This window comes from Acinetobacter sp. Marseille-Q1623 (genome assembly GCF_902809895.1).
GTDB classification, from domain to species: domain Bacteria; phylum Pseudomonadota; class Gammaproteobacteria; order Pseudomonadales; family Moraxellaceae; genus Acinetobacter; species Acinetobacter piscicola_A.
Map to the genome: position 1 here is coordinate 922,744 of NZ_CADDWG010000001.1, position 57,671 is coordinate 980,414.

The following is a 57,671-nucleotide window of genomic DNA, read 5'->3' on the forward strand; positions in this document are numbered from 1 at the left end:
TTTACAAAAATCTGCAACATTACTTGCCGTTTTGGCAATACTCCACAAAATCAAAGGTGGGTCTAAAGACACTGAAGAAAAAGAGTTTGCTGTCATCCCAACTTTTTGCCCCTGCTCATTCAGTGTCGTGACAATTGTTACACCTGTTGCATATTGTCCTAACCACGTTCTTAATACACGCTTATCTACATCTGCTACTGAAAGTACATTATTCTCTTGTTCAATCATGATTCCCTCTACGATTAAATTTAAATATTTGATAACTATGTGATTTGAGATTTTCTATTTTTAAGGTGTAATAGGTCTATCTTCGCTACTCGACCAAGTGGGCATTAAGGTATTTGAAGCCAAACTTTCATCCAATAACTTTCGTGCTGTTTCAACTCCAGCAACAGGTAGTCCTGTTGGATCTAATTTGCCAATTTGTACCAATAAGCTCGCTTGATCCCAATAAATATGCTCATGACAAAGTTTTGGACCACGAAACTTAATTACACCAAGCATTGGAATTTCGACATATTTTCCTGTAGGTGCGATACCAGGAATGAGCCAATCAATTTCTTCATCATGGGTAAAACTCATGATAAATTCATCGACTACTTGAGTCATACCAACCGTTCTAGAAATCGGGGTAAGTTTCATATCTTTTGGATTATTATGAATAAAATGATAACGATAAAAACGAGATAACTGTTTATAACCTACGCCACCTGTCAATGTTGGAATATGGTTTACATAAGGTTCAGCCACCATCGTTGCCATTGTTGCAGGCACATCACGTGTTTCAAATTCAAACTTGATATGATTTTCCCAAAGTGCTTCTAGATCGTAGTCAGGTCCTACAATTTTTCTAAGAGCAGTAATACTACGTTCATGTGCAATCAATGCACTAGATTTATGATAATGATCACTTTTAGGTCGAGCAAAAGCATGATCAACCCCTGTATAAATATAGGTTTCAGCTTTTGGAATAGAGGCTAATGTATTAATAATTTTTTCACGTGCGTTAGCAGGACAAAATTCATCTAATTCAGCAAAATGTAAGACTAATTTAGCTTGAATATTTTTAGCTTCATCTAAGTTATTTTCAATACCCACACCATAATAGCCAACCACGCATGCTAGCTCAGGAATACGGCATGCAGATAAATAAGCCAGTTTTCCACCTAAACAGTACCCTACAACGCTCATCCCTACAGAATTATCACACTCCTGAAGTGTCTTTAAGTGTTCTATAGTCTGTTGAATATCCTGTACGCCAAGATTTTCATCGAATTGTTGGTAGAGCTGAAAAGCTTTTTGAAAATCTTCCTGACTATATGCCAAATCGACATTTTCTTCTAAACGCCAATATAAATCTGGTACCAAAACGGTATAACCTTCTTCAGCTAAAAAATTAGCTTTTTCACGCAATGCATCATTAATACCAAAGATTTCTTGGCATAACACGATTCCTGGTCCTTTACCTGCTTCAGGTACAGCAAGATATGCTTGAAATGATTCTGTTCCATTTTGAATAGTTACATATGTACTTGTCATGTGTATTCTCCGTTGATATGACAAGATCATGCAAATTTTATAAAAAATTGACTATCCAGTTTTTGATATAGATTTATCCAATTTTATTATGCTAAAAAATATTGCAAGAAATTAAGCTTGTATTTATGTTGATATTTATATACAAATGATACCAATCAAAAGTCTAAGGATAGACTTACATTCAAAAGTGATATTTAAATATTTTTGAATTATTTTAAAAACAAAAATTACGGAATATTTATTGCTTTAAATATTCTAAAAATTGCATTGGAAAATGAAAATGGATTATATTAATTATCTTCCTCGTATTATTATCTCAAACACGCATTCATTTAAAGATGCCAATGACTGCTTAAATCAGATCATTGGTCCACATGAACTGATAGATACTGCAATTAAGCAACCTCTAGATTTTAAGTTTAAAGGTAAACAATATAACTCAATCATTACAGGAGAGTTAGTGTACGGTAAAGATTTAATATTCAAAACAAATCAACACGATAACATGCATTATTATTGTATTACTCGACCAAAATCTGGCACACCTATTTTTAAGAAAGATCGACATACTTTTCATGCAACTCAAAATGATGCAGCTATTGTTTCGCCCAATGAAAAATTTGAAATTTTTTTAGAAAAAGACTGCATTCAATCCTTTACTTCAATATCAAAACCTTTGTTAGAAAATACTTTATCAAATATTATATCCAAACCTATTCTAGAACCGATTTACTTTGAAAATACTATGTTTGGTGATAATGACAAAGTTTCAAGCTGGTGGAATTTAGTCGAAACTTTCATGTCATCTGAGTATCAAAATCATTTTAATCCACTTTTTCATGAAATACTTTCAGACTTAGAACATATCATCATAAAATCTTTATTATTAGCTCAACCTCACAATTACTCACATGAAATTTATAAAAAATATTCTGATCAAGATCCAGAGTATTTTAAAATTGCTTTAGATTATATTCACCACAATATTTGTGATCCAATTGATATTGATGACCTTGAAAGTATCACAGGTATTTCTCGTAAAATATTAGCAAGAATTTTTAAGAAAAAATTAAATACTACATTACAGTCTTATATTCGATATTACCGTTTACAGTGTATTTATAATGAATTATTAAAGTCGAATAAAGATGCAAATATTACCAATATTGCCTTAAAATGGGGAATTTCACACTTAGGTCGATTTTCTGTAGAATATAAAAACTTTTCGGAGAAAGTCCAAGTAATACGATTAAGAGAAAATAAAAGTCATTAAAATAGGGAGTATAAAAACCTCTTATTTTAATGACTAAATTTTGATTGTAACAATAAATTTACATTAATATGCCAACTGAATCAGCATTCTAAAAAATCCTGCAATGATTAATAAAGTCAGAAAACCACCGATCCAAAGCACAATAAACCATTGAGTCTGAGATAATTTCAATTTTCATCTCCTTTGCTTTATTTAAGGTGAATGTCTTTGTTTTTAGTCACTCAGACATTCACCCAATTTGAAATAACAACATCTGATTAATGATAACCTTCATCACCGACACGAACTTTGTCACGGAATACCCAATACGACAGTCCTGTATAAATCAAGATGATTGGAATCAAGATTAATGCACCAATCAAGGCGAATAATTGGCTACTTTGCGGTGCTGCTGCTTCCCAAATGGTAATTGACGGCGGAATAATGTATGGCCATAGACTGATCATAAAGCCTGTATAGGCTAAGAATACCAACGCCAAGGTATAAATAAACGGGCTTAATTCAGCACGTTGTTTACATGCACGTAATACCAGCCATGTAAAAATGATCACTAAAATCGGGACAGGACTGAAATACATCAATTGTGGCTGACTAAACCAACGCGCAGCAATTTCAGGATGTGCCATTGGTGTATATATACTGACTGCACCAAAAATGATAAATAATGCGATGATCATCTTTGGCATAAGTTTATACATACGATCTTGCAGATCATGATCTGTTTTAAAAATTAACCATGCACAACCCAATGCAGCATAAAGCACCACCACGCCAATGCCAGTAAAGATGGTAAATGGTGTTAACCAATCTAAACCACCACCCGCATACATCTGATTTTCGACTTTAATACCTTGAATATAAGCTCCTAAAATCATACCTTGAAAAAAACTTGCCAAGACTGAACCACCAATAAATGACTTGTCCCAAAAATGCTTGGTGCGATTGGCTTTAAAACGAAACTCAAATGCCACGCCACGGAAAATCAAAGCAATCACCATCAAAATGATGGGCATATACAGCGCAGACAATACCGTTGCATAAACCAAAGGAAATGCCGCATATAAGGCTGCACCACCCAGCACCATCCACGTTTCATTGCCATCCCATACAGGCGCAACGGTATTCATCATGACATCGCGTTCATGTTGGTCTTTGAAGAATGGGAAGAGAATCCCGATGCCTAAATCAAAACCATCCAACACCACATAGATAAACACGCCAATGGCAATAATCACAATCCAAATCAGAGATAAATCAATCATTATTTACGCTCCTGTTCATTGCTATTGCCAGCATTCAAATCTGAGTCAACACTTTCTTCTACACTGGTCAATGGACGTTTTGAGGCAAGAATCACAGCCTCTTCGCTATGAATTGCGCCTTCAGGCGTTGCATGAATAAATTGCGGACCTTTGTGCATCAGTTTCAGCATGTAATAAATCCCGATGCCAAACACCACGCAGTACACCACCACAAAAATGATCAGCGTTAGTCCCACTTGCTCTGCCGATACAGGAGACAATGCATCTTTGGTTCGCATTACCCCATAAACCACCCATGGTTGACGACCAACTTCAGTGGTAAACCAACCTGCAAGTAGTGCAATAAATCCTGATGGACCCATCACAAAAGCAAAACGATGCAACCATTTATTTTCATACAGCTTGCCACCTTTACGCAAAATCAAAGCAAAGAATGCTAATGCAATCATCAACATGCCAAGCCCAACCATGATACGGAAACTCCAGAACACCACCAATGAATTTGGACGATCTTCTTTGGCAAAGTCTTTTAAGCCTTTGACTTCACCATCCATCGTATGTGTCATGATCAGGCTACCTAAGTTAGGAATACCGATCGCATACTTGGTTTCTTCCGCTTCCATATCAGGAATACCGAATAAATATAACGGCATGCCCTCACCTTTATTGGTTTCCCAATGCCCTTCAATCGCAGCCAATTTTGCAGGTTGATGTTTCAAGGTATTTAAACCGTGGTTATCGCCAATCACCACTTGTAATGGAGCAAGGATTAAAATCATCCACATTGCCATAGAAAAAGATTTTTTCACCAAAGCATCACGGCGACCTTTGAGTAAATGCCATGCCGCAGTTGAAGCGACCAATAAAGCAGATACCAAGAATGCAGCCGCAGCCATGTGTGCTAAACGGTATGGAAATGATGGGTTGAATACAATTGCAAACCAATCTTGTGGAACAATAATGCCATTTTCAATACTAAAGCCTTGCGGTGTCTGCATCCAACTGTTGGACGATAAAATCCAGAACATAGAAATACAAGTACCAACCGCCACCATCGCGGTTGCAAAAAAGTGGGCACGTGGGCCAACACGCCCCCAACCAAACAGCATAATGCCGAGAAAACCCGCCTCTAAGAAAAAGGCACTCAACACTTCATAAGTGAGTAATGGACCTGTTACAGAGCCCGCAACACGGGAAAATTCACTCCAGTTGGTACCAAACTGATAACTCATCACTACACCTGATACGACACCCATACCAAATGCCACGGCGAATATTTTGACCCAAAATTTAAACAAATCTTGATAAACAGGGTCTTTGGTTTTAAGCCAACGCCATTCTAAAACAGCCAAAAAGCTTGCTAAACCAATCGAGATTGCAGGAAAAATAATATGAAAAGACACGGTAAACGCAAACTGAATACGTGCCAATTCAAGTGCTGTAAGTCCTAAAGTCATAACACCACCTCAACCTTTTGCAGCCATTTATTCTTTGCTACGACATTGTGCAATTTTTGTTTTACTTCTTTAGCATAAACATTCAAATAGACAGGCGTCTGTTGATTTATGATTAACGTTTTTTTAATCCATTTTAAAAACAACGCATAAAATGAACCAAACAATAGGCGAAGCGAGTCCCTTCCCATTTTTCTTGGGAATAATAAAGCTTGCATAATCAATCTCTACATAAAATTCGGAAATTAAGTTGTTGTTTTCAGCGCCACAAAGACGTAGATAAAACACAACTCACGACATCAAGTTATGTAAATAAGGTAGGTGGAGCTCGACCTTGTGGTAGGAGATATAATCGCTGTAAAGCGAAATAAACATGTTGATGGTTTTTGCTATACGCAATCAAACGAATTTGTATTCGATCTAAAATTTCTTTTACACCGAGCTCGGGCGGTAAAACCAAATTGCCATAAACCACGCAATACTGACATTGATGGTTACTGTCATGATGATGACTCGAATGTGGCTGCTTTTGATGATTTTCGGCTTGTTGCTCAGCATCAAACTGATCAAGATGGAGAAAATGATGAATAAAGCTGCTTTGATGTATATTTGAAGTCGCTTGGTCAGGATGCAAAAGCGAATGAGTAATGTGCTCACAAACCGGAGCAATCTGATATTGCTCAGGAAGTAACGGCTGTAAAAAAACCGCAAGCTGTAACAATACTGTCGCACATGCAAGCAACAGCCCACTACGTCTTAACACAATTGATTGCCCATTTATTGGATCAAAGGTAAGAGCGACATCTTCAGTTGATCTTTAAATCAAGGTGAGGCTAAACATCATAGCTTTCTCATTGATTAAAAACCAAGCATATCACTCGACTTTACATTTCTACTATAGTCTATATTTGCATGTTTTCAAAGTATCTTTATTCTTTTTTTAGCAATAGATATATATTTTTATGCTAAAGAAAAATGCTTGAAGATTCATTCTATAAAATCCAAGACATTCATCTTTTCTCTAGCAAAAGATATAAATCACGACGAATTATAGAAGATGCTGATAAGCAGGATAAAAAATCACAGCAAATGTCATGACAACAAATACAAGCCAAAATAAGATATTTGACCATTTCAAGAACAATAAACGCCTTTCATTGAGCTGAAAGTTCTCCATATTTAAATAAGACTTATACCAAGACCCTGTATAAATTTTTGCGCTCGGATTTTTAATTTGTAGTTGTTGTAAGAAAGCACTATACATTTGATATTTATTTTTGAGAAAAAATACTTTCTTGAACGTAAAATCCAATTCAAACATTCGAGGATAATCTTGTAATTCCTTCTTATGTGCTAAGGTATAGCGTATTTCCATCTGATGTGTTTTTCCTACTGAGACCATATGAACAGAATCAATATCACAATAATGGATCTGCTCAGTTGAACCATCTGTAAAAAGAATCGCGACAGTATCAGGGTAAATCTGAAAGTTTTGGATGATTGCTTTGGATTGAGATGTAGATATATTTCTATAAAACAAAATAAAAATCGGTAAAACCAACAACAGACTCAAAAAGATGGTGGTATGTACCTCCATAAATACCTCAGGATCAAGGAATTTGATAAACTCAAATACATCTTCAAAAATTGTGTAAAAAACAATCCACACAAAAAAGATTAATTGCAAAATAAAAACCAAAATAAAATATTTAATGATCATACTCACAACATAAGCAGGCTTACCCTTGAGTGGTAAATCAAACTGCTGTTTATAATACTTAGTTTTAAAAGTTTGATCTTTGCGTAATTGGCTTTCTATAACCTGTTGTTCCATCCACTGCTGTCTTAAATGATGTAAATGAATTTTATTGGGATCAAATTTTTTCTTTTTGGCGCGTTGTCTATATTTGGTCATAGATCATTATTCACTTATTTCACCCTATAGAATATTCATATTTTATTCAAAATCAAATGTCATTTGGTCATTCTATGAAGTTTATAAAAGACATTTTTGAAATGCAAATATAATGCACTTGAATATGAATGATGCGGAGCGTATAGTGCTATTAATTTAGTTACCCTAGTTAACTATTATGCAGCAGCAACAAACTTTACGTGCCTTAATTCTCAAATGTGCCCGTATGCTCAGTGAAGAAATTAATCAAATTTTAGAACCATTAGGCTTGAATTACTCACTGTGGCAAGTGATTTATGTAATTGATTTAAAAGGACACTGTACGTTGCAGGACATTGCGGAATATCTCAATGTGTCCAAACCCTCAATCACGAAACGTATCAAAATTTTGCAACAAATGAATCTACTGACACAGTTGGAAACTGAAGATAAGCGACAAAAAATGTTGAGTCTTTCAGATCAAGGTCAGCAACTTTATTTACGTTGTTCTCCGTATATCGATGTCTTTGAACAGCAACTTTTAGCTGACGTTTCACAACAACAACAGCATGATGCAAAATCCACCATGGAATCGGTGATGCAACAACTTCAACTGATGAAATCAGGTGCGATATGAACAGTAAAGTCCCCTTGTGGACACGAAATTTTATCTTAGTCAGTGCAATCAATTTTCAATTGGTACTCATTTTCTATCTTTTGGTAGTGGTGATCGTTGGCTATGCGGTGGCTGAACTCGGTGCAAGTACAGCACAAGCAGGTTTGGTATCTGGTTTATTCATCGTAGGTACACTGATCGGACGCTTATTGGTTGGCAAATTCTTAGAACACTTTGGGCGAAAAACTACCCTCATTGTTGGCTTAACTGGATTTCTAATCTTTTCGGGCTTGTACTTTATCAAGTTTGATGTCGGTATGCTGTTGTTTGTGCGCTTTATGCATGGTTTTATGATGGGTATGGCATCCACTGTTTTAGGCACAATCATCGCCCAAATTTTACCCCCAACACGCCGTGGCGAAGGCATTGGCTATTACAGTATGAGCAGTACGTTGGGCACGGCGATCGGTCCATTCTTAGCCATTTGGATGATGCTTCATATCGGTTATCATGCCATTTTCCTGTTGTCATCCCTCATTGCGATCTGTTGTTTGATTGTGGCGTTGTTTGTTCAAATTCCTGATTTACCGCAACAGACAAAAACGATTCAAAACACCAATACCGTTAAAAAAAGCAGTTTCATTTCACAATTTGTCGAAAAAAATGCCTTGCCCATTTCTTTCATTATGTTGTTGGCTTCGGTTTGCTACTCTGGGGTTTTATCTTTTGTGAATTTTTATGCCAAAGAAATTGATTTGGTGGAAGCTGCCTCGGTCTTCTTCTTGATGTATGCAATTGCAATATTGCTTTCTCGCCCATTTACAGGTCCACTCATGGATCGTAAAGGCGAAAATATCATTATGTATCCTGCCTTTGTAATTATGGCTATTGCTTTATTTTTGTTAAGCCAAGTACAAAGTGCTTGGATATTATTATTATGTGCTGCGCTGCTTGGTTTAGGTTATGGCAATATCCAATCTGTCTGCCAAACCGTAGCAGTTAAAAGTGCTCATGTCGAACGTATGGGTTTTGCGACTTCAACATTTTTTATATTTTTAGATGCAGGTTTAGGTTTTGGTCCCTATTTCTTAGGCTTGGCTCTAAATTCAATCAGTTATTCGCTACTTTACATGTATAGTGCTATTGCGACTTTATTATGTATCGTCATGTATTATGTTTTACATGGCAAGTTTGCCAAAGCCAAAACAGTGGCTTAAAACCCTACCCATAAAAAGAGAACTTGAAGTTCTCTTTTTTTATGATTCAACCATTACATGCTAAACATACATTTAAAAATGTTTATTTTTAAAAATAATCTTCAACTTTATTTAAACACTTTGAAACGTACAGCATCGTCAATATACGTTTTTTCAGCAGGCGCTGCTTCAACTGAACCAAAGACCAATTGTGCACGTAATTTCCATGTCGTTGGAATTGACCACTCAGCATGAACTTGCTCATCTACAATGGGATTATAATGTTGTAACGATGCACCTAGACCTTCCGTGTTTAAAGCCGTCCATGTGGCAAACTGGGCAATCGCTGTTGAATGTTCCGCCCAAATTGGGAAATTATCCGCATAGGATGAAAATTGAGCTTGTAAACTTTTTACAACATCTAAATCTTCAAAAAATAAAACTGTGCCAAAACCTGCTTTAAAGCTGTCAATACGAGCATTGGTTTTTGCAGCACTGGCTTCATCTTTACTGTAGGCTTGTAGTTTTTCTTTGACAAATTCCCAAAACTTTTCATGCTCTGCATTAAATAAAATCACAGCACGAGAAGACTGTGAATTAAATGACGATGGACTTTGTTTGATTGCCGTTTGAATCAAATCACTCAGTTGCTCTACAGTAGGTTTTACATCACGTCCGATGGCATAAATTGTACGTCTATTTTGAATTAAATCTAAAAACTGATTCGACATTATTGAAATTCCTTTGGTATTTCCTCGGGGAAATACGAGACCAAGTGCTACAATTATTTAGAAAAATTAAACAATCAATATCATCATCATTTGCCTTTTCTAAGGCATTATTAAAACAAAAAATATCTCGAAATACATGGTTAAGCTTATAAAAAATAAGCATATAAATTGCATTTAAAGTATAAAAGCACATAAAAAATGCCAATGCAGTACACAGACTCATTGGCATTTTAAATATTCATCAAACAACAAACGTATATTAAAAATAAGCACACATATTCAGTTAAAATTTAGCATTTAACACATTGGCTTTCACTTGATCCTTCCACAAATCACGCAAAGTCGGTAAATAGAATTTTTCACCAAGCTCAACTAATTCGGCATCAATCAAAGCATGAATCTCATGCATAAATAAATAATCTAACTCAACCGTTGAAAGCTGCTTTTGCGCTTTGGCAAATTCTTTACGTTTAGCTTGGGCTTTTTTCACCAATTGGTCAGCATAGTTTTTATCTTTAAATTGACCAATTGCATTTAAACGCAATTCAATCACACCCCAACCACTGAGTAATAGCTTAAATGTTGCAAAATCTTGCGTAGTCGATTCCCATGTCATTTTTTCCAAGTCTTCATCTGAAGGAAGCACAGGCAATAACAACTCCATGACACTTGGAAAAATCTTTTTAAAATTCAAAATAAATTTAACAGGATGTTCACCCGGATAATCCTTAAATTGAACATTTTTTTGAACATCCGTCAAATATATATCTAGCATAACCAATCATCAGCAATAAAATTCTAATGCGTATTGTACGCACTTCATTTCTAGATAGAAACTATTGCTGATGATTTCTGTACAGATTGTGATTAGTTATGCTGCTTACTTGGCATTTGGATGCACCATTTTTTCAGGTTGTACCACATCATCAAACTGCTCAGCCGTGACAAGACCTAATTCAACCGCAACCTCTTTTAAAGTTTTACCTTGTTTATAAGCAGTTTTTGCGACTTTCGCTGCATTTTCATAACCAATCACAGGATTTAATGCGGTAACGAGCATCAATGAGTTATGTAGGAAATAGTCTATCTTTTCACGATTTGGTTCAATACCGATTGCACAATGCTCATCAAAACTATTACATGCATCGCCTAATAGCTGAATCGATTGAATTAAATTAAACGCAATCACAGGCATATAAACATTTAACTCAAAGTTACCTGAGGCACCTGCAAAGTTAATGGTCGTGTCATTCCCCATGACTTGGGCAACCACCATGGTCATGGCTTCACATTGGGTTGGATTAACCTTGCCTGGCATGATACTTGAACCAGGCTCATTTTCAGGAATATGGATTTCACCCAGACCGCAACGTGGACCACTCGCCAACCAACGAATATCATTGGCAATTTTATTTAAACTTGCTGCCAATGTTTTCAGTGCACCTGAGGCAAATACAGCAGCATCTCGCCCAGCCAATGCTTCAAATTTATTTGGATTGGTAACAAACGGTAAACCTGTTAATAGTGCCAATTGTGCTGCGGCTTTTTCTGCATAATCTGGGTGTGCGTTGAGCCCTGTCCCCACAGCCGTACCACCCAGTGGCAACTCATACAACCAAACCAAGGCTTGTTCTAAACGTTTGATACCATTGTCGAGTTGTTGTACATAGCCGCTAAATTCTTGTCCTAAAGTCAACGGCGTTGCATCTTGTAAATGGGTACGTCCAATTTTAACAATATCTTGAAATTCTTGTGATTTTAAGTTGAGTGTATCACGCAAACGCTTAACCGCAGGAATCAATAACTCATTAATGTGTAATGCAGCTGCGACATGAATCGCGGTTGGAAATGAATCATTGGTCGATTGCGCACGGTTAACATGATCATTCGGATGGACAGGTTTTTGTGATCCTAATGGATTGCCTAATTTTTGGTTGGCAATATTGGCAATGACTTCATTACAGTTCATATTACTTTGCGTACCAGAACCTGTTTGCCACACCACTAAAGGAAATTGACTGTCCCATTGTCCAGAAATGACTTCATTTGCAGCATCCACAATATAATTTGCAAGCTCAGCTGGAATTTGCTTTAGTTCAGCATTGGTCATTGCTGCCGCTTTTTTGACTAAACCCATTGCTTGAATCATAGGACGAGGTAAATGTTCATGACCAATTTTAAAGTTTTGTATACTGCGCTGAGTTTGTGCGCCCCATAGTGCTTCACTTGGGACTTCTACATCGCCCATGGTGTCATGTTCAATACGTGTCTGCATACTCACCTCTTTTCAAACTGAAATAATGGGCATTGATCGATCAAAGCGTCAATGTCTTGATTTATCTATAATAAGCGGCAAAACCAAAAATGTAAATAATAATCATTATCAAGTAATCAATTCTCTATTTACCCTTTGTACTAACAGCCTAGCCATTGTTCAAGGTATTTTGATAAAACTTCCATTCGTCCTGAATCATGTTTTGCAATGAACGTTTTGCTGCCCATTTTAAAATACTTTTTGCTTTGGTGCTGTTTGAACCTATTTGTGCGAGTTCTTCATATTTATATGCAGCGTCAATCGTTGTAATCTCAGCAGCAGTGACTTCCTGCACACAAGTAATTAAATTTCGAATCGAACTTTGCTCACCCGCAATATCAAAAGCTTCACAAATATTCAATTGGTTTTGCAACCAAAATAAACTGGCATGCACAGCTTCACAAACATCCAACACATGCACAAAACTACGCTCTACAGTACCATCTGTGGTGTTTGCTTGGTCTTGGAGTTCTATAACATCTCGTTGCCCCGCAGCAACTTGCAACAGCATTGGGACAATGTTTTTAGGCAATGGGTTGACAAACTCACCTAATACACCATGTTCAAATGCACCGACAATATTCCCTAAACGTAAAATTGCAATACGCCATTCATTGTCAGTCTTACAGGTATCTTGAATAATCTCTTCAATCATTTGTTGTGATTTGATATAAGGATTTGGATACGAATAGTTAAAATCAAGTTGTTCATTCAATGCTAAGCTGGATTTTCCATACACCGCTAAGCTAGATAAATGCACCAAACTTCGTACCCCTGTACGCTGCATAGAACGTAATAAACTCATGATACAACTTACATTATCATTATAATATTCAAGTGGTTTTAGTTTGGATTCTTCAAGTGATTTAAAACCTGCGGTATGTACTACAGCATCGATTGAATATTGTTCAAATACTTTATTTAATGCGGGCGTGTTTCGAACATCGATTTTTACAAATGGAATATACATTCCTGCAATATATTCAAGGCGTTCTAATGTTTGTAAATTTGCATTGGCTAAGTTATCCACAATGACGACCTCTTGCCCCTGAGCAAGCAAGCTAATCACCACATGCGAGCCTATAAAGCCTAAACCACCAGTCACTAAAATCATTGTATACTACCTATTGTTATCAAGTGTAAATGATGCTGTCTTTATCATCTAATCTTCAAGTGAAGTTTCAATGAGTACTTTATTACTAATTACCTCTGCACCTACCTCTATTCATGCTTGGCATGCCTTAGGTTTAGCACAAGCACTACATGCAAAAAAGCAAGAATTTCGTGTCTTCTTTTATCAAGATGGTGTATCCGTTGCGAATCAATTGCAATGGTTCCCCGATGATCAACGAAATGTGTGCAGTGAATGGCAGAAATTAGCAATCCGTTTACCTGTCTGCGTGAGTGCTGCACTAGCACGTGGCATCACAGATCTAGAAAATGCCAAGCGACATCAAATCTCAACACATAATCTTGCTGAAGGCTTTGAGTTGGTCGGTCTAGGTGAACTTGCTGATGCAGTTGAGTCCTGTGACCGTCTACTTCAATTCTAGGATGTTATTATTATTTAAGTGTTGCAATTCAAAGGTAAATTGTGTGAAAACTGTACTTGTTATTTTAACCCAAACCAACCTCACCTCCTTGCAGGTCAATGAAAGTATTGCTGCGACCATGGTGCTTGCAACTTTTGGCAGCAAAGTCAAAGTCTTACTACAAAATGGTGCGCTCAGTTTACTAAAATCTGAACAGGTCTTTGATCAAGTGAAACATGCGTTTAAACTTGCTTCTAACATGTTGGATAGTTTTGAGTTTTACGATTTAACTCCTATTTTAGTAGAAAATAAGGATAAAAACTCAATTTTTGTTACGCAATCACAACAGGAAATTGAATTTATTGATTTAAATCCCCAATTTATTCAAGATTTTGATCATGTGTTGTATTGGTAATAAACGCTACTATTCAGTTTAAAAATGAGAAATTAAACATGTCACAACACACTTTATTTTTAATCCAATCGGAATTTGGCAAAACTTCTGCCTGTTTAGAACAGTGGGCAAGCATGTCAAACGCAAACGATGCAGTGGTACTGATGGGGGATGCGATTTTGTTCGTTCAAGATGCACGTATACAACAACACACTACCGTATATGTACTTGAAACAGATTTGGATTTGCTTGCAACACCATTGAGTCAAAATGTGCAAACTCTTACTTATGCTACTTTTGCAGACTTAGTTTTAGACTTTAAACGTTGCATCAGTTTAAAATAGTCTATTTCTCCCAATCAAAATGAGTAAACTCATTTTCGCTTAGACAGTTAGGCTATTTTATGAATTTAGAACTCGATCAAGATGGTCACTTAGTCGATTATACAATTTGGAATGAAGATGTTGCACAACAACTGGCACAAAGTCTAAATTTAGAATTAACCGCTTGGCATTTTGAAGTTTTACAAGCAGTACGTCAGTTTTATCACCAATTTGGACATTCTCCTGCGACACGCCCTTTAATTAAATTTTTAATGAAAAGTGTCAGCGCTGACATCAACAATGCTGTACTACAAGACAAATTTCAAACGGGTTTGGTTGCACGCCATTTAAGTCGTTTGGCAGGTATTCCTAAACCTGCAAATTGTTTGTAATCATGATTTACTCGTCACTTTAAGCCTGTTTCTTGATCATTTTTTGCATAAAATCCAGATTAAAAACAGGTTTAATCTGCTGTGCGTCTAATAACACACCACAATCTGAACAAACCAAAACAGGTTTAAGCACATGCTGACATGGACGATGTACAAAATGCACGATCGGTTCATGTGCGATATCCATCCATTGATTTGACCAATCCGCCATCGTCAACAAGACTGGATAAAGTGCTCGCCCTTTTTCAGTCAAACAATATTCAAAACGCTGCTGGCGATCGTTATAAGGCGTTTTTACCAATACCTGATGCTCGACCAAACGCTTTAAACGCGCTGATAAGATATGGCGTGTAAGCCCCAAGTTTTGCTGAAAATCATCAAAACGGCGCATTCCCATAAATGCATTACGAATAATCAAAAAAGTCCAACGATCACCAATCACCGATAAAGTTCGTGCAATTGGGCAAGGCTGTTCACCAATTTCATCCCATTTCATGAATGACTCAATTTTTTAGCTGAGTATTTACTGTAATGATCTCATGCTCTTTTTAAAAGTAAAATTTCAGCTTGAACAGGGTTATTTCAGTACCATCTGCTTTATTTTTATTACTCATTTGTACTCTAAGCACTCCATCTCAACATAATCAAACATGAGTTTCACATTGATTTTTATCATAAAAAAATAAAGTAAAATATAATGTAATGACATTGTATGACATATATCTGTACAAAATTATGAAAAATTCATTTTAAATGTTTTTTATATATCTTATTGAAAGTCAATATTTTTTAAATTTGATATTCAGAATTGATCAAGATAGACTTTGGCAAGACTGAGTTAATTAAGAATAAAGACATGACGAATTTAAGTAATTTGAGTACGACGAGTGAAGCAAAAAATGCACAAACTTCTACAGAAGAAACTGAAATTGTTCATGTGCCAAAATCTCAGGTCAATGAAGTAAAACAATATTTAACGAACAAAGCACAAAAACAAAAAGTACGTGAAGTCGCATCTATTGCTATTTTTGAATGTAAAAGCACAGCATCTATTCCACTAGCACAAAACAAAATTGCAGCTGGCTTACCTTCTCCTGTGCAGGACTACACAGAACAATCGATTGACTTTAACGAATATTTAATCAGAAACCCCAATACAACCTTTGTGGTCAAAGTAGCTTCTTTATCCATGCTAGGCGCAGGCATCGATGTTGATGATGATTTGATTGTAGACCGTAGTATCGAAGCAAAAAATCGTAATATTGTTGTAGCTTTGGTCGATAATGATTTTACTGTAAAACGCCTGATGATCGAGGGTGATCGTAGATGGTTACAAGCAGAAAATCCTGAATTTCCTGATATTCATTTTCAAGATGGTCAAGAAATGGTAATTTGGGGCGTGGTGACGCGAGTCATTAAGAATCTAAAATAAAATGCAGTTAATCCAGTCGTTATATAAACACATACATGACTTTATAAAAACTTACGCATTTGTCGGTCTCTTTGATTCAGTCCTAAAATCTTTTTACGATTTTGAATGTCTAATTCCGAGTATGGCAAATGCTGACGCAATTCTTGCATGGACAATGCATTGTGTTCAATCAAGAAGCAATCTTGCTCTGTTGTCCATGAATTCCGCTGTGTTTGAATGTTCGATTTCTTCATAGCATGATATTTAAAGATCTTTATTCAGAAATTAGATTGTTCTGCTATATTTTCTGCTTAAATCATCATCAAAGCAACTATTGTATTCTGCATTTACATAACATGCCCCGAGATAAAGACATTTTTTATCTCACATTTTTTTGCATCGCTTCTGATATTATTCTTTTTATAGTGTAAATTTTCAAAAGCCTTTATCATTGATTTAAAATTGCAATCTACACATGTTATTCTCATGATGTTTACACAAAAACTTATCGTATTTTGATCTCCCTATGCATATAAATATATGTATTTATACAACAAACTCAATTTCCTACAGACTTATGGACGCCACTTTTTTGTATGAATAGCTTCTTAAAATGGTTTGAAACACGTGTTGACCCTTATCCGAATGAAGGGCTAAATGAACCCTTACCCAAGACTTTTTTTGCCTTTGTTTGGCAGTCCGCTTATGGTGTCAAAAAGTATTTGGTTTTATTGATTTTATTCACTGCTGCGACAGCCAGTTTTGAAGCTATTTTTTTCTCGCAAATTGGGCATCTTGTGGATTGGTTAACGCAGTCTACACCTAAAAACTTTATTCAAAATCATAAGAATAATCTGATTATTTTATCTTTGATCTTATTTGCCAATATTTTCTTTGCTAATATGCAGTCGATTATTCGACATCAAGTTCTATATAGCAGCTTTCCAATGCGATTGCGTTGGCGCTTTCATAACTTATTGTTACGTCAGGGTTTAGACTTTTTCCACAATGATTTTGCGGGTCGCTTATCTGCTAAAGTCATGCAAACAGCATTGGCTGTGCGTGAGTTCTGGGTCATTTTGGGTGATATGGTGACTTATGTCATTATTTACTTCATTACCATCAGTATTGTGTTAGGCGCAATCTCCCCCATTTTATTGATTCCACTCTTGATTTGGTTAGGTTTGTTTATTACTGCCGCATGCTATTTTATTCCACGTTTAGGGGCAATTTCTAAAGCCCAAGCCGATGCACGTGCAGAAATGACTGGACGTGTAACCGATGCCTATACCAATATTCAAACAGTGAAACTGTTCGCGCATGCAGGTCGTGAAAGTGAATATGCCAAAGCCTCGATGCAAAAATTTATGGTTACCGTATTTCACCAAATGCGCTTAGGTTCAATGTATGAGATCTGCATTAACTTACTGACTTTTGTACTGTTCTTTGGAGTATTGGGTACTGCTATTTGGTTGTGGTTAGAAGGCTTAGCTGCGATTGGGGTCATTGCTGCGACCACAGCAATGATTTTAAAACTCAACAGTATGGCTGAGTTTATGATGTGGCAAACTTCGATGTTGTTTGAAAATATCGGCACCATCCAAGATGGTATGAATACATTAGGTAAGCCGATTCATATCCAAGATAAAGCAGATGCCAAAGCGCTAAACATTCAACGAGGTCAAATCAAGTTTGAAGATGTGAGCTTTGCATATAATAATAAAAACGTGATTGATCATTTTAATTTAGACATTAAACCAGGTGAAAAGATTGGTATTGTTGGGCGTTCTGGTGCAGGAAAATCTACACTAATTCAGCTCCTTTTACACTTTTATGGCCTCAACCATGGTCGAATTTCCATTGATGGACAAGACATTGAAGATGTCACACAAGATAGCCTGAGAAAAAGCATTGCTTTGGTGACCCAAGATACTTCCCTTTTACATCGTACTGTGGCTGAGAATATTAAATATGGTCGCCCTGATGCGACTGATGAGGAAATGTTTGAAGCAGTCAGAAAAGCCAAAGCCGCAGAATTTATTCCTCAACTATCAGACCTTCGTGGACGTACAGGTTACGACGCTTATGTCGGTGAACGAGGTGTTAAATTATCTGGTGGTCAACGCCAACGTATTGCTATTGCACGGGTATTTTTAAAAGATGCTCCGATTTTAATTTTAGATGAAGCAACCAGTGCTTTAGACTCTGAAGTTGAAGCAGCAATTCAGTCCAGTTTAGATGATTTGATGCAAAATAAAACCGTGATCGCTATTGCCCATCGTTTATCAACGATTGCGCAAATGGACAGATTAATCGTTTTAGATCAAGGTAAAATCGTTGAACAAGGCACACATGAAGATTTAATTCGCCAAAATGGCATTTATGCCAATTTATGGCAAAGACAAACAGGCGGTTTTTTGGTAGAACAACAAGGTATGAAAGAAAAGGATGATGAATAAATGTTGTATTTAGAAGATCTGAATGTAGGGGATCAATTTAAAAGCCGAGAATATGAAGTTAGCTTGGATGAAGTTTTAGATTTTGCCCATAAATATGATCCTCAAGTTTTTCATACAGATCCAGAAAAAGCGGTTGAACACCCAATTTTTAAAGGCTTAGCAGCAAGCGGCTGGCATACTTCTGCGATCGTCATGCGACTTTGGACAGAATGTTTTCCTGTCGCTTATGGCTTGATCGGCTCAGACTCTAATTTACGTTGGCCACGCCCAACGCGCGTAGGTGATAAAATATCAGTTGAAGTGGAAATTGTTTCTATCACTCCATCAAAAACTAAACCTGATCGTGGTATTGTGAGTTACATCACTCAAGCAAAAAATCAAAATGGCGATGTTTTACTGATTTCGACAACTAAAATTGTTGTTTTTAATCGAGATTTTCAAAACAATTAAAAGCTATTTTTTGTCTTACAATTTTTATGGTTTTTGATTAGAATCATGACAATATGCAACTTAAACACATATGTTGAGAGCAACGGATAGCATATGAAGAACACTTCAGCTCGCCAAGATCAGGGAATTCCTGGTGTTTATGGACTTTTATTACTCGATATTGTTTCGAGATGGGGCTACAGTGCCGAAACTTTTTTTGCGCCATTCCCTTTTAATAGCGAACAATTGGCTGAACCAGACTTTCGTATTCCAACGACAATTGCGAATGAATTGGTTAAACATGCTTTAAAACTCACGGGTGAAAGTACGCTTGGCTATCAAATTGGTACACAAATGCGTATTTCCATTCATGGTTTTATTGGTTATGCGATCATGACTGCCAATGATATTACTGACGCATTGGTCTTAGCCAATCGTTTTATTCAACTGCGTATGCCATTTTTACAATTGTATTTTTCTACTTTTGGCGAAAAAGCCACCTTACAATTGCAATGTGATATTGATATTGAACCATTAAGAACCGAAATTTTAATGGGTTTAACCTTTGGGATTATGACGATGGCACGTGCCTTAACGGGTATAGATGATCTCAAAGGTGATATCGACTTCGATTTTTCTAAACCTGAAGGTTTTGATAAATATATCGATAAACTCCAAGGTCGTTATCAAATGCGCTTTGAGCAGCCTCACTTGATTGCCAGCTTTGATAAATCTTATCTTGGTTTGAAAATGGTCAATGCAGATCCGATTGCCAGTCAAATTGCGATTAACCAATGTGAAGCTGAACTGTCTGCCATTGGGGAACGCCGTCGTTTGTCGATGCGTGTACGTGATATTTTGACGCATTCTGAACAGCATTATTTAAGTATTGAAAATGTTGCTGAACGCTTACATATGTCTGATCGAACTTTAAAACGTCAACTCGCTGCAGAAGGGACATCCTTTTCAACGCTAGTGGATGAAGTGCGTTATCGACATGCAACCTCGTTACTGTCAAGAACAGACTATACGCTTGAACAAATTGCAGATGAGCTAGGTTATAGTGATGTCGCCAATTTTAGTCGTGCTTTTAAACGTTGGAGTGGACGTAGCCCAAGCAATTGGCGCAAAGACCCATATCTATAGCACTTTTAAATCTTTTGTTTTGTAACAAAAACCTGTATAACACGTAGAAAAATAAAGTGAAACTTTTAAGGAGTGAGCATGAATCATCCTGCTGAATTAAAGTACGCAGCAACACATGAATGGGTACGAATCGAAGGTGATCTCGTTGTTACAGGTATTTCTGATCATGCACAAGATGCGCTTGGCGATTTGGTCTATGTTGAAATTCCTGAGGTTGGTCGTCAAGTCACTGCAGGTGAAGCAGTCGGTGTGGTTGAATCAGTGAAAACTGCATCTGATATTCATGCACCCATTTCAGGAACTGTGGTTGAAATCAATCCTGCACTTGAAGATGATCCTGATTTTGTTAATGACGACCCTTATGGTAAAGGTTGGATTTATAAAATTAAAGCAGATCATCTGAGCGATGTTGAAAAACTGCTTAGCAATTCAGATTATGAAGCAGGTTTATAAAATAAACTCTGCCATACAATGAAATACTATTGCTTAAATAAAAAAGGAATCGTCTACGATTCCTTTTTTATTTAATACGATCTTTACACTATACTCTGTTGCCTAATTGTATTAAAATTAACCATATTTTTCTCCATAAAAGACTTTTTAGCTCTTTTACGCCTCTCCCAACATTCAGGTTATTTATGTCAACTGTAAATGCACAACATTTATGGAATAAATCCTTTATTCTTTGTTTAGCCAATAATTTATTTTTATTTATCTTTTATTTTGCCCAAACCACCATTTTACCCATTTATATTTTAAATGATTTAGGTGGCAGCTTGACTCAAGCAGGTTTGGCAATCACTTTATTTATGGTCTCCTCCATCGCCGTCCGACCATTTAGTGGACTGATTATTGAAAAATTAGGACGTAAAAAAACATTATATATTTCTGAAACTTTATTTTGTTTATTTGCAGTCTCTTATTTACTTGCTGACAATTTCACTATCTTGATGATTATTCGCTTTTTACATGGAATTTGGTTCAGTATATTAACGACTGTCACAGTTCCGATTGTGAATGATTTTATTCCAGAAAAACGAAAAGGCGAAGGCATGGGATATTTTGTCATGTCAGTCAATTTGGGAATTGTGCTTGGCCCCCTGATTGGCTTAACTTTGATCCAATCAATTTCCTATTTAACTATAACTGCCATTTTAGCGGTAATTATTTGTCTAGGTTTTGCCTTATGCTTTTTTATTCCAATTCAGCAAAACCAAGCTGTAGCGCTTAAAGTTGAAAATAAAAAACTCAATATTAACCATTTTGTTGAAAAAAAGGCAATTTCTGTGTCTGTCATGGCAATGATCACTTCATTTTCCTACGCAAGCATTATGTCGTTTATTTCCACCTTTGCGGAAGCAAAACACCTACTCGCTTATGCCAGTGCATTTTTTGTGGTTTTTGCAATTTCGATGATGAGCTTACGCCCAATCACAGGAAAAATTTACGACCGTAAAGGTGCAAGTTATGTGATTTATCCTGCGATTGCATTATTTGCAGTCGGTTTAGCCATGTTAAGCCAAGTTGAAAATGTCACAGGCTTTCTTTTTGCCGCAGTACTGATTGGCATGGGCTTTGGTTCCGCCCAACCTTGCTTACAGACACTCGCGATTCAACGCTCGCCAAGAGATCGAATTGGGCATGCGACCTCAACCTTTTTTACCTGCTATGACATTGGTATTGCTGTCGGTTCAATCTTACTCGGCATGATTATTGCGCATTTTGATTATAGTTTTGCTTATTTACTGTGTGCCATAATCACAGCGTGTAGCTTGCTATTTTATAAGTTCGTGGTCAATCGAAAAAACGGCTTAAATTAATATACAACCAATAATTTTCAGTCGCTTAAAGCTGCACCATACGGCTTTTGAGCCTAATCTTAACTAAAAGTTCAGATCAATATAATCAAAAATTGAGGAAACAATATCTGCCGTGCCTTGACCTAAAAACCAGAGATGAACTCTGGTTTTTTTATTATGCATTTAGCTAGCTTTGGGAAGATTTTCAAACTTTTTTATTTCATAAGGTAAACCGACATAGTTTTCTGCCAATGTGGTTTGTCCTGCTTCAGAACCTAAAATATAAGCCAATTCCGCTTGTTTAATTTTTAAATCAAAGTCACTTTCAGTTTCAAAACGATGTAATAAATGCGTCATCCACCATGAAAAACGTTCTGCTTTCCACACTCGTTTTAAACATTTTTCTGAATATTCAATAATACCTTGCTCAGAATTATTAATATAATATTCAATTAATGCACTCGATAAATATGCAATATCAGAAGCAGCTAAATTTAAACCTTTAGCACCTGTCGGCGGTACAATATGTGCCGCATCACCAGCCAAAAATAAATGACCAAAGCGCATTGGTTCTGTCACAAAACTGCGTAATGGTGCAATACTCTTTTCAATTGATGGACCTGTCACCAAGTTTTCACGACTTTCAGCATCTAAACGGTTTTTAAGCTCTTCCCAAAAACGCTCATCCGACCATTCTTCAACGCGATCTGTCAGTGGTACTTGTAAATAATAACGACTACGGGTATTTGAGCGCATGCTACACAAAGCAAAACCACGCTCCGACTGTACATAAATCAACTCATCAGAAACAGGAGGAACATCAGCCAAGATACCCAACCAACCAAATGGATAAACTTTTTCAAAAGTCTTAATTTTATCTTGCGGAACACTTGCACGACATACACCATGATAGCCATCACAACCTGCGATAAAATCACATTCAATCTGATACTGCTGATCATTCTGTGTAAAAGTCACATAAGGTTGCGCATAAAAATCATGAATTTTAACGTTTTGTGCTTCATAAAAAGTGGTTAAATCTGCCTCGCGTCGTGCTTGCATCAGATCTTTTGTTACTTCAGTTTGCCCATAAACGGTAACTTGTTTACCCTGTGTTAAACCAGATAAGTCGATACGATGTTTTTCACCACCTGTTAAAATTTCAATGCCATGATGCGGTAAACCTAATTCATTTAAATGCTGATCCACACCTGCTTCTTTGAGTAAATCAACAGAAACTTGCTCTAAAATACCTGCACGAATACGTGCTGCAACATAATCTGCACTTTTTTGTTCAATAATAATATGCTCAATACCCGCTTTATAAAGCAGTTGCCCAAGCAATAATCCTGCTGGACCCGAACCAATAATTGCAACTTTAGTCTTTAAAATTTCCATTTTTCTTACTCCTGATCTTATGTCATTTAAGTTAAATTTTTTATGTGAAATAGACTATAGTAAAAAAATGAAATTCACCGTATAACGGTATCAATGTCCGTATAGCGGACAAAATTTAAAAACCTAAATATAGGGAAATAAAATGCGTTATGCACTTATTCACAATGAAAGTTCAGGTGAAACCATCACTCAAGATGATTATATTGCAAGTTTTGCCAAAGGCTTAAGTTTACTCGAAGCTTTTGGTATAGACCGACAAAAGCTCAATGCAACACAAATTGCAGATCGGACAGGCATGAGCCGAACAGCCGCACGACGTTATCTAAGGACTTTAAAATTTCTTGGATATTTAGAGGGTGACGATCATTATTTTTGGTTGACACATAAAGTATTACGTTTTTCGAGTTCATATTTAAGTTCAGCACATTTACCTAAAATTGCTCAACCGATTTTAAATATTTTATGTGCTCAAACCTCACTGACTTACTCTATTGTGGTCTTAGATGATCATGAAGTTGTACCCATTGCACGTAGTTTTTTACCCCAACAAGATATTATTCGTAGTAGTCCTTATGGCATGCATTTAGGCAATCGTTTACCTGCACATGCAACATCAACAGGAAAAGTACTCTTGTCTGCATTTAGTGCAGATGAACAACAAAAATGGTATGAAAAATATGAGCTTAAACGTCTAACACCATTTACAGTGCAAACTAAAGAAGACTTTTATGCTGTGTTAGAGCATGTTCAAAAACAAGATTTTTGCCTTTCCAAAGAAGAGCACGAACTTGGTGTTATTGCACTAGCTGTGCCTATTGTGAACAGTCAAGGGCAAGCCATCGCTGCATTAAACTGTATGTCTCAAACCCATCGTGTGACTGAACAATATTTAATAGAAAATATTTTACCCCTGTTAAGGAATACCGCTTATGAGCTTAGAATGATGCTATAAAATCATGTAAAATATTTTTGGAACAGTGTTCCAATTTTTTAAATAGCTTGCTAACATTGTACTCACATGGATGAATTTCGTATTTAAAGTTCAAGCAAAACTTTAAATTTAATTTAATATTCAAGAAGAATAGTACAATGAAAATTGCAATAGATGGTTATTGTTATCACCGACACTTTAATCAGCATTATCCACTTTTAGAGCAGGAAGCCGTTCCTCAACTTAATTTTTGGCAATGCCTTGAACAAGCAATTCAATTTCAAATTGAAGGAATTTCGATTGAAAGTTTTATGCTTCCTGATCCTACAGAAGACGATATTCTAAAATTACGTCAGATTTTATCAGCTCAGCAACTAGAATTGGTTTGGGCATGGGGACATCCTTCAGGTTTTGAAAGTGGGCAAAATGCGCAGGCACTTGTTGATTTTCAAAAGCATGCAAAAATTGCCAAAGCCTTAGGTGCAAAAACCATGCGCATTTGCGCAGGTGGGCGTAAAAGTCGACCTCAAGGTACATGGCAAAATCACAAAAAATCTCTCCTCCCTTTACTTGAAAAAGCAACTGATTTTGCAATACAGCATCAGCTCACACTGGCGCTTGAAAATTATGTTGATCTGTTGGCAGATGAAATCGTCGATCTGGTTAAAACGATAGATAGCCCTCATTTTGGAATTTGTTTAGATACTGCAAATAATCTAAGAATGTTAGAAGATCCGTGGCAAGCGATTGAAAAAATGGCACCTTATGCGAAAGCAACACACATTAAAGATATTCAAGCATTTCAAGGTGATCCTAAAACATTTGCATTTTGGCCCAGTGTCGTTTCGGGTCAAGGTTTAATTCCATTAGAAAAGACATTTCACTTGCTCAATCAATTGAATTATCAAGGACTTTTAGCCTTAGAAATTGATTATTTACATCCGCAATATACCTCTGAATACGATGCTTTTTCACAAAGCTTAAATTATTTAAAAAATCTCAAACAATCAGTTTTAAATCAACGCTAAGAACGCAAGGAAAGCAAATATGTCTTTAAAAAAAATCGCCATTATTGGTGCAGGTGTGATGGGAAAAAAACACGCTCAAACCATTATTCAACATGCTCTTACAGAGTTGGTTGCCGTTTGTGACCCATTTTCAGATGCGATGGCAAAGGAATTTGCTGTCCCAAATTTTCAAGATCTCAATGAATTATTTAAAAATCAATTGATTGATGGTGTAATTATTGCTAACCCAAATCGCTTCCATGTTTCAACAGCGATAACTTGTATGCAACATGGCATACCCTGTTTACTTGAGAAACCGCTTGCATTAAATACCGAAGAAGCCTTAAGTTTAATCAGCGAACAAGAAAAATTAAATATACCTATTTTAGTGGGTCACCATCGCCGTCACAATCCGATTATTCAACAAGCTAAAGAGTTGATTGAAAAAGGTATTGTGGGTGAAATCAATACTTTTAATGCACTATGGAGTGTTTATAAACCTGATCCATATTTTGATATTGAATGGCATCGAAAAGCGGGTGCAGGTGTTTTAGCCATCAACCTTGTGCATGATCTGGACTTAATGCGCTATTTAAATGGCGAAATTGTTTCTGTCCAAGCCATGACTTCTCATAAAAATCGTCAATTAGATGTGGAAGATACGATTTCAATTTTAGTTCGTTTTGAAAATGGCGCTTTAGGTACATTATTGGCATCTGATGCAGCCGTTTCACCGTGGGGTTGGGATCAAAATACTGAGGAAAATAAAAATAGTTTTGCCACTTCGCCTGACCAAGACTGTTATTATATTAGTGGTTCACAAGGAGCATTGAGTGTACCGAATTTAGAATATTGGAATTACCCAGAAAATAGCCAAAAAAGTTGGGCTGTAAATTTAGTGAAAAATAAAATAGAACCTAATAAACAAGAAGACGTTTATTTACTTCAGCTAAGCCATTTTGTTGATGTCATCAATGGGCAAGTTGAACCTATTTCATCGCCACAAGATGCGATTAAAAATATTCAACTTTTAGAATGTATTGAACAAGCAGCTAAGGAACAACGTACAGTTCATTTATCGTCTTTAACTCAATTACAAAAAACGGCTTAATACTGCTTAATATCACCCTCCTACATGTCATAAAAAAACAGGGAAAATGCCCTGTTTTTTTATTTTAACTCTCAAGTATTATTCGAATACTGACTGACTTCATTTAGACGCTGAAGATCTGCTTCATCAAGTTTTAAATTGAGTGCTTTTATAAATGAATCAATTTGTATAGACGATGTCGCTGAAGCAATTGGAGCAGTAATACTCGGTTGTGCCATCGCCCAAGCCAAAGCAATTTCAGAAAGTTCTGCCTGATATTGAGTTTGCAATTGATCCATCGTCTTTAAAATATTTAAGCCATGTGGATTAAAATAACGCGCTAACTGACGTTTTCGTGCTGAACCCTCAAGCTGAGAAATATCACGATATTTTCCACTTAAAAAACCCGCAGCCAAACTAAAATAGGTGATCACTTTTAATTGATTTTCAACACAAATATCACGATACTCCGTCTCGTATTGCTCTCGCTCCACCAAACTATAACCCGGTTGAAAAATTTCATATTTGGGTAAATTTTGACGATGACTGACCTCTAGAGCCTCTTGCAATTGTTTTGCTGAATAATTAGATGCACCAATTTGACGAATTTTACCCGCTTGAATTAATTCAGCATAGGCAGATAAGGTTTCTGCAATGGGTGTATTTTCATCTGGATAATGACTCAAGTACACATCGAGATAGTCTGTATTTAAACGTTGAAGAGATGCTTCAACTGCTTGTTTAATATATTTTTTAGATAATCCTTGCTTTCCCTCTGCTAAGGGCGCACCTACTTTGGTAATTAAAATTACTTTTTCTCTGTTCGAAGGTGTACGCTTGAGCCATTCACCAATCACTGTTTCTGACTCACCACCAACATGTCCTGTTACCCATGTCGAGTACATATCTGCCGTATCAATTGTATTTATACCGCGCTCAAGTGCGTAGTCTAATAAACTGCATGAATCCTCTTGATTGACCGTCCAACCAAACACATTTCCACCCAGAATGATTTTTGAAAAACTTATATCCTTTTTCATCTTATTTCTCACTTTTATTGACTTAAAATTTGTTGTGGTCATTCATTCAACTAAATTAAACATTTATATGTAAAAAGCCAGTTCAATTGAACTAGCTTTTTATTGCTCTAATAAAAAATATGAATTATTTCAATGGTGAAATCGCTGTAGGCAGTGCAATCATTGACTGCATTTCATGCGTTAACCATTGTGGACCGCCTTTTGGTGGCCAAATACCGTCAGCGACTGATTTTGCACGAACCTCAGAACGTTCATTCAGTGAAGCATATGGCCAAATACTCACAATGCGTGGATGCCCATCAAGTGCGTACATTGCAACCGTTAATTTTGAGTATTGAGTACGTGTAGGCACTGCATTTTTCCATGCCTCTAAAACATGTGGAACACCGCCATGCTTTAATTCATAAGTACGAATTTCATAAACTGGACCAAATTCGCCTAACTCAACTTCTGGTAAAAAGTCAAAACCAGCAAAATGTTCAACAGAATATTGCATGATATTTTCACTTGAATTAAATAAATTTTCTTGAGCAGCTAAATGTGCATCACCCGCGTCTTGATCTGCTTTAGACTCAAAACTACGTAATACAACAACTTGATTTAATTGACCAATATCTGAAAACCAGACCCCTAATAATTTCGCTTTTGCTTCTGTCTCTGCATGAAAATCTTGAATACCATTTGCAACACTTGCAGCCGTACCCATTTTGATCGTGATATTAATTAGTTCATAAAGTTTCATGCGGTTTTGCGCTCCTGAGTAAAATTTTGAGATTGAGTTGTTTGTGATTTTTCACACAAATTTTCATTTGTATGATTGTTTGAATCATCTTTGAGTTTGCCTGCTGCAAATTGTGCAATTCGCCAAGCAAACACCATTCCTGGTCCAAGCGTTGTACCTGGTCCTGGATAAGTGCCTTTAAAAATAGAAGATAAGTCATTGCCACAGGCAAATAAGCCCTGAATCACTTGATTGTTTTGATTGAGTACACGACCAAATTCATCACCTGTAAGCCCACCACTACTTGCACAGTCCATAGGGACGACAGGTAATGCATAAAATGGAGCTTTCTGTAATTTTCCTAAACATGGATTCGGTTTTACATCTGGATCGCCATTAAAACGATTCATTACACCGCTACCTTTACCAAAATCTGTGTCTTCGCCTTGTTCCACAAGATGGTTAAAACGCGTCACTGTTTGGTTCAATGTTGCGGCTTGAATACCCACTTTGGTGGCAAGGTCTTCCAGTGTATTTGCTGAAAATAAATATTTTTCTCGTAAAAAGTAATCTAACTTTTTCGCACCAGGTAAAACGAAGCCTAGCCCATATTTTTGAATCGCGGTTTCATCACAAATGAGATAAGACACCACTTTTTCTTTGGCTTTATTGGATCGAATTTGTGCCATACAAAAATCATGATAGGAATCAGACTCATTGACAAATCGTCGCCCATCAGCATTCACAGCAATCACGCCCGGTTTCGCACGGTCTAAAATAATGTGCGGCCAAACTGCTTTATAGCCATTTTTATGGGTATGAATTGAACATGGAAAATACAAAACACTACTGTCTACAGATGGATCAATTTTAGCGCCGATGTTCTGTGCAAAACTTAAACCATCACCTGTGTTTGAGGTCGGTGAAAGTGAGTCAGCGATTAATCCTTGAGGAAATAGTTTTTTACGTAATTGGGCATTCCACCCCACACCACCTGTTGCCAAAACAACGCCTTGACGTGCTTTCACCACAATCTGTTGATTATTTTTATTAATTTTTGCACCAACTACTTTGCCATTTTCATAAATGAGTTCTTGTAATGGTGCTTCTAACCAAACAGGTACATTATTTTGTTTTAAGTTATAAAATAAGCTCCCCACTAAGGCATTTCCCATCACTAAGCGAGTACCACGCGCATAGCGTAAACGTGACATAAAATAAGGCAGCACGACTTTCATCGTTGTCATAAAATTGGTGCCAGACGAAAATGGGTTCAGTAAAGCATTTAATTCACTACGATTCACCATCATGCCACCTAAACCCATAAACTCAGGACGGGGTGGACGCACGTATTTAAAATCTGTACCTAACACACGAGCATCAAATTCGGCAGGTGCCAAAGCTCGACCACCAAAAGCTTCTCCCGGTTGGTTTTTGACATAATCAGGATGTGCTAAACATGCATTCAGTTTCACCGTGGTTTTTTCATCTAAGTCTTTAATCATTTTTGGACTAGATTCTAAAAATGCATCGCGTAAATGTTCTCCGCCACGCTCGCCCACCACCGATTTAAGAAAAATCCGTGCTTGTTCAATATCATCAGGAACACCTGCTGCGACACTTAAATGCGACCCCGGCGCCCAAATCGTGCCTCCAGAAGTTGCGGTTGTACCGCCCACCTGATCTGCTTTTTCACATAACAGCACATCTAAACCATTTAACTTGGCAAATAATGCAGCTGACATTCCTGCCGCACCTGCACCAATAATGAGTAAATCGACTTGTTTTTCCATGTCAGCTTTTCCTATGTATTTTGTTTTTGTACAGATTGCGTGGATTTAGCATGTTGAACCAAATGATTTGCAGCCAAATAACCAAATGTCATGGCAGGTCCTAAAGTAATTCCTCCGCTTGGGTATTGACCTCCCATCACAGTATTCATGTCATTACCTACCGCATAAAGCCCATCAATCGGACGTTGAGTATTTTTATCTAATACACGCGCATCATGATCGGTGATTAATCCTGCAAATGTTCCTAAGCTTCCCGGTACCACTTGCACTGCATAAAATGGTCCTTTTTGTATCGGTGCAATACACGGATTTGGTCCATGATCACTATCCCCTTGCGCTTTTTGATACGGCGTAGAACCTCGTTTAAACTCAGGGTCTTGCCCTTGTTCTGCGTGCAAGTTGTATTGCGTAATGGTCTGTTTAAAATTCGCAGCATCAATACCACATTGTTGAGCTAAGTCCTCTAAACGATCTGCTTGTTTGAGATAACCATTTTCAATCCAAGGCTGCATCGAAATTGGAAAAGGTTTCACTGCACCCAAACCATAACGTCGGATAAATTTATGATCACAAATCAACCAACAATGTGCCAAGTCACCTTGATTCGTATGTTTAAATAAATCTTTGACAAATAAAGGATATGAATCACCTTCGTTGGTAAAACGCTTGCCATTTTTTAATACAGCGATTAAGCCCGGTTTCCCACGTTCAACCAAATGTGGAAAACGTCCTAATGTGCCATCTAAACGAGGCATTAATGACACAGGTGCCCAAGCGCCTGACCATGGCAGCTGCGTATCCACTTGAGCGCCAACCATTTCAGCAAGCTTTAAGCCATCTCCTGTATTGGTTTCAGGCGCAGCCGAGTAATGAGGTGTTCCTAAAGCAACATGTTCAAATAATTGTTGTTTGCGTTTTTCATCATGTGGAAATCCGCCTGTTGCCAAAACTACACCGCGTTTCGCTAAAATTTTAACCAAACCTTGTGGTGTTTTAAAAATTGCACCGACCACTTTATTATTTTCATAAATCAGTTGTTGCGCAGCATGATTTGCAAATAGTCTCACTTTTTGATCAAGTGCTGACTTGAGTAAACGCGCAACCAATGCATTACCATTGACAATTTGGGTTGAACGATGACGAAATAACAAATCTGCAAAATGTCGTAAAACACGCTTAGTCGCATACATAAACGAAGACACAGCATTAAATGTATTAATGAAATGTTTCATATCAGCACCAGATGCGATTCCCATGCCCCAAACTGTGGTTTCAGGAATTGCAGGTCTCAGCAAATGTAAATTTTTCCCGAGTTGTCGCCCATCAAATGGTGCAGCAACAACAGAACGCCAACCCACACGAGAACCTTCTATATCAAAAAAGTCTGGAACCAATGCACCTGCATTGAATTTGACCTCTGTTGATTTCTCAAAAAAATCGATCATTTCAGGTGCTTTTGTTAGATATTGATGAATACGAGCTTCATCATATTTTTCACCCAGTACATTTTTTAGATATTTTTTAGGCTGCTCGATAGGCTCTAACTGCCCTGCACGCTGTGCATGTGGCGTATTCGGGATCCATAACCACCCCCCAGATACCGCCGTTGTGCCACCAAAAACACTTGCTTTTTCAGCAACAATCACATCCAAGCCTTGAACTGCCGCAGTCACTGCGGTAGAAAGTCCACCTGCTCCTGAACCAATCACCAAAACATCACATTCATATTGGTCACGATTTTTTTGAGCTAGAGAATTAAACTCATGTTGAGTTGACGCATTCATGACATCACCCCGCAATAGCATCTACTTCAGCAAGCGCAACGAGTTGTTGAATTGCTTGCAAATTAATTTGAGCACGTTGCAGCGCTGGTCGTTTTGCAAGTGCAAGATTCGGGACTTCTGCTGCTAAAGTAATATCTTTCGGTAAAGCTCGAATCAGCGAAATCAAATCAATTTCACCTTGCCCTGGAACTAAACGATTAGAACGCGCAATTTTAATTAGACCTTCATCGCTTGGGTCATATTCAGCTAAACCATCACAAAGTTGTACGTAGTTCATTTGTGTCGCAGGCAGTGCTTTGACTTGTTCTAAAGTTGAATCTGAACGATCAAAATGCAGTGAATCAATTAATACTGCTGCATTTTTTTGTCCCGATTGCGTCACGATCTGCTGAGCATATTGCAGATTTTTAACAGCCGTCCACGGCATAAATTCAAGATCACAACTTAAATGATATTGCTGACTCAACTCGCAGAACGCTGCATAATTTTCAACTAAGCGTTGATGCTCAGTATCATTACCTGCAATGAGAATATGTTTTGCACCTAATAGTTGAGCAACTTCTAAAAACTGAATATATTTTTGACCATCAAAATCAGGCGTTAAACGTATAATTTCTACATCAGCAATCTTCACGCCTGTATCGGCTAAAGCTGCTTGCGTTTCACGAATTAATGTTGCGTCTGTTAAAATCGGATAGTCAGCTTCATTCGGTGCCGCAGGTAAAAGACGTAAACCGACCTGTGCATAGCCACATTCTGCCGCGATCTTAATTGCTTCAACAGGTGATACATCCGCAACAGTTAAAAATGACAGTGAGTACTGGCGCTGTTTAGATTCAGGCTGCATCATCTACACCTCCTGAACGTTCATTGTCAAGTAGAAAATTCACCATCAAATCACGAACTTGAATAAACATATCTGTACCTGTTACCGCAGTACAACCAAGCGCCAATGCCTGAGTCACAAATGGTGTTTTTTCTGGTTTAGTAACAACATCCGCAACTGACATGGTGTGAGTTAACTTGTCTAGCTGAAATGCTGCTGATGGATCACCATTCATGCCCATCGGGGTTGCATTCACAATGACATCAAAACCTGTTGGGTCATTGTCATGTGCAACAACCTTGCCTTTGCCAAGCGCATTTAAATGGTCAACCAATTGTTGCTGACGTTGTGCATCGACATCGAAAATTGCCAGTTCTGCAACCCCAGCCAACAATAATTCGTAGGCAATCGCTTTGCCTGCACCACCTGCACCCGCCAAAATGGCACGTTTATGTTCTAATTGAATATTTTTTAATTTAATTGCTTGTACCATGCCTGTACCATCTAGCATGTCACCTTCCCAACCAGCTTCACAGCGACGAATGGTATTCACTGCACCAATGAATTTTGCACGTTCTGTCGCTTGGTCACAGCACTGTAAAGCTGTAATTTTGTGTGGCACAGTCACGATCAAACCATCTGTATTGAGCATATTTTTCGTGTTATTTACAAACTCTGGAAAATAATCTGGATGTACATCCGCAGGTGGCACAATGGCATTTAAACCTTTTGAAATCAGTTCCAAAGTCACCCCTTCAGGTGATTTTACTTGTTGGATGGGATGCCCAACCACAAAATAAAGACGAGTCGATCCATTCAATTGAATACTCATAATTCAATATCCTTTTAAAATTCAGTAAATTAAAGTGTTTTTATTAAGCTTTTGCGTCGTCTAAAGCTCGTTGTTGCATACGTTGTGGTGAATAAATCATTTTCATGAGGAGTAAAGCTATGACCATCCCTGCGGCAGGCACACAGAGTACAAGGAAAATTTTACTTGCTGACCAACCTTGATTGAGGAAATAAGCACCAGCAAATGCACTGGCAACCGCACCTAAACGTCCAATACCATGCATCCAACTATTTCCTGTTGCACGTGCAAAGATGGGATAAAATGCACTTGATAAACCATTTACACCTGAGTTTGCACCATTCATCCACATGCCAACAAAGAAACACATTGCACTATATATGTAGAAGTTATGTCCCACTTCACCAATGAAAATCATGAAGACAATTGCGATCAGATAAGAAATTACCAAACCGATATGTGCATTGATTTTATCCATCAAATAACCGCAAGCATAACAACCGATCGGACCACCAAGTTGATAAATTGCAGTAATCATAGATGCTTCACTGATACTGAAACCAAACTCATTTGACATCATTGGCAACCAGCTTCCAAGTAGATACACCACAAATAAACCTGAAGCATATGTCCACCACAGTAAGAAACTACCAAGGAAATAAAATGGGCTAATAATCGTTTTAACTGGATTATCTACAGACTTCGTTTTTGGTTTTGGTAGTACAAAAACTTTGTTCGTTGTATCAAAATCAGGTGCAATTTTTTGAATAATGGCATCAATTTCAGCTTTAGGATGTTGCTTTAAAACCTTAAAACCAATGGATTCGGGCAATTTAAATGCCACAATCACTGCCAAGATTAAAGGTAATATTCCACCAATAATCATCATGGCATGCCAGTTATAGTGCGGAATAACCCATGCCGCTAAAAAGCCACCTAATGCTGCACCAAAAGTAAAACCACTTAAAATCAATGTGACCATTCGTGCATTTACACGCATGGGTGAATAATCAGTGGTTAGCGTCACAGCTTGTGGCATCACACCACCCATAAATAATCCTGCAATAAAACGGAAAATCATCAGTTCTGTAACATTGGTTGAAACTGCCGCAATGAGCGTAAAAAATCCAAACCCAATTAAATTTACGATTAATAATTTTTTACGCCCAAATTTATCGGCTAATGGTCCTGAAATCACGGCACCTAATGCCAGTCCGACCAATGCTGCACTCATTACAGGTGCTAATGCAGTTGTAGTAATTCCCCACTCATTTTTAATGACGGGTGCAACAAAACCCATAATTGAAATATCAATACCGTCAACAACAACGATCATTAAACAAATAAAAATAATAAATTTTTGTAAAGGTGAAATTCTATTTTCGTCTAGAAATTCCCTTAAATCTACCTGTTGCTGCATACACTTGCTCCCTTAGCGTTCACCTATTTCATTTATGCTGTTCCGTGCATAAATAGGTTTAAATTTGATTTAGGCTCTAAATGAACTGAAGACTTCAGTTTTTCACCTTAGATCATGCTGATTTATCTAAAATCATTTAGGATAGAATCTAAGATGTAATATAATCTGTTTTTTAATTTTTTGGAACACTGTTCCAAAAAAATATTAGTAATTAATTTGGATTTTTTATGCTGAGTAATAATGACCGCACTTTAACCGTGCTCGAAGCGTTATTAAAAGATGTAAATGGATGTGCTTTAAGCCAGCTTTCAACTGATTTAGATATTCCCAAATCTGCAATGCATCGTTTATTAAGCTCGATGAAAGACATGGGTTATATCTATCAAGATGAACTAAGCCAGCACTATAAACTGACCTTAAAAATCGCTTCAATGGGACTGACATATTTGTCTTCTCGCTCAATTACAGAAACTTTTCAGCCGCTACTCAATCAGTTGGCTGAAGAATCTGCTGAACTGGTGCGTTTGGGTCTCATTGAAAATGAAAATATTATTTGGATTGCAAAAGCTCAAGGTTCAAAGTCAGGTTTAAAATATGACCCTGATTCTGGCAGCGTGGCGTATTTACCTGCGTCTTCCTGTGGTTTAACTTATCTTTCTGCGCTCAATGAGGCTGATTTTTTACGCTTAGTAGAACGCGAAGGTTTTGAAAAAGCAAAATTATTTGGTCCCAATACACCCAAAAACTTAGAGGAGCTTAAAGTTTTAGTACAAGCATCTAAAGATCGAGGCTATGGTTTAATTCAAGATACTTATGAGTTAGGAATGACTGCTATGGCAAAAGTCATTCTGAATCCACATACAGGTATTCCTTTTGGGACGGTAAGTATCGCAGGTCCATCTGTACGTTTAAATGAAAAACGTGTTGAAGAACTCGCACCAGCATTACTTGAAACAGTGGAAAAAGTGAGTCAAATTATTCATTTGTCACAATATTAATTATAAAAAGCGATCTAAGTAGATCGCTTTTTATTTATTGGGGAAAATAAATGGCTTAGAAGTTGAAACGCGTAGTTAAACCCAACACCCATGCATCATCTACTTGCTTTAAACCACCTGCTTGATGCACATATTGAATATTTGGACGCAACATGATTGCTGGTGACCAATTCAAACTATAATTCAGCTCAATATTGAGCTCATCATTTTGAATAGGTCGGTATAAAGGATTTGTATAATCTGCCGCAGTTAAACCATTTTGTTGGTTCTGATAATGCTGACGATCACGAACGCGCTCATTAACATCAAAACGTGCAAAACCTAAACCAATGCTGTCTTGTGGACGAGCATCGAATGCACCTTTATACCAAAATGCCAACTGCTGTGACGCTTCAACAGTGGTGGTCGCTTTATCATTCCAAGTGAAATTGGCAGATGCAAATAGACCACGTTTACTGTCATTTTCATGTGCAGTCAGTTGTTGCTGTGCATTTAACCAGACACTTTGTTTATGATCATGGACTTTTGCAGATGTATTCGCGTCAATGATCTGACCTTGTGTATTGGTTTTTACGTCCTTTGCATCCGCAGTGGCATAAAATGCACCGAGTTTATATTCTCCTGTTAAACCATTAAAAGTGGCAAGTTTAGGTTTCCAAGTCAACTCGACAGGAATCAAAACGCCTTCGGCATCATCCATGCCTAAATTAAAGCCACGATCTTCAAAGGTATTTTCAGGATTCATTTCATAAATCCCTGCTGCAAGTGACCATTCAGGCAAAAATTGATATTTTAGGTTCATTCCCCATTGTGACACAGGACCGTTATACCAAATATTGCCTACCGTTTTACCCAGTTGACCACCACATAGCATTAAGTTTTGAAACTCACAATGTGAAGCATTAAAGTCTTCAGACAAGCCCATTCGTCCAATTTTAAACTGTAACGTATTGTCTAAAAACCCAGATTTTATCCATGCTTGTGATAAACGCCAAGATTGTCCTCGACCATAAATTTCTTGCACACTACTAAACTGTGATGCGCGTGGATCAGAAATTCGTTCTGCGGATAATGCTTGTCCGTCACGTTTGGTGATCATGACACTGGCTTGGGTATTTTCCAAACCTGCGATTTTCTCCAAATCAAATTGTGAAGCTAACGTGAATTGGTAAGCATGCAACATTTCTCGATCATCGTTATAACCACCCTCGAGATTTGTTGCACTTTCACTTTGAAAACCAAAATTAAACTTATAGCCTTGTTCTTCTAAGCTCTTGCGTTCACCATTCCAGCCCCCCAAAAGCCATTGTCGGTCTTCTGACCATGGCATTTGAGCAAATGTACATTGTGATACAAAGAGTGCAGAACCCAGCAACGTTAAAGGTTTCAATAAACAATGTTTCATATGCTTTTCCTTAAGCAATAATGATTCAAAAAATAGTAAAATTACAGTTCTACAGCAGGACTTAATTCTGAACTTGCGCCATGAATATCAGTTAATGTGGCAGTGATTGATTGCACTTTTTGATTCGGTTTCCATTGAATTTGAGCTTTGCCATTTTCATCCGTCACGACTTGTTGTGTACCTAAAAAGATTTCTGCTTCATTGGCATTTTTTTGCCAATTTCCGAAAAATTCAACACGATACATTACTTTAGTCAAACATGTTTTGAGTGCAAACCTATTCATTTTCAATCCCAATCATTTTTCCTGTACATCCAGTGGTTTTGTTTCACCAGATGTACATCACTTTAAAATCTATATATTTAATTAAATATCAAAAAATACAGTTTCTTTGTCGCCTTGAACATAAATATCAAAGCGATAGACGATTTCACCATTTTCTTCGCTGCGCTTAGCAATCAAAGTTTGGCGACGTGGTTCCCACTCAATGCTATTCAATACAGGATCTTTTGCATTCGCTTCAGCTTCATCTTCAAAATAAACACGGGTGTTTAAACCTAAGTTGATACCACGTGCAAAAATAATCAGATTAATATGCGGTGCTTGTGTTGAACCTTTACGACCAGGAACAGTGCTTGGTTTGATAGTATTAAAATGCCATACACCTGTTTGGAAGTCTGCGCCAGCACGTCCCCAACCTTGGAAGTTTTGATCTGCATTTTTCTCTTGAAAATCTGCATCACTTGGATAAACGCCGTTTGCATCAGCTTGCCAAATTTCGACTAAAACATCACGTAATGGTACACCCACACCATCAAATACACGCCCTTCTAAACGGATACGTTGACCTTCTGGATTATTTTTCAACAAGTCATTATTAAAGTTATATTCAAAAACCTCGATACCTGCTTGTTTAGGTAACAAACCGATATGAACATAAGGTCCACCTGTTTGCGATGGGGTTTCATGTAATTCTTGGAAATTCCAACCGTTCATAGCATTTACTCCATGTATTAAACTAATTCATTTTCAAAATAGGTTTTGCGACGACCACGTAAAGTGATGTCAAAACGATAACAACGGCTATCAGCTTCGATAAAATTGCTCTTGTCTTCAAGGGCAATCAAAGCGCGTCGTTGATCTTCTGAAGGAATGGTTTTAATAATTGGACAACTGTCAATCAGTGGATCACCTTCAAAATAAAATTGTGAAATTAAACGTTGCGCCCAACCATCAGCAAGTAAAGAAAAATGGATATGCGCAGGACGCCATTCATTAATACGGTTACGCCAAGGATATGGACCAGGCTTAATGGTACGGAAAATATAAAAACCATTTTCATCTGTCATCATACGACCACAACCACCAAAGTTTGGATCTAAAGCGCCAATAAATTGGTCATTTGGATGACGATAACGACCAGAAGCATTGGCTTGCCATACTTCAATTAATGCATTTTTTACAGGACGACCAAATTGGTCACGGACATAGCCATGTACAATGACACGCTCACCAATCGGTAAGCCTTCTTTAGCACAGTTTAAAATAAGGTCATTATCTTTTGGACCAAAGTGCTCTGCCGAAAAACGTGGTGAAGTCACTTCTGAAATGGTTTCACCAATCGAAATTAATGCATTTTTTGGTGAACGCAATACACTTGTTTTATAGCCTGGTGCATACGCAGGTGGATGATCTTCACTATTGCGCTGTGCATATGCGCCCCAAATATTTTTAGACATCATCGTTTCCTTTTAAAAACTAAATTCCTTAACCTGTTATCACTTCATTATTCAGCATCTAAGCCGAGTTCTTTAAACACTTCTTCAGCCATATGCATCGCTGCATTTGCCGCAGGTAAACCTGCATACAGTGATGAATGAATAAATAATTCTTTTAAATCGTCTTTTGTCACACCATTGTTAAAACAAGCACGCAAATGTAAGCGTAGTTCATCTGTTCTGCCCAATGACAACAAAATCGCAATCGTGACTAGACTACGTGTATGGCGTGGCATTCCTGGACGTGACCATACCTCTCCCCATGCAAAACGACTGATAAAGTTTTGAAAATCTGCATTAAAGTCATTCAAATTATCCAAAGAGCGCTGCACGTGTTTTTCACCTAACACTTCACTGCGAACCTGAATGCCTTGTTGATAACGTTCTTCATCGTTCATAAAAATTTCCTCTTAGGTTGCATCTGTATGTGCAACAAATGATTTAATTAAGATCGCAATTGCCGCAGCAGTCGCTGGAATAAGTAATAAAGATAAAATTGCAGTAAATGACCACTGATTACCCAGTAATACCGCACCAATCCACGCACCAAATACAGCGCCGAAACGTCCAATACCTGACATCCATGCCACACCTGTTGCACGACATTGGGTAGGATAGAAACGAGCACTTAACGCTGGCATTGCAGACTGAGCGCCATTGGCAGCCATACCTGCACATAAGATAAATATTGCTAAGAATGTTGGATAATTTAAGCTTTGACCCACAATAAAAGCGAATACACCAGCTAAGAAATAAAAGCCTGCAATCACACGGTTAGGGTTAAATTTATCCATTGCCCAACCAATAAATAGCGCACTGAGTACCCCACCGAACTGGAACAATCCGCCAATAAATGCAGCATGCTCCATGCTTGCACCTGTTTCACGCATCAATGTTGGCAACCAACTGGTCAAGAGATAAATAATCACTAAACCCATGAAATAGGTAAACCACAGTAAAAAAGTGCCTTTGATATATGATTTTGAAAACAACATACCAATTACAGAATTTTTATTTGCTGCTTCACTCTTTTCTTCTGGAACATGGAATTCATGAACAGATGCAACTTGTTCAGGTGCTATTTTACTTAAAATCTTTTTAACTTTGTCTGAGGCATTACCTTTCACAATCAGATAACGATATGATTCAGGCAACCAAAGTATGACCATGACCATTAAAATAAGGGGTGCCCAACCGCCCACCAAAAACAGACTGTGCCACCCAAAATTTGGGATTAACCAACTACTGAGAAAACCACCAATCGCCATACCGAGGTTATAACCACAGAACATACATGTCACAAGCAATGAACGGATCCGTGCAGGACAATATTCTGAGAATAAAGTCGTTGCATTTGGCATTGCTGCGCCCAAGCCAATTCCTGTGAGAAAACGAAAAACAACCAACTGATCTAAAGTTGAAGAATAAGCACAAGCTAAGGTAAAGCCGCCAAAAATCAGCATGGAGATACTTAATACGATCTTACGCCCAAATCGATCAGCCAATGGACCTGAAAATAATGCGCCAAAAATCATCCCACCCAAGGCAGCACTCATCACAGGGCCTAAATCAGCCTTAGCAACACCCCAATCCTGTGCCAATGCAGGTGCAATAAAACCCATTGCAGCTGTATCTATTCCATCAACAAAAACAATGAGAAAACAAACAATTGCAATCATCCATTGAAACTTTGATACAGGAGCATTATTGATTAATGCTTGGGCATCTATCCCTTTTTTAAGGACAGTACTCTCCTGAGATGCCATGTCTATCTCCTTTAGGCAAAATCTGTTTTAAGCTGTTTTTAATTTATGCAATGAATTTGGCTAAAATTTGGCTAAACGCTACAGGACATTCAATATTAGACAAATGTGAAGCCTCTATGCTTTGAAGCTCACTGCCCTGTATTTTAGACTGCATAAATTCACCATCTTGAAGTGTAGTCACGGGATCTTTCGCCCCACAAATCAATAACGTTGGAATACGAATTTCGACTAAATCTGTACGAACATCTGCATCAGCCAATGCACGACAAGACGCTGCATAACCTTGAGCTGGTGTTGCGGCTAAGCTTTGAATCGTACGTTGTGCTAAGTCATCGTGTTGATAATCAAATGACTCACTAAACCAACGGGTATGTGTGGTTTTGACTAAGTCTGCTAGACCTTCTTTTTCGACTTGGTCTGCACGTGTAAGCCATGCTTCTGCCTGTCCAATTTTGGCAGCAGAATTTGCCACAGTAATGCTTTCAAAACGATCCGCAACATTGATCCCAAGCCATAAACCTGTGATACCACCCATCGAGATGCCACAAAAATGTGCCTTTGAAATATTTAAGGCATCTAAAATATCCAGTACATCTTCGCCGAGGTTTGCCAAAGTAGAGTTTTCAATTACATCACTTTGACCATGACCGCGTGTATCGTAACGAACAACTTTGTAATTTTCTTTAAAATAAGCAACTTGCTCATCCCACATGTGATGATCCGTTCCTAAAGAGTTCGAAAAAATAATCACAGGTGCATGATCTAAACCATCAATTTGAATTGCTAAAGCCTTTCCTTGTCGATTAATAATTTTGTTCATCACTTTGCCTCTCCTTTAGCATGTTTCAGCACAGCTTCGATTTGATCTTGAATATTTCCCAAATAAGACTCAGGTTTAAATATCTGTTGCAATTGTTCAGCATTAAAATACTGCTGAACCTCTGCAATTTCAGCCACAACATCTTGTAAATGACGTTGCTCAGCAACCGCTTTTTTACATGCAGCTTCGACCAAATGATGTGCATTTAAGCGTCCCATTTTAGGGGCTAAAGCCATCATGACCGCTTCCGCCATAATCAAACCTTGTGTGCATTCAATATTACGCTGCATATTTTCAGAATTAACTTCTAAGCCTTGTAATACTTCATGTGTGCGCTGCAATGCACCGGCACAAAGCTGAAAAATTTCAGGTAGTGCAAGCCATTCTGCATGCCATGCGCCTAAGCTACGTTCATGTTCCTGAACCATACTTTGGTACATGCTCGACATTAAGGCAGGCACTCGATTTGCTGCTGCCAAAATAGATGCAGCCGCGACTGGGTTACGCTTGTGTGGCATTGTGGATGAACCACCACGTCCTTTAGCTGTCGGCTCAAACACTTCTGCAATTTCTGTTTGCATCATGAGTGACCAATCACGTGCCATTTTCCCAGTATTACCTGTAACAACTGCTAAAAAGTGGGCAATATCCAGTATACGATCACGTTCGCCATGCCAAGTGCAATCAGGTTTAGACAAATCAAGTCGTTGTGCATAAGCCTCAATAACTGCCGAACCTTGATCTAAAATAGATGCTAAAGAGCCAACAGCACCACCCAATTGAACAGTGAGTACTCGAGATTTTATTTGCTCTAAACGTTCTAAATCACGCTGAAAACTACTCGCCCAACGTGCAGCTTTATGCCCTAACGTAATCGGTAGTCCTTGCTGTAACCATGTACGCCCAATCATGACCTGATCACGATACTGTTCTGCTAAATGAACTGCAACATCATGAGCACTTTGTAATTGTATTTGAATGATAGATAAAGCATCTTTTGCTTGTAAAACTGTCGCAGTATCAATAATATCCTGACTGGTTGCGCCCCAATGTACATAGCGAGAAGCCTCTTCATCGACATTTTTTACAGCAGCAGTAAATTGCTTTACAAAAGGAATTGCAATATTGCCAGCCAATGCAGTTGCTGTTGCCAAGCTTTCAAAATCAATCGCATATATGCCTTGCTCTTCAGCGACTTGGGCAATAATGCTTGCGGCACTTTGCGGCATGACACCAACATCAGCTTCCGCCTGTGCCAAAGCAACTTCTGCCTTAATCATGTATTGAATCAATGCCTGATCACTAAAAATCTGAGTGACATCAGCTTGATAAAACAAACTTGCAAATAACTGGCTCATTTTGCTGATCCTTAAACTTTTTCAATAATCAAAGCAATGCCTTGACCGACACCGATACACATTGAGCACAGGGCATATTTGCCACCTGTTACTTCAAGCTGATTCAGCGCGGTGATGACCAAACGTGCACCCGATGCACCGAGTGGATGACCCAAAGCAATCGCGCCACCATTTGGATTGACTTTCTCTGAACCATCAGCAAGACCTAGGTCACGCGTCACAGCCAATGCTTGTGCTGCAAAAGCTTCGTTTAGTTCAATCACATCCATTTGCTCAAGGCTTAAACCTGTTTGAGACAATAGTTTTTTGATCGCAGGTGCAGGACCAAAGCCCATAATGCGTGGCTCAACACCAACAGTTGTTGCAGCAATGATTTTGGCACGAGCTGTTAAACCATACATTGCAACGGCATCATCAGAAGCAATCAATAGCGCTGCTGCACCATCGTTAATGCCTGAAGCATTGCCGGCAGTCACTGTACCTTCAGCTTTCACTACAGGTTTTAACTTGCTTAATGCTTCAATCGTGGTTGCACGAGGATGTTCATCTTTTGGAACAACAATGGCATCACCTTTGCGCTGTGGAATGGTCACAGGAATAATTTCTTTGTCGAAGAAACCTTTTGCCTGTGCAGCCGCAGTACGTTGTTGACTGGTCAAAGCAAACTGATCCTGATCGGCACGGCTAATGTTGAATTGCTCAGCCACGTTTTCCGCAGTCTGTGGCATGGTTTCAACACCATACATTTCTTTCAGTTTTGGATTGATAAAACGCCAACCCATCGTCGTGTCTTCAAGCTTTTGTGCACGACCATAAGCAGATTCAGATTTACCCATCACAAATGGCGCACGTGACATACTTTCGACACCACCTGCAAGAATCAAATCTACTTCACCTGCTTTAATCGCACGTGCTGCCATTGCCACTGCATCTAGCGATGAACCACATAAACGATTGACTGTTGTTGCAGGCACTTGATATGGCACACCTGCCAATAGTGCAGACATACGACCGACGTTACGGTTGTCTTCACCTGCTTGGTTGGCACAACCATAAATCACATCATCGACTTTTTCCCAGTTCACAGATGGATTACGTTCAATTAAAGCTTTAATTGGTAATGCACCTAAGTCATCTGTACGTACAGGTGCAAGTCCACCTGCATAGCGACCGAAAGGTGTACGGATGGCATCAATAATATATGCGTTTTTCATTTTTAAATCCTTTACCTCCCTTAATCCCTCCTGAAATGAGGGAGACTTTCCAATGAAAAATAAATATTTATTGGTCAAAGTTCCCCTTTGAAAAAGGGGGATTTAGGGGGATTCTGTATATTTCTAAAGTGCCTTAAGCAGTCGCATCAATCAATTTTGCACCTGTCATCGACTGCAATTCTTCAAATGAAAGACCTTCCACTTTTTCAATCACTTTCATGCCCTCAGCAGTGACGTCAATCACACACAGGTCAGTATAAATACGGTCTACACATTTTAAACCTGTGGCAGGATAAGTCAGTTCAGCCACAATTTTAGGCTCGCCTTTTTTGGTCACATGATCTGTGGTGATAAATACTTTTTTCGCACCAACGGCTAAGTCCATGGCACCGCCAACCGCAGGAATCGCATCAGGTGCGCCTGTGTGCCAGTTTGCTAAATCACCATTTTCAGCAATTTGGAAAGCACCGAGTACCGCGATGTCTAAGTGACCACCACGCATCATGGCAAAGGAGTCACCATGATGGAAGAAACAACCCCCCGTCAGCATGGTGACAAATTCTTTACCGGCATTAATTAGTTCAGGATCACGATCTTCTTCAGCAGGTGGTGGACCAAAAGCCAAAAGACCATTTTCAGAATGTAAAAATACATCTTTGTCAGAGGGTAAATAATTGGAAATCTTCGTCGGTAAACCAATGCCTAAGTTGACATATGCACCATCAGGAATGTCTTGTGCCACACGCTCAGCAATTTGATCACGGCTTAATTTTGTATAACTCATGTTTAATTCTCCGTAACCAATGATTGAGCAGGTTTTACTTGTACAACGTGTTGTACAAAAATACCTGGTGTGATGATATGTTCAGGATCTAAAGTGCCTAGCTCTACAACTTCAGACACTTGTGCAATGGTCACATCTGCTGCCATTGCCATGATCGGGCCAAAGTTACGTGCAGATTTACGGTAAACAAGGTTACCCCAACGGTCGCCTTGTTGTGCTTTGATGAGGGCAAAATCCGCTTTAATTGGGTTTTCTAAAACGAAATCCTTACCTTCATAGTTTAAGGTTGGTTTGCCTTCAGCAAGTAACGTCCCAAAACCTGTAGGTGTGTAGATTGGACCTAAGCCCATACCTGCGGCTTGGATACGGCAAGCCAAATTACCTTGTGGTACAAGTTCTAACTCGATTTTTCCCGCACGATAAAGCTCATCAAATACCCAAGAGTCAGACTGACGAGGGAAAGAGCAAATGATTTTACGGACAGCATCCGCTTTGAGCAGTTTAGCTAGACCATAGTCACCATTGCCTGCATTGTTATTGATAATGACAAGATCTTTCACACCGAGTTCGATCAAGCCATCGATGAGCTCTGCAGGTTGTCCTGCTGTGCCAAATCCACCAATCATGATGGTTGAACCGTCCTTGATTTGTGAAAGCGCATCGTGAAGTGAGAAAGCACTTTTATCAATCATTAGACAACTCCATTTGCTATAAAAATAAAAAATAAATCTCGTTCAGGATTGTATTGAGTATTCATAAAGAAGAAGATCACACCCAATCCCGAGTGTTTTTGTGTAGATTCCGTATCCTCATTTTTATTGTTTTTTGGATTTTGTTCTAGCATAAAATAGTGAAATTGTTCGATACATAGAATAATTGTTCGATAGTCGAACATTTATTCAAATTTTATCCATCCACCTATCAATTTTAAATTAACCTAATACGATAAGTATTTATGGTAAATCGACAAGGAATGTATTAAAAATGACTGTAGAAAATGAACTCGAAAAAAAGATTTTAGAAAACTCAGAAAATAAAAAACTGATTCGACATGAAGATTTTGTCGCAGGTATCAGTAAAGGGATGGCGATCTTGGAATGTTTTGGTTCTGAACGTCATCGTTTAAATATTAGTATTGCCGCAGAGAAAACAGGCTTAACACGTGCAGCCGCAAGACGACATTTACTCACTTTAGAATATTTAGGTTATTTGGAGTTTGATGGGCATTATTATTATCTAGCTCCTAAAGTTTTAAAGTTTTCAGGTGCTTACCTCAGTGGGTCGCAACTACCAAAAATCTGTCAGCCTTTATTAAATTTATTAACCACACAAACTTCCCTCATCTTCTCAGTGATGGTTTTAGATGGTTTTGAAGCAATTACCATTGCTCGAAGCGCAGCACATCAACAGACAGATCGAGTCAATCCTTATGGTCTGCATTTAGGCAATCGTTTACCTGCACATGCGACATCTGCAGGGAAAATTTTATTGGCACATTTAAGTTTGGAACAACAACAAGAATGGTTGGAAAAATATCCATTAAAGCGAATCACCAAATATAGCTGTATGAATAATCAGCATTTTTTGCATATTTTAGATGAAATTAAAGAACAAGATTGGTGCTATTCTAGTGAAGAACATGAACTTGGGGTGCATGCTCTCGCTGTTCCTATTTATGGACCTAAAGGTAATGTTGTTGCTGCACTGAATATTGTATCGCCCACGATGCGCACCACAAAAGAATATTTAATTCAGCAAATACTCCCTTTATTACAAGAAACTGCACGAGATTTAAGAAATGTGATTTAAATTGTATCGAGCAAAAGTTGATTATTGCGTGGTATATCCACCGTCAATTGCATAATTTGCCCCAGTGATAAATGAAGCCTGATCTGAAAGTAAAAAGATCACCAAATTTGCAACTTCATCCACTGTGCCCAACCTTTGAATAGGATGCTTACTCTGTGTTGCTTCGGTCTGAACATTACGGATTAATGGCGTTTCAATATAACCAGGATGAATAGAATTCACACGAATATTCTGCTGTGCATAGTCCAAAGCAGCAGCTTTACTTAATCCAGTCACACCATGCTTTGCTGTGATATATGCTGCCCGATTTTTAGTCGCAACAGTACCTAAAATAGAAGAGGTATTCACAATACTACCACCGCCATTTTTTAATATTAATGGGATTTGAAAATGTAAACAATAAAAAATACTGTTTAAATTTACATCTATTTGCTTATGCCATGTCTCAATAGATAAATCAGCAATACTTTTGACAGGACTTGCAATCCCAGCATTATTAAAGGCGAAATTTAAACCTGAAAAGTGTTGATCAATTTGCTCAATACAAGACTGCATAAACTCAGCATTGGAAACATCACCCACTTGTAGCAAAATATCAACCTGTGACCCGATTAAACGGACAGTTTCAGCTAAATGGTTTTGATTAATATCAATTAAACATAACTTGCAACCATATTTTGCCAACAAAATACTCGTAGCTTGCCCGATTCCAGAGCCAGCACCTGTCACCATGGCAACTTTATTTTCAAAGTGATATTGCATAAATCTTCCTTGTTTTATACTAAGTGTTGTTGTTATTGATTCATAAATACCAACAACACTTTATTAAATATTAATAATTTAAGCTTTTCACACTAGTAATTTTCTTTCTTGGTGATTGCAATAAAATTGCTAAACCTGATAAAAATGCAGGGATCATTAATAAAGTAAACATCGTCTCTAGTGGAATTTTTGCATTAATCATCGCTGCTCCTGCAAAAGCACTTAAAATTGCACCTAAACGTCCGATGCCATTCATCCACGTTGCCCCTGTTGCTCGCGCACTCGTTGGATAATAACCCATTGCAACCGAGGTTAAACCTGTAGAACCACCATTAAAGGTAAAGCCTAAAATCAATGCCATCACACACATTAAATTAAAGTTTTGACTAAACTGACCTAAAGCATAAGTGGCAAATGTGCCCACCAACATTGCAATAAATAGAACCACTCGTGGACGATATTGATCCATCAGCCAACCTAAAACCATACAACCTAAAGGTCCACCCAATTGAAAAAATGATGTGACTATAGCTGCTTGAGAAATACTGAATTGATTCATTTTAATCAGTGTAGGCAACCAACTACTGCATAAATAAATCAAGAACAATGCCATGAAATAAGCAATCCATAGCATGACCGTCCCATACAAATATTCACGTGAAAGAATAAGCTTTAATCCCGTTTTTTCGGTTGGGATTTCATTTAAATAAAACTGATAATGTTCAAATTTTTGTTGAGGATATAAACGATGTAAAATCAATTGGATTTTATCTTGTGCATTACCCTTTTTAACTAAATATGTAATCGATTCTGGCATTTTCCAATATAAAAATGGCGCTAAAATTAAAGGTAAAACTCCACCTAAAACCAACATACTGCGCCAACCAAATTCAGGAATCATCCATGCAGCTAAAAAGCCTGCTGCCGCCGCGCCTAAAGAAAAACCACAATAAACAGTATTTACTGTAAATGAACGACGACGATCAGGTGCATATTCTGCTGCCAATGTTGCCGCATTGGGTGCAGCAGCACCTGCACCGAGTCCCGTTAAAAAACGATAAATAATTAAATGTGTAATATCTGTTGAAAATGCAGTCAACAAAGTAAAAATACCAAAGCCAATCAAACTAAAAATCAATACAGGTTTACGCCCAAACTTATCGGATAATGGTCCTGAAACCAAAGCTCCAATCGCTAAACCAACCAGTGCAGCGCTCAGCACAGGCGCGATTTGCTGTGCAGTAATGCCCCACTCTTGTATAATCTGCGGTGCAATTAAGCCCATGACCACCACATCAATACCATCAAGCGCAATAATAGTGAAACAGAAAAATAAAATGAGTTTTTGAAAATTTCCCACTTTATTTTCATTCAGTATTTTCTTAATATCCATCCTTTGCATACTTGTGCTCATTTTTCATTCTCCTTATAAAAAAGCACCAAGCCCCTGTAGCACTGCAATTACAGTACCGTTTCCAAAACACAGGGATTGATTGATTTATGAATTAAATCGATTCATAAAATGATTAAAAAATGAATCATGAAGTAAATGACTTTAAATGTACTGGTCGCACCAATTGGTTTGTTTGCGACTGCACAAGTCCTTCAGTTTGTTGTAAATAGACTTGAAAATCAGGGTCAGTATCTCGCGCTAAACTACGCTTTTCATAATCATCTAAACTATCGTAACCCCACAAATGCACCACCTGATTTAATGAACCAATGGTCGTGACATAAAACCCTAAAGGCTGCCCAAGATGTTTTTTCAATACAGGCATTGCTAAATTATCAAATAACGCTAAAAATTTTGGCAACATACGTGGCGTAATGGTATAAATTCGATGGTCAACAATTGCTTTATGAAACATTTTGCATCTCCTCTTGGTTTTGTTGTGCTAAGCCTTTACCGCCTTTGGCTAAATTTGCAATATGTAACCCTGTCAAATAACCAAAAGTCATAATGGGTCCCAATGTAATTCCTGCACCTGGATAATTTCCGCCCATCATACTGGCACGGTCATTTCCTACCGCATATAAGCCGACAATTTTTTGATTTTTCGAGTTAAGCACTTCTCCAGTGACCGCTGTTCTAAGTCCATCAAATGTGCCCAGATCTCCCATAAAGACTTTTACTGCATAAAAAGGTCCTACTGAAACAGGTGCAATACACGGATTTGGCATATGCTCGGGGTCTGCTAAATAACGATTAAATGCTGTTGAACCACGTTGAAATGCAGGATCTTCACCATTTACCGCATGTTTGTTGTATTCAATAATCGTATCGCTTAAATTTTTAGCATCAATTCCTGCATTTTCTGCTAACTCTTCTATGGTATTTCCTTTCATTAAATAGCCATTTTTCACTAAACCTGATAATGGCATTGGTGCAGGTTTTGCATAGCCTAAACCATATTTAGCAATGGTTTTTTGGTCACAAATCAACCACATTGCAGTTTCAGACATCCCTTGACATGCTCGAAATAAAGCAGCACCAACATCATGATAAGAGTTTGACTCGTTGGTAAAACGTTGCCCATTTTTTAAAACGCCAATAATGCCAGGCTTATAACGATCTAATAAATGTGGAAATACGCCATAACCCTCAGCTTGTGGCACTTTTGAAACAGGCATCCATGCGGCAGCATCTTGATATTGAATATCGAATGCACCACCGACTTGTTCTGCCATGCGGCAACCATCACCTGTATTGCTGGTTGGAACCGGGGAGATATGTTCTCCACCTGTTTTTAAATGTGCATAAGTTGTTTTTAAACGTGCAATATCATGTGAAAAACCACCACATGCCAACACAACACCATGTTTTGATTTAAGCTTTAATTTTTTACCTTCTTGTAAAATTTCTACACCTACAATTTTCCCCGATTCTTGTAGCAATTTTTGTACGGGTGTTGATGTATAAATCGGAATATCTAAATCAAAAGCTGATTTTGCCAAGCGTGCTGCCAAAGCATTTCCACTGGTCACATTGGTTCCTCGACCATAAAAAGCCAACTCTTTCATATGAATGGCTAAACGCTTTGCCACATACATAAATGAAGTAAATGATTTAGTTGCATTAAAAAAATGTTTTAAATCTGCATTTGACGAATTAAACATCATGCCCATAAAAGTAATGGTTTTTAAGGGTGGACGTAAACGTTTCATATTTTCGCCTAAACTACGAATATCAAACGGTGCAGCTAAAATAGAACGTCCAACCTCAACCCCACCGGATACATTAGGATGATAATCTGGATACAAAGTAGGAATAAATTTGACTGTGGTTTCTTTCTCAAAAAAATCGATCATTTTAGGTCCATAGTCTAAAAAGGCATCGACTGCTTGAGCATTATAAAAATTTTGAGTTTCGTGTTTTAGATAGTTAATTGCTGCTTGTTTTGAATCTTGAATACCATTTTTTTTAGCGTGTGGATTATTGGGAATCCAAAGCACTCCACCAGAAAATGCAGTTGTACCACCAAAAACTGCATCCTTTTCTAAGACAATCACCTTTAGCCCCTGCTTTTTCGCGGTAATTGCCGTCGATAATCCTCCTGCACCTGAACCTATTACAATCAAATCCCAATCATTTTGTTGATCTAATGCATCATGCATATCTTCACTCCATGCAAATAACTCTTCATCCATGTTTCGTCATTATCGAAACACACTTAGAATGATGTTTTGACTTTTCCTTTGTTTTTTAAACTAATGATGAAAAAGTCATTCGCAAAGTGTAAAACTCAATCAATGCGCGATGATCGTACATATCAGATAATATTCGTACAAATACTATGAAACGAATATCGTGACTGTGATCAATCATCCCAATATTCAAGATCATGAGGGGTTTTAAATCATATCGCGTATTTCCTTTGCAGCCTGTCTTAGCATAGGCACAATGGTATTCACCAAATAAAAATCATTGACTTTATTGACTGATGCCACGGCGTTCATCGCGGCAATGAGTTCTCCCTTTTGATTAATAATAGGGACTGCAACTGCAACAACCCCAAGTTCATATTCCTCACTAGAAATACAATAAGCCTGCGCTCTAATCTTCTGTAATTCTTGTAAAAAAACTTCCTGCTCAGTCATTGTATAATGGGTAAAGCGACGTAATTCATAATGCTCAAGCCATTGTTTTTGCTCTTCAAGACTTCTTTGTGAAAGTAATACTTTACCTGTAGATGCAGTATGTGCTGGTATTCTATTGCCGAGATGAATGCCAAAAGGGCTGACTCGAAATTCCTCATGCTGCGGTGAAATACTACGTGCTACAGGAACCAATTCATGATGGTCTAAAACAACAACAGAAAAAACCAAAGAAGTTTTTGCCGCTAAAATATTCAGTACAGGTTGAGCTATTTTAGGTAAATGTGCTGTATGCAAATATGCACCAGAGAATTTTAAAACTTTATGTGTTAGCCAGTAATAATAATCATCTGTATCTAAATACCCTAAAAACTTCAATGTTTTTAGATAACGTCTTGCTGCCGTTCTGGTTAAACCTGTACGTTCTGCTGTTTGTGTGACATTGAGGCGCTGTCGGTCTGAGCCAAATGCTTCTAAAATACTGAGTCCTTTTGCTAGACCTGCAATATAATCATCATATTTTATCTGCTCACCTGATAATTCATCCTGAATTAATTCATCACGCATATCATTCTCTCTTTGTTGTTTTGCACGATCATCGTCCACTTGATATGAATACCGTTCAAAAGCATATTTGTAAACTACTCAAATTATTTTTTAGTGGCTAATTTAAATTTAGCTCATTAATCAATGCCAAATTTTTAGCATTTAGGCTGCTTATTTATTATTGAATCAAGGAATGAAAAATGTCTAGACTGAAAGACAAAGTATGCATAATCACAGGCGCAGCATCAGGTATGGGTGAAGCTGAAGCTTTTGCCTTTGCCACACAAGGGGCAAAACTTGTGATTGCAGATCTAAATATTGAATCTGCTCAACAGGTTGCAGATAAAATTAGACAAATGGGCAATGAAGTACTTGTTGTACAGGTTGATATTACTGAAAAGACTCAATTAGAAAACTTAGTTCAGACCACACTACAACATTTTGGCAGAATTGATGTTTTGCTGAATAATGCAGGTATTTTTGATAAATATATAAATAGCTTAGACACCAGTGAACAACTTTGGGATTTAGTTTTTAATATTAATGTGAAATCTATTTTTAATTTAAGTAATTTAGTCTTGCCACACATGATTGAACAAAAATCTGGTGCGATTATCAATATTGGTTCAATTGCTGGACTTGTTGCAAAAATGGGGGGCGCATCTTATACCGCATCTAAACATGCTGTACTGGGTTATACCAAGCATCTTGCTGCCGAATATGGCAAATTTGGTATTAAAATCAATGCCATTTGCCCGGGAACAATTCGCACGCCTATGACTGCTGAGATGTTAAAAACTCGCCCTACTGACAAAATTCCTTTAGATCGTTTTGGTGAAGTCAATGAAGTTGCTGACTTAGCGATATTTTTAGCATCGGATGAAGCTCAGTTTATGTCAGGTACATGTATTACGATTGATGGAGGATTTACCAGTATTTAAATTTTTATTTATAAAATAAATGCGGTTAATCATCTCATTTACGTCTAGCATTTTTAATATAAATCATGATGATACAATTGTATTTGACATGATATTTAAAAACCATATTAAAAAAATAAGCATGAAGATAACAGAGGTCATTTTATATTCATGCTTAGGCTATTTTTTATTAAATAGAAATCTTCAATAAAATAAATCATGCCTTTCTAAGCAGCAAATTCGCAACTGAGAAAGGCTTAAACATATATCAAATCAAATCTGCAATAATACGTCGAGCACGTACTAAACCAACATCAATATGAATGCCAACCATTTCATTTTGTTCAAATTGCTTTAAGTTTTTAAATTGCGCTTCGATCACGACTTTATCTTCATCAAAAGTAAGCCGTGTTTGTTCGATCACAACATTAGCGATACGCTCACGATCATGCTGTGGGTTGGTTGACATTGTCCAAAAATAATGACACGTATTTTCTGTTTCAGGTGTAATTGCATGAAAACCTCGCATATTAAAACCGTTACGTTCAGGATTATCTAGGCTATCTGTACCTGTATCAATCGCGCCAGTCCAAATACGAATATGAGAAACACGAAAATCAATTTCTTGCCACCGATCGACTTTACCTTGAAATGGATATGCCATGCTATATGTTGGTGGTGGATCCGAAGCAAGCATATGCCGTTTGACCACCACTTGATTTTCTCCCTGTGTCACTTTCATTTCTGCATTCATGTGAATCTTAGCATTGCCACCAATGGTTTTTAAATGCACATATGCTAAATGACTTAAATCCATCAAATTATCATGAATAAGTTGATACGGCGCATCATAGTGATAGACATCACCATCATAGAGATAGTCTTCATGTTCATGATAAGGATATTCTGGAACGTCTATATGTGGAGTTTCATATTCAAAACTATACCAAAGCCAGATTAAGCCTTGCTTTTCAACAACATGATAAGATTTTACAGTGGCTTTAGCAGGAACTTTCTCTTGTCCGGGAACTTCAACACACTGCCCTGTTGCATTATAAAGTAAGCCATGATACCCACAACGTATTTGCCCATTCTCCAAATGACCACTTGAAAGTGGCATACCTCGGTGACAGCAACGGTCTTCTAAAGCAGTGACTTTTCCGAGGGGATCACGAAATAAAATCAATGGAATATTAAGTACTTTTCGTGCAATAAAATGATCTGTCAACTCCTTTGAAAGTGCTACCACAAACCATTGATTTTTAGGAAAAGAACTCTGTTTATTTTCCTCTACCATATCAATTTTTAGTTTTTTATTCATTTTCATATCCTTATTTTTCAAAGCCTTATATTATGAAATCCAATTTTCACAATATGTCACTGATTATAATCAATGATCTTTAAATCTTTTTCGATTCAGTTCAAAATTAAATCAATATAGTTGCAATGTCAACATTATAGTTGTTCTAACAACCATACATGAAAATTATCTATGTTATGATAATAAAAAACTAATTTTTAAGATGAAATGAAAACACAGTCAACTTTAGAACTTGATCGTTATATACCTGCACTGATTACTTTTTTTTCAAATAAAATGTCGCTCGGGTCTTCACAAATTTATGCGCAACTTTTTCAAATCAATATTATTGAATGGCGCATTTTGTCGATGCTCGCTGTTGAACCCAATATCTCTGCTCGTCGGATCAGTCAAGTGATTGGTTTAGATAAAAGTGCTGTCAGCCGAGCTATTGCTAAACTAAAAACACAAGAATATATTGATATTAAAGAAGATAAAAGAGATGCAAGAGCAACAAAAATTTGCCTAACAGCACAAGGAGTTCGTTTGCATGATGAAATATTTAAAGTTGCAATAGATCGTGAAAAAGTTATTTTTGATGTTTTATCCACTGAAGACAAAGAACATTTGATTCGCATTATGACTCAACTAAATGCACATATTCTTGATGCAAATGAACAACTGAATGAAAAATATCTAAATCCTTAGCGTTAATTCAACGGCATAAAAATAAGCGATCTCTCGTCAAGGCCGCATACAGCCCTAGATTTTATTGACAACAGCATCTTCTGATTACTCGTTGTATCCAATAGCTTAATCAGCTTATAAAGTGGCTTTATTTTTGTGAGTAACTTTCTTTGCGCGTAACAATTTAATTACATATCCACAATATCTGCAAAATGAGCAGCCAAAACCTGTGCCAAATCATTGGGATTCACACCGATATCTAACCCTCTTTTTCCACCACTTACGTATATTTTTTCTAGCGTTTTCGCACTTTCACAAATTACTGTTTTTAAGCGCTTTTTCTGACCAACAGGACTAATTCCTCCGACCAAATATCCTGTTAAACGCTCTGCATCTTTTGGATCTGCCATATGCAGTTTTTTCGCACCAAACGCAGTTGCAACTTTTTTTAAGTTCAGTTGGTGACTTACAGGTAACACAGCAACAAAATAGTTTTTATCATCTGTTACCATCAGTGTTTTGAATACTTCTTCGACATTTAAAGCTAATTTTTCTGCCGCTTCTAATCCAAAACTTTTCGCATTCACATCATGTTCATATTCATGAATTGAAAATTCGATTTTATTTGATTTTAAAACTTTACATGCGGGTGTCATGATCAAATATTCTATAAAAAATAATAAAGTATTATATGGCATCTACATAAAGATGTTAAATTTTCTTAGGCTATTTATTTCATAACAACGCTCATCTATTTCTTATTATGGATGATTTCTAATCTGCTCATAACATTTATAAAAAATGAATATCAATTTAAATGACAAATAACTTTACTCACCATATGATCTCTTGTTTTAATGGATTTCATATTTAACTTATTTTTTACAATAACAATTTTGGTTTTATTATGACGCAAATTACACCGCAGGATAATAATCAAAGATCTTTGCCCACAACACCAAGTGCTTCAAACTATCTTGCTCGCTTCATCTCTTTTTTAACACGGCGTGGTGCTCGATTACTCACAGGTGCTCGTAGCTTATGGATAGGTTGCCAACCCGAAGAATCCAAACAACGTATTTATTATGCCAATCATAATAGTCATATTGACTTTATTTTATTGTGGTCATCCTTACCTACCCCCATACGCAGAAAGACTAAACCTGTAGCAGCCTCTGACTATTGGTTAAAAGATGGGATCCGCCGTTTTCTCATTCATAATACTTTCAACGGCGTCACCATTCAGCGAAATCGTGAAAATAATCAAGACCCATTACAGCCCATTAAGGATGCTTTAGAACAAGGCTATTCTATTATTTTCTTTCCTGAAGGCACGCGTAACCTCAATGATGATGTTGAGTTATTGACATTTAAAAGTGGTCTATACAATTTACATCATGCTTTTCCTGAGGTTGAAATCGTTCCTGTATGGATTTCAAATCTAAGACGTGTCATGCCCAAAGGTGCATTTGTGCCTTTGCCTTTATTATCTACAGTATGTTTTGGCTGTCCGCTTAATGAGCATATTGAAATGAATAAAGCCGAATTTTTAGCATATGCACAACAAGAACTCCTAAAATTAAAAGAGGTTGAAAACCAATGACCTTAGATAACTTAGAGCAAACTTATGTATTATTTGGTATTTTTGCAGCCATTTTAATTTTCGCATCCACTGTCGGTTTTATTTTAAAACAACGTGCAGGAACTACAGCCTCTCCTGTAATTGACAATTTAAATGCACGAATCAATGCATGGTGGGTCATGCTGATCGTCATTGGAGCTGCTATTCTGCTTGGAAAAACAGCCTTTATTATTCTTTTTGGCATTATTTCTTTATTTGCATTACGTGAATTTATCAGTTTATTACCCACGCGGCGTGGTGATTACTTCCCCTTACTGATCGCTTTTTATTTTGTCATTCCTTATCAATACTATTTAATTTCTACCGATTGGTACGGCTTGTATTCAATTTTCATTCCCCTTTATGTCTTTTTACTGATTCCAATTGCCAGTTTAAAACAGGAAGATACCACGCATTTTTTAGAACGAAGTGCAAAAATTCAGTGGGGTTTGATGGTCAGTGTGTTTTGTATTTCCCATGTACCTGCTTTACTCAACCTAAAACTGCCTGGCTTTGATGGGGAGAAAATTTGGCTTGCAATTTGGCTGATCATGGTGGTGCAAGCCTCTGATGTTTTACAATATGTTTGTGGAAAATTATTTGGAAAACACAAAGTTGCACCGATCCTCTCACCATCTAAAACCATTGAAGGTTTAGTGGGAGGCATTGTACTGGCAACAGGTTTAGGTGTTTTAATGAATTGGCTTACACCTTTCACTTATTTACAAGCTGCTTTGATCGGTTTGATTGTCTGTATTTTTGGCTTCTTTGGTGGTTTAGTGATGTCTGCAATCAAGCGTGATCGTGGGGTCAAAGACTGGGGA

General features: G+C 37.5%; 62 protein-coding genes (2 of these 62 only partly in view). 22 read left to right on the forward strand and 40 right to left on the reverse strand.

Annotated elements, in window-relative coordinates; all coding sequences use genetic code 11:
• Together HUV91_RS04285 and HUV91_RS04290 are read right to left on the reverse strand one after the other, a co-directional pair.
• Positions 1 to 228: the 5' end (the start) of a flavin reductase family protein gene (locus tag HUV91_RS04285; RefSeq protein ID WP_174492644.1), read on the reverse strand. Its footprint begins 306 nt before the window's first position; 228 of the gene's 534 nt are visible here — the first part of the coding sequence; the start codon lies at positions 226 to 228; the stop codon falls past the left edge of the window.
• A 60-nt stretch (positions 229 to 288) separates the two neighbouring features.
• A complete protein-coding gene (locus HUV91_RS04290; RefSeq protein WP_174492645.1) occupies positions 289 to 1,539 on the reverse strand; it encodes a dienelactone hydrolase family protein in 1,251 nt (416 codons plus the stop codon).
• Positions 1,540 to 1,819: 280 nt separating this feature from the next.
• Between HUV91_RS04290 and HUV91_RS04295 the strand changes: the two genes are divergently transcribed.
• On the forward strand, positions 1,820 to 2,812 hold the full coding sequence (locus tag HUV91_RS04295) for a helix-turn-helix transcriptional regulator (protein WP_174492646.1): 993 nt from the start codon (positions 1,820 to 1,822) through the stop codon (positions 2,810 to 2,812).
• A gap of 63 nt (positions 2,813 to 2,875) precedes the next feature.
• On the opposite strand, the gene HUV91_RS04300 is transcribed toward HUV91_RS04295, so the two are convergent.
• From HUV91_RS04300 to HUV91_RS04325, 6 genes are all read right to left on the reverse strand, one after another.
• The gene (locus tag HUV91_RS04300) at positions 2,876 to 2,983 is read right to left on the reverse strand and encodes a DUF2474 domain-containing protein (protein WP_107007692.1); all 108 of its coding nucleotides are present in this window, start codon (positions 2,981 to 2,983) and stop codon (positions 2,876 to 2,878) included.
• 86 nt (positions 2,984 to 3,069) lie between these two features.
• Positions 3,070 to 4,074, reverse strand: coding sequence for a cytochrome d ubiquinol oxidase subunit II (gene cydB, locus HUV91_RS04305; RefSeq protein WP_130073583.1), 1,005 nt, complete (start codon positions 4,072 to 4,074; stop codon positions 3,070 to 3,072).
• A complete protein-coding gene (locus HUV91_RS04310) occupies positions 4,074 to 5,531 on the reverse strand; it encodes a cytochrome ubiquinol oxidase subunit I (RefSeq protein WP_174492647.1) in 1,458 nt (485 codons plus the stop codon). The genes cydB and HUV91_RS04310 overlap by 1 nt, the downstream gene beginning before the upstream one ends.
• Positions 5,528 to 5,746: a hypothetical protein gene (locus tag HUV91_RS04315; RefSeq protein ID WP_174492648.1), complete on the reverse strand. Its 219-nt coding sequence runs from the start codon at positions 5,744 to 5,746 to the stop codon at positions 5,528 to 5,530. Before HUV91_RS04315 ends, HUV91_RS04310 begins: the two co-directional genes overlap by 4 nt.
• A gap of 86 nt (positions 5,747 to 5,832) precedes the next feature.
• On the reverse strand, positions 5,833 to 6,291 hold the full coding sequence (locus HUV91_RS04320; protein WP_174492649.1) for a DUF2946 family protein: 459 nt from the start codon (positions 6,289 to 6,291) through the stop codon (positions 5,833 to 5,835).
• A gap of 285 nt (positions 6,292 to 6,576) precedes the next feature.
• The gene (locus HUV91_RS04325) at positions 6,577 to 7,443 is read right to left on the reverse strand and encodes a hypothetical protein (protein WP_174492650.1); all 867 of its coding nucleotides are present in this window, start codon (positions 7,441 to 7,443) and stop codon (positions 6,577 to 6,579) included.
• A gap of 178 nt (positions 7,444 to 7,621) precedes the next feature.
• Between HUV91_RS04325 and HUV91_RS04330 the strand changes: the two genes are divergently transcribed.
• Entirely contained in the window at positions 7,622 to 8,059 is a 438-nt protein-coding gene (locus tag HUV91_RS04330; RefSeq protein ID WP_174492651.1) for a MarR family winged helix-turn-helix transcriptional regulator, read from the forward strand.
• Positions 8,056 to 9,255 (forward strand): MFS transporter, encoded by a 1,200-nt coding sequence (locus tag HUV91_RS04335; protein ID WP_174492652.1) that lies wholly within the window; start codon positions 8,056 to 8,058, stop codon positions 9,253 to 9,255. The genes HUV91_RS04330 and HUV91_RS04335 overlap by 4 nt, the downstream gene beginning before the upstream one ends.
• A 107-nt stretch (positions 9,256 to 9,362) precedes the next feature.
• Here HUV91_RS04335 and HUV91_RS04340 read toward each other — a convergent pair whose 3' ends face one another.
• The 4 genes from HUV91_RS04340 to HUV91_RS04355 form a co-directional block, all read right to left on the reverse strand.
• The gene (locus HUV91_RS04340) at positions 9,363 to 9,965 is read right to left on the reverse strand and encodes a nitroreductase family protein (RefSeq protein WP_174492653.1); all 603 of its coding nucleotides are present in this window, start codon (positions 9,963 to 9,965) and stop codon (positions 9,363 to 9,365) included.
• A gap of 283 nt (positions 9,966 to 10,248) precedes the next feature.
• Positions 10,249 to 10,740 (reverse strand): hypothetical protein, encoded by a 492-nt coding sequence (locus HUV91_RS04345; RefSeq protein ID WP_174492654.1) that lies wholly within the window; start codon positions 10,738 to 10,740, stop codon positions 10,249 to 10,251.
• Positions 10,741 to 10,845: 105 nt separating this feature from the next.
• The gene (gene fumC, locus HUV91_RS04350; RefSeq protein WP_174492655.1) at positions 10,846 to 12,240 is read right to left on the reverse strand and encodes a class II fumarate hydratase; all 1,395 of its coding nucleotides are present in this window, start codon (positions 12,238 to 12,240) and stop codon (positions 10,846 to 10,848) included.
• A gap of 148 nt (positions 12,241 to 12,388) precedes the next feature.
• Entirely contained in the window at positions 12,389 to 13,393 is a 1,005-nt protein-coding gene (locus HUV91_RS04355) for an SDR family NAD(P)-dependent oxidoreductase (RefSeq protein WP_174492656.1), read from the reverse strand.
• A 70-nt stretch (positions 13,394 to 13,463) separates the two neighbouring features.
• Between HUV91_RS04355 and tusD the strand changes: the two genes are divergently transcribed.
• Genes tusD through HUV91_RS04375 form a run of 4 tightly spaced genes read left to right on the forward strand, consistent with a single transcriptional unit; the run spans position 13,464 to position 14,920 of the window.
• Positions 13,464 to 13,832, forward strand: coding sequence for a sulfurtransferase complex subunit TusD (gene tusD / locus HUV91_RS04360; protein ID WP_130073592.1), 369 nt, complete (start codon positions 13,464 to 13,466; stop codon positions 13,830 to 13,832).
• A gap of 43 nt (positions 13,833 to 13,875) precedes the next feature.
• Positions 13,876 to 14,226, forward strand: coding sequence for a hypothetical protein (locus HUV91_RS04365; RefSeq protein ID WP_130073593.1), 351 nt, complete (start codon positions 13,876 to 13,878; stop codon positions 14,224 to 14,226).
• A 38-nt stretch (positions 14,227 to 14,264) separates the two neighbouring features.
• Positions 14,265 to 14,549 carry a DsrH/TusB family sulfur metabolism protein gene (locus HUV91_RS04370; protein ID WP_130073594.1) on the forward strand — a complete coding sequence of 95 codons (285 nt, stop codon included), beginning with the start codon at positions 14,265 to 14,267 and terminating at the stop codon, positions 14,547 to 14,549.
• 59 nt (positions 14,550 to 14,608) lie between these two features.
• Positions 14,609 to 14,920 carry a TusE/DsrC/DsvC family sulfur relay protein gene (locus tag HUV91_RS04375; protein ID WP_174492657.1) on the forward strand — a complete coding sequence of 104 codons (312 nt, stop codon included), beginning with the start codon at positions 14,609 to 14,611 and terminating at the stop codon, positions 14,918 to 14,920.
• A 19-nt stretch (positions 14,921 to 14,939) separates the two neighbouring features.
• On the opposite strand, the gene HUV91_RS04380 is transcribed toward HUV91_RS04375, so the two are convergent.
• Positions 14,940 to 15,416, reverse strand: a complete 477-nt coding sequence (locus tag HUV91_RS04380) for a winged helix-turn-helix transcriptional regulator (protein ID WP_174492658.1) — start codon at positions 15,414 to 15,416, stop codon at positions 14,940 to 14,942.
• Positions 15,417 to 15,776: 360 nt separating this feature from the next.
• On the opposite strand from HUV91_RS04380, the gene HUV91_RS04385 reads away from it, so the two are divergent.
• Positions 15,777 to 16,352, forward strand: a complete 576-nt coding sequence (locus HUV91_RS04385; protein ID WP_174492659.1) for a LexA family protein — start codon at positions 15,777 to 15,779, stop codon at positions 16,350 to 16,352.
• Between the two features lie 41 nt (positions 16,353 to 16,393).
• On the opposite strand, the gene HUV91_RS04390 is transcribed toward HUV91_RS04385, so the two are convergent.
• Entirely contained in the window at positions 16,394 to 16,585 is a 192-nt protein-coding gene (locus HUV91_RS04390; protein WP_130073598.1) for a hypothetical protein, read from the reverse strand.
• Between the two features lie 342 nt (positions 16,586 to 16,927).
• Between HUV91_RS04390 and HUV91_RS04395 the strand changes: the two genes are divergently transcribed.
• The 5 genes from HUV91_RS04395 (at position 16,928) to HUV91_RS04415 (ending at position 22,185) form a co-directional block, all read left to right on the forward strand.
• Positions 16,928 to 18,790: an ABC transporter ATP-binding protein gene (locus HUV91_RS04395; RefSeq protein WP_174492660.1), complete on the forward strand. Its 1,863-nt coding sequence runs from the start codon at positions 16,928 to 16,930 to the stop codon at positions 18,788 to 18,790.
• Positions 18,791 to 19,240, forward strand: coding sequence for a MaoC family dehydratase (locus HUV91_RS04400; RefSeq protein WP_174492661.1), 450 nt, complete (start codon positions 18,791 to 18,793; stop codon positions 19,238 to 19,240).
• 93 nt (positions 19,241 to 19,333) lie between these two features.
• Positions 19,334 to 20,365, forward strand: a complete 1,032-nt coding sequence (locus HUV91_RS04405) for an AraC family transcriptional regulator (protein ID WP_174492662.1) — start codon at positions 19,334 to 19,336, stop codon at positions 20,363 to 20,365.
• Between the two features lie 78 nt (positions 20,366 to 20,443).
• Positions 20,444 to 20,818 carry a glycine cleavage system protein GcvH gene (gene gcvH / locus HUV91_RS04410; RefSeq protein WP_130073602.1) on the forward strand — a complete coding sequence of 125 codons (375 nt, stop codon included), beginning with the start codon at positions 20,444 to 20,446 and terminating at the stop codon, positions 20,816 to 20,818.
• Positions 20,819 to 21,003: 185 nt separating this feature from the next.
• Positions 21,004 to 22,185 carry an MFS transporter gene (locus HUV91_RS04415; RefSeq protein WP_174492663.1) on the forward strand — a complete coding sequence of 394 codons (1,182 nt, stop codon included), beginning with the start codon at positions 21,004 to 21,006 and terminating at the stop codon, positions 22,183 to 22,185.
• A 162-nt stretch (positions 22,186 to 22,347) separates the two neighbouring features.
• Here the strand turns inward: HUV91_RS04415 and pobA are convergent, their stop codons facing one another.
• Positions 22,348 to 23,562, reverse strand: a complete 1,215-nt coding sequence (gene pobA / locus HUV91_RS04420; protein WP_174492664.1) for a 4-hydroxybenzoate 3-monooxygenase — start codon at positions 23,560 to 23,562, stop codon at positions 22,348 to 22,350.
• 142 nt (positions 23,563 to 23,704) lie between these two features.
• Between pobA and HUV91_RS04425 the strand changes: the two genes are divergently transcribed.
• The 3 genes from HUV91_RS04425 to HUV91_RS04435 all read left to right on the forward strand — a co-directional run bounded on the left by HUV91_RS04425 (position 23,705) and on the right by HUV91_RS04435 (position 26,611).
• Positions 23,705 to 24,514: an IclR family transcriptional regulator domain-containing protein gene (locus HUV91_RS04425; protein WP_174492665.1), complete on the forward strand. Its 810-nt coding sequence runs from the start codon at positions 23,705 to 23,707 to the stop codon at positions 24,512 to 24,514.
• A gap of 137 nt (positions 24,515 to 24,651) precedes the next feature.
• Positions 24,652 to 25,521 carry a sugar phosphate isomerase/epimerase family protein gene (locus HUV91_RS04430; protein WP_174492666.1) on the forward strand — a complete coding sequence of 290 codons (870 nt, stop codon included), beginning with the start codon at positions 24,652 to 24,654 and terminating at the stop codon, positions 25,519 to 25,521.
• Positions 25,522 to 25,540: 19 nt separating this feature from the next.
• Positions 25,541 to 26,611, forward strand: coding sequence for a Gfo/Idh/MocA family protein (locus HUV91_RS04435; protein WP_174492667.1), 1,071 nt, complete (start codon positions 25,541 to 25,543; stop codon positions 26,609 to 26,611).
• A gap of 71 nt (positions 26,612 to 26,682) precedes the next feature.
• Here HUV91_RS04435 and HUV91_RS04440 read toward each other — a convergent pair whose 3' ends face one another.
• The 7 genes from HUV91_RS04440 to HUV91_RS04470 form a co-directional block, all read right to left on the reverse strand.
• Complete coding sequence (locus tag HUV91_RS04440; protein ID WP_107007658.1) at positions 26,683 to 27,630, reverse strand: aldo/keto reductase; 948 nt, start codon at positions 27,628 to 27,630, stop codon at positions 26,683 to 26,685.
• Positions 27,631 to 27,754: 124 nt separating this feature from the next.
• On the reverse strand, positions 27,755 to 28,372 hold the full coding sequence (locus tag HUV91_RS04445) for an NIPSNAP family protein (RefSeq protein WP_174492668.1): 618 nt from the start codon (positions 28,370 to 28,372) through the stop codon (positions 27,755 to 27,757).
• Complete coding sequence (locus HUV91_RS04450) at positions 28,369 to 30,144, reverse strand: FAD-dependent oxidoreductase (RefSeq protein WP_130073610.1); 1,776 nt, start codon at positions 30,142 to 30,144, stop codon at positions 28,369 to 28,371. The genes HUV91_RS04445 and HUV91_RS04450 overlap by 4 nt, the downstream gene beginning before the upstream one ends.
• Before the next feature lie 11 nt (positions 30,145 to 30,155).
• Positions 30,156 to 31,928 carry an FAD-dependent oxidoreductase gene (locus tag HUV91_RS04455; RefSeq protein WP_174492669.1) on the reverse strand — a complete coding sequence of 591 codons (1,773 nt, stop codon included), beginning with the start codon at positions 31,926 to 31,928 and terminating at the stop codon, positions 30,156 to 30,158.
• Positions 31,929 to 31,932: 4 nt separating this feature from the next.
• Positions 31,933 to 32,778, reverse strand: a complete 846-nt coding sequence (locus tag HUV91_RS04460; protein ID WP_228257070.1) for a sugar phosphate isomerase/epimerase family protein — start codon at positions 32,776 to 32,778, stop codon at positions 31,933 to 31,935.
• Positions 32,765 to 33,586, reverse strand: coding sequence for a shikimate dehydrogenase family protein (locus tag HUV91_RS04465; RefSeq protein WP_174492670.1), 822 nt, complete (start codon positions 33,584 to 33,586; stop codon positions 32,765 to 32,767). The genes HUV91_RS04460 and HUV91_RS04465 overlap by 14 nt, the downstream gene beginning before the upstream one ends.
• A 43-nt stretch (positions 33,587 to 33,629) precedes the next feature.
• On the reverse strand, positions 33,630 to 34,985 hold the full coding sequence (locus tag HUV91_RS04470) for an MFS transporter (RefSeq protein WP_174492671.1): 1,356 nt from the start codon (positions 34,983 to 34,985) through the stop codon (positions 33,630 to 33,632).
• Positions 34,986 to 35,212: 227 nt separating this feature from the next.
• On the opposite strand from HUV91_RS04470, the gene HUV91_RS04475 reads away from it, so the two are divergent.
• Complete coding sequence (locus HUV91_RS04475; protein ID WP_130073614.1) at positions 35,213 to 35,983, forward strand: IclR family transcriptional regulator; 771 nt, start codon at positions 35,213 to 35,215, stop codon at positions 35,981 to 35,983.
• 55 nt (positions 35,984 to 36,038) lie between these two features.
• On the opposite strand, the gene HUV91_RS04480 is transcribed toward HUV91_RS04475, so the two are convergent.
• The 11 genes from HUV91_RS04480 to HUV91_RS04530 form a co-directional block, all read right to left on the reverse strand.
• Positions 36,039 to 37,388, reverse strand: coding sequence for a carbohydrate porin (locus tag HUV91_RS04480; RefSeq protein ID WP_174492672.1), 1,350 nt, complete (start codon positions 37,386 to 37,388; stop codon positions 36,039 to 36,041).
• Positions 37,389 to 37,429: 41 nt separating this feature from the next.
• Complete coding sequence (locus tag HUV91_RS04485; protein ID WP_174492673.1) at positions 37,430 to 37,672, reverse strand: hypothetical protein; 243 nt, start codon at positions 37,670 to 37,672, stop codon at positions 37,430 to 37,432.
• 81 nt (positions 37,673 to 37,753) lie between these two features.
• Positions 37,754 to 38,383, reverse strand: coding sequence for a protocatechuate 3,4-dioxygenase subunit alpha (gene pcaG / locus HUV91_RS04490; RefSeq protein WP_130073617.1), 630 nt, complete (start codon positions 38,381 to 38,383; stop codon positions 37,754 to 37,756).
• A gap of 17 nt (positions 38,384 to 38,400) precedes the next feature.
• Positions 38,401 to 39,126: a protocatechuate 3,4-dioxygenase subunit beta gene (pcaH, locus tag HUV91_RS04495; protein WP_130073618.1), complete on the reverse strand. Its 726-nt coding sequence runs from the start codon at positions 39,124 to 39,126 to the stop codon at positions 38,401 to 38,403.
• 47 nt (positions 39,127 to 39,173) lie between these two features.
• The gene (pcaC, locus tag HUV91_RS04500; RefSeq protein ID WP_107007646.1) at positions 39,174 to 39,563 is read right to left on the reverse strand and encodes a 4-carboxymuconolactone decarboxylase; all 390 of its coding nucleotides are present in this window, start codon (positions 39,561 to 39,563) and stop codon (positions 39,174 to 39,176) included.
• Positions 39,564 to 39,575: 12 nt separating this feature from the next.
• Positions 39,576 to 40,931 carry an MFS transporter gene (locus HUV91_RS04505; RefSeq protein ID WP_130073619.1) on the reverse strand — a complete coding sequence of 452 codons (1,356 nt, stop codon included), beginning with the start codon at positions 40,929 to 40,931 and terminating at the stop codon, positions 39,576 to 39,578.
• Positions 40,932 to 40,974: 43 nt separating this feature from the next.
• Entirely contained in the window at positions 40,975 to 41,754 is a 780-nt protein-coding gene (pcaD, locus tag HUV91_RS04510) for a 3-oxoadipate enol-lactonase (RefSeq protein WP_416377005.1), read from the reverse strand.
• Positions 41,751 to 43,109 carry a 3-carboxy-cis,cis-muconate cycloisomerase gene (gene pcaB / locus HUV91_RS04515; protein WP_174492675.1) on the reverse strand — a complete coding sequence of 453 codons (1,359 nt, stop codon included), beginning with the start codon at positions 43,107 to 43,109 and terminating at the stop codon, positions 41,751 to 41,753. Before pcaB ends, pcaD begins: the two co-directional genes overlap by 4 nt.
• Before the next feature lie 11 nt (positions 43,110 to 43,120).
• Complete coding sequence (pcaF, locus tag HUV91_RS04520) at positions 43,121 to 44,323, reverse strand: 3-oxoadipyl-CoA thiolase (protein WP_174492676.1); 1,203 nt, start codon at positions 44,321 to 44,323, stop codon at positions 43,121 to 43,123.
• 133 nt (positions 44,324 to 44,456) lie between these two features.
• Entirely contained in the window at positions 44,457 to 45,107 is a 651-nt protein-coding gene (locus HUV91_RS04525; protein WP_174492519.1) for a 3-oxoacid CoA-transferase subunit B, read from the reverse strand.
• A 2-nt stretch (positions 45,108 to 45,109) separates the two neighbouring features.
• Positions 45,110 to 45,799, reverse strand: coding sequence for a 3-oxoacid CoA-transferase subunit A (locus HUV91_RS04530; protein WP_174492677.1), 690 nt, complete (start codon positions 45,797 to 45,799; stop codon positions 45,110 to 45,112).
• Between the two features lie 292 nt (positions 45,800 to 46,091).
• Between HUV91_RS04530 and pcaU the strand changes: the two genes are divergently transcribed.
• The gene (gene pcaU, locus HUV91_RS04535) at positions 46,092 to 46,916 is read left to right on the forward strand and encodes an IclR family transcriptional regulator PcaU (RefSeq protein ID WP_130075162.1); all 825 of its coding nucleotides are present in this window, start codon (positions 46,092 to 46,094) and stop codon (positions 46,914 to 46,916) included.
• Positions 46,917 to 46,937: 21 nt separating this feature from the next.
• Here pcaU and HUV91_RS04540 read toward each other — a convergent pair whose 3' ends face one another.
• From HUV91_RS04540 to HUV91_RS04560, 5 genes are all read right to left on the reverse strand, one after another.
• The gene (locus HUV91_RS04540) at positions 46,938 to 47,678 is read right to left on the reverse strand and encodes an SDR family NAD(P)-dependent oxidoreductase (protein WP_174492678.1); all 741 of its coding nucleotides are present in this window, start codon (positions 47,676 to 47,678) and stop codon (positions 46,938 to 46,940) included.
• A gap of 70 nt (positions 47,679 to 47,748) precedes the next feature.
• Complete coding sequence (locus HUV91_RS04545; protein ID WP_130075164.1) at positions 47,749 to 49,092, reverse strand: MFS transporter; 1,344 nt, start codon at positions 49,090 to 49,092, stop codon at positions 47,749 to 47,751.
• 124 nt (positions 49,093 to 49,216) lie between these two features.
• The gene (locus HUV91_RS04550; protein ID WP_107008780.1) at positions 49,217 to 49,546 is read right to left on the reverse strand and encodes an NIPSNAP family protein; all 330 of its coding nucleotides are present in this window, start codon (positions 49,544 to 49,546) and stop codon (positions 49,217 to 49,219) included.
• The gene (locus HUV91_RS04555) at positions 49,536 to 51,326 is read right to left on the reverse strand and encodes an FAD-dependent oxidoreductase (protein WP_228721832.1); all 1,791 of its coding nucleotides are present in this window, start codon (positions 51,324 to 51,326) and stop codon (positions 49,536 to 49,538) included. The genes HUV91_RS04550 and HUV91_RS04555 overlap by 11 nt, the downstream gene beginning before the upstream one ends.
• 204 nt (positions 51,327 to 51,530) lie before the next feature.
• Entirely contained in the window at positions 51,531 to 52,340 is an 810-nt protein-coding gene (locus HUV91_RS04560; RefSeq protein WP_130075208.1) for an IclR family transcriptional regulator domain-containing protein, read from the reverse strand.
• A gap of 179 nt (positions 52,341 to 52,519) precedes the next feature.
• Between HUV91_RS04560 and HUV91_RS04565 the strand changes: the two genes are divergently transcribed.
• Positions 52,520 to 53,260, forward strand: coding sequence for an SDR family NAD(P)-dependent oxidoreductase (locus HUV91_RS04565; protein WP_174492679.1), 741 nt, complete (start codon positions 52,520 to 52,522; stop codon positions 53,258 to 53,260).
• Between the two features lie 247 nt (positions 53,261 to 53,507).
• On the opposite strand, the gene HUV91_RS04570 is transcribed toward HUV91_RS04565, so the two are convergent.
• Complete coding sequence (locus HUV91_RS04570; protein ID WP_228721833.1) at positions 53,508 to 54,560, reverse strand: aromatic ring-hydroxylating dioxygenase subunit alpha; 1,053 nt, start codon at positions 54,558 to 54,560, stop codon at positions 53,508 to 53,510.
• A 207-nt stretch (positions 54,561 to 54,767) separates the two neighbouring features.
• Between HUV91_RS04570 and HUV91_RS04575 the strand changes: the two genes are divergently transcribed.
• On the forward strand, positions 54,768 to 55,247 hold the full coding sequence (locus HUV91_RS04575; protein ID WP_130075167.1) for a MarR family winged helix-turn-helix transcriptional regulator: 480 nt from the start codon (positions 54,768 to 54,770) through the stop codon (positions 55,245 to 55,247).
• Between the two features lie 167 nt (positions 55,248 to 55,414).
• Here HUV91_RS04575 and ybaK read toward each other — a convergent pair whose 3' ends face one another.
• Positions 55,415 to 55,882 carry a Cys-tRNA(Pro) deacylase gene (gene ybaK, locus HUV91_RS04580; protein WP_130075168.1) on the reverse strand — a complete coding sequence of 156 codons (468 nt, stop codon included), beginning with the start codon at positions 55,880 to 55,882 and terminating at the stop codon, positions 55,415 to 55,417.
• 251 nt (positions 55,883 to 56,133) lie between these two features.
• On the opposite strand from ybaK, the gene HUV91_RS04585 reads away from it, so the two are divergent.
• A complete protein-coding gene (locus tag HUV91_RS04585; RefSeq protein ID WP_130075169.1) occupies positions 56,134 to 56,829 on the forward strand; it encodes a lysophospholipid acyltransferase family protein in 696 nt (231 codons plus the stop codon).
• On the forward strand, positions 56,826 to 57,671 hold the 5' portion of the coding sequence (locus HUV91_RS04590; protein WP_174492681.1) for a phosphatidate cytidylyltransferase. It continues 99 nt past the right edge of the window; only the first 846 of its 945 coding nucleotides appear in the window; the start codon lies at positions 56,826 to 56,828; the stop codon falls past the right edge of the window. Before HUV91_RS04585 ends, HUV91_RS04590 begins: the two co-directional genes overlap by 4 nt.

Coding starts and splice junctions, on each gene's coding strand:
- HUV91_RS04290 (WP_174492645.1), bottom strand. CDS start 1,539: ATGACAAGTACATATGTAACTATTCAAAATGGAACAGAATCATTTCAA.
- HUV91_RS04295 (WP_174492646.1), top strand. CDS start 1,820: ATGGATTATATTAATTATCTTCCTCGTATTATTATCTCAAACACGCAT.
- cydB (WP_130073583.1), bottom strand. CDS start 4,074: ATGATTGATTTATCTCTGATTTGGATTGTGATTATTGCCATTGGCGTG.
- HUV91_RS04310 (WP_174492647.1), bottom strand. CDS start 5,531: ATGACTTTAGGACTTACAGCACTTGAATTGGCACGTATTCAGTTTGCG.
- HUV91_RS04315 (WP_174492648.1), bottom strand. CDS start 5,746: ATGCAAGCTTTATTATTCCCAAGAAAAATGGGAAGGGACTCGCTTCGC.
- HUV91_RS04325 (WP_174492650.1), bottom strand. CDS start 7,443: ATGACCAAATATAGACAACGCGCCAAAAAGAAAAAATTTGATCCCAAT.
- HUV91_RS04330 (WP_174492651.1), top strand. CDS start 7,622: ATGCAGCAGCAACAAACTTTACGTGCCTTAATTCTCAAATGTGCCCGT.
- HUV91_RS04335 (WP_174492652.1), top strand. CDS start 8,056: ATGAACAGTAAAGTCCCCTTGTGGACACGAAATTTTATCTTAGTCAGT.
- HUV91_RS04340 (WP_174492653.1), bottom strand. CDS start 9,965: ATGTCGAATCAGTTTTTAGATTTAATTCAAAATAGACGTACAATTTAT.
- HUV91_RS04345 (WP_174492654.1), bottom strand. CDS start 10,740: ATGCTAGATATATATTTGACGGATGTTCAAAAAAATGTTCAATTTAAG.
- fumC (WP_174492655.1), bottom strand. CDS start 12,240: ATGCAGACACGTATTGAACATGACACCATGGGCGATGTAGAAGTCCCA.
- HUV91_RS04355 (WP_174492656.1), bottom strand. CDS start 13,393: ATGATTTTAGTGACTGGTGGTTTAGGCTTTATAGGCTCGCATGTGGTG.
- tusD (WP_130073592.1), top strand. CDS start 13,464: ATGAGTACTTTATTACTAATTACCTCTGCACCTACCTCTATTCATGCT.
- HUV91_RS04370 (WP_130073594.1), top strand. CDS start 14,265: ATGTCACAACACACTTTATTTTTAATCCAATCGGAATTTGGCAAAACT.
- HUV91_RS04375 (WP_174492657.1), top strand. CDS start 14,609: ATGAATTTAGAACTCGATCAAGATGGTCACTTAGTCGATTATACAATT.
- HUV91_RS04380 (WP_174492658.1), bottom strand. CDS start 15,416: ATGAAATGGGATGAAATTGGTGAACAGCCTTGCCCAATTGCACGAACT.
- HUV91_RS04385 (WP_174492659.1), top strand. CDS start 15,777: ATGACGAATTTAAGTAATTTGAGTACGACGAGTGAAGCAAAAAATGCA.
- HUV91_RS04390 (WP_130073598.1), bottom strand. CDS start 16,585: ATGAAGAAATCGAACATTCAAACACAGCGGAATTCATGGACAACAGAG.
- HUV91_RS04395 (WP_174492660.1), top strand. CDS start 16,928: ATGAATAGCTTCTTAAAATGGTTTGAAACACGTGTTGACCCTTATCCG.
- HUV91_RS04400 (WP_174492661.1), top strand. CDS start 18,791: ATGTTGTATTTAGAAGATCTGAATGTAGGGGATCAATTTAAAAGCCGA.
- HUV91_RS04405 (WP_174492662.1), top strand. CDS start 19,334: ATGAAGAACACTTCAGCTCGCCAAGATCAGGGAATTCCTGGTGTTTAT.
- gcvH (WP_130073602.1), top strand. CDS start 20,444: ATGAATCATCCTGCTGAATTAAAGTACGCAGCAACACATGAATGGGTA.
- HUV91_RS04415 (WP_174492663.1), top strand. CDS start 21,004: ATGTCAACTGTAAATGCACAACATTTATGGAATAAATCCTTTATTCTT.
- pobA (WP_174492664.1), bottom strand. CDS start 23,562: ATGGAAATTTTAAAGACTAAAGTTGCAATTATTGGTTCGGGTCCAGCA.
- HUV91_RS04425 (WP_174492665.1), top strand. CDS start 23,705: ATGCGTTATGCACTTATTCACAATGAAAGTTCAGGTGAAACCATCACT.
- HUV91_RS04430 (WP_174492666.1), top strand. CDS start 24,652: ATGAAAATTGCAATAGATGGTTATTGTTATCACCGACACTTTAATCAG.
- HUV91_RS04435 (WP_174492667.1), top strand. CDS start 25,541: ATGTCTTTAAAAAAAATCGCCATTATTGGTGCAGGTGTGATGGGAAAA.
- HUV91_RS04440 (WP_107007658.1), bottom strand. CDS start 27,630: ATGAAAAAGGATATAAGTTTTTCAAAAATCATTCTGGGTGGAAATGTG.
- HUV91_RS04445 (WP_174492668.1), bottom strand. CDS start 28,372: ATGAAACTTTATGAACTAATTAATATCACGATCAAAATGGGTACGGCT.
- HUV91_RS04450 (WP_130073610.1), bottom strand. CDS start 30,144: ATGGAAAAACAAGTCGATTTACTCATTATTGGTGCAGGTGCGGCAGGA.
- HUV91_RS04455 (WP_174492669.1), bottom strand. CDS start 31,928: ATGAATGCGTCAACTCAACATGAGTTTAATTCTCTAGCTCAAAAAAAT.
- HUV91_RS04460 (WP_228257070.1), bottom strand. CDS start 32,778: ATGATGCAGCCTGAATCTAAACAGCGCCAGTACTCACTGTCATTTTTA.
- HUV91_RS04465 (WP_174492670.1), bottom strand. CDS start 33,586: ATGAGTATTCAATTGAATGGATCGACTCGTCTTTATTTTGTGGTTGGG.
- HUV91_RS04470 (WP_174492671.1), bottom strand. CDS start 34,985: ATGCAGCAACAGGTAGATTTAAGGGAATTTCTAGACGAAAATAGAATT.
- HUV91_RS04475 (WP_130073614.1), top strand. CDS start 35,213: ATGCTGAGTAATAATGACCGCACTTTAACCGTGCTCGAAGCGTTATTA.
- HUV91_RS04480 (WP_174492672.1), bottom strand. CDS start 37,388: ATGAAACATTGTTTATTGAAACCTTTAACGTTGCTGGGTTCTGCACTC.
- HUV91_RS04485 (WP_174492673.1), bottom strand. CDS start 37,672: ATGAATAGGTTTGCACTCAAAACATGTTTGACTAAAGTAATGTATCGT.
- pcaG (WP_130073617.1), bottom strand. CDS start 38,383: ATGAACGGTTGGAATTTCCAAGAATTACATGAAACCCCATCGCAAACA.
- pcaH (WP_130073618.1), bottom strand. CDS start 39,126: ATGTCTAAAAATATTTGGGGCGCATATGCACAGCGCAATAGTGAAGAT.
- pcaC (WP_107007646.1), bottom strand. CDS start 39,563: ATGAACGATGAAGAACGTTATCAACAAGGCATTCAGGTTCGCAGTGAA.
- HUV91_RS04505 (WP_130073619.1), bottom strand. CDS start 40,931: ATGGCATCTCAGGAGAGTACTGTCCTTAAAAAAGGGATAGATGCCCAA.
- pcaB (WP_174492675.1), bottom strand. CDS start 43,109: ATGAGCCAGTTATTTGCAAGTTTGTTTTATCAAGCTGATGTCACTCAG.
- pcaF (WP_174492676.1), bottom strand. CDS start 44,323: ATGAAAAACGCATATATTATTGATGCCATCCGTACACCTTTCGGTCGC.
- HUV91_RS04525 (WP_174492519.1), bottom strand. CDS start 45,107: ATGAGTTATACAAAATTAAGCCGTGATCAAATTGCTGAGCGTGTGGCA.
- HUV91_RS04530 (WP_174492677.1), bottom strand. CDS start 45,799: ATGATTGATAAAAGTGCTTTCTCACTTCACGATGCGCTTTCACAAATC.
- pcaU (WP_130075162.1), top strand. CDS start 46,092: ATGACTGTAGAAAATGAACTCGAAAAAAAGATTTTAGAAAACTCAGAA.
- HUV91_RS04540 (WP_174492678.1), bottom strand. CDS start 47,678: ATGCAATATCACTTTGAAAATAAAGTTGCCATGGTGACAGGTGCTGGC.
- HUV91_RS04545 (WP_130075164.1), bottom strand. CDS start 49,092: ATGAGCACAAGTATGCAAAGGATGGATATTAAGAAAATACTGAATGAA.
- HUV91_RS04550 (WP_107008780.1), bottom strand. CDS start 49,546: ATGTTTCATAAAGCAATTGTTGACCATCGAATTTATACCATTACGCCA.
- HUV91_RS04555 (WP_228721832.1), bottom strand. CDS start 51,326: ATGGATGAAGAGTTATTTGCATGGAGTGAAGATATGCATGATGCATTA.
- HUV91_RS04560 (WP_130075208.1), bottom strand. CDS start 52,340: ATGCGTGATGAATTAATTCAGGATGAATTATCAGGTGAGCAGATAAAA.
- HUV91_RS04565 (WP_174492679.1), top strand. CDS start 52,520: ATGTCTAGACTGAAAGACAAAGTATGCATAATCACAGGCGCAGCATCA.
- HUV91_RS04570 (WP_228721833.1), bottom strand. CDS start 54,560: ATGAATAAAAAACTAAAAATTGATATGGTAGAGGAAAATAAACAGAGT.
- HUV91_RS04575 (WP_130075167.1), top strand. CDS start 54,768: ATGAAAACACAGTCAACTTTAGAACTTGATCGTTATATACCTGCACTG.
- ybaK (WP_130075168.1), bottom strand. CDS start 55,882: ATGACACCCGCATGTAAAGTTTTAAAATCAAATAAAATCGAATTTTCA.
- HUV91_RS04585 (WP_130075169.1), top strand. CDS start 56,134: ATGACGCAAATTACACCGCAGGATAATAATCAAAGATCTTTGCCCACA.